Source organism: Ekhidna sp. ABH4_415 (assembly GCF_056161305.1).
This window is the reverse complement of sequence record NZ_JBSWYW010000001.1, coordinates 1-57,671: the sequence shown is the minus strand read 5'-3', so window position 1 is coordinate 57,671 and position 57,671 is coordinate 1. Positions and strand designations below refer to the sequence as shown.

The following is a 57,671-nucleotide window of genomic DNA, read 5'->3' as shown; positions in this document are numbered from 1 at the left end:
ACATGATTTTGGAGGAATTGTTGGGGCGGCTTGCCTGGCTCACGATTTAGGGAATCCCCCTTTTGGACACTCGGGAGAAGACAGCATTTCGTCGTTTTTCCTGACAAATGAAAAGGGGCAATTCTTTAAAGAAAAAGTGTCTGAAAAAGAATGGAAAGACTTGACCACCTTTGAAGGGAATGCGCAAGGCCTTCGGATTCTGAATGGTAAAGGCAATGGGGGACTGAAGCTCACATTCGCCACGCTGGGAGCTTTTACCAAGTATCCTCTTTCGTCATCTTGCGAAAAGGAAAAGGGAAGAAAAAGCCAGAAGAAGTTCGGGTATTACCAGTGTAACTCACAGCTTTTTCATGAAATGGCCAATGAGATGGAATTGATTCCTGTCGGCGAAAACAAGTGGTGTAGACATCCACTGACATTTTTAGTGGAGGCTGCAGACGATATTTGCTATCACATCATAGATCTGGAAGATGGCTGTCGCTTGGGTCTCGTTCCGTTTGAAACAGTTAAGGAACTCCTTGCAGAAATAATCGGTGATTCTTACTCTGAGGAGAAAGTCCAAAAAATTCCTTCACAAAATGAACGTTTAGGAACCTTGCGGGCCCTGGCCATCAATCAACTTATTAAGGAATGCTCAGATGCTTTTATTGAGCATGAAGAGCACATGTTGGATGGTTCCTTCGATACGGATTTAACCAGTCTCATTCCATCAGCTCCTGCGATGAAGAAAATAATCGATCTCTCAATTGAGAAAATTTATCGGTCCAAGATTGTTTTGGAAAAAGAAGCAGGTGGTTATGAAGTCATCGATAATCTGATTGAAGCGTTTTCGACTGCTGTATATGCGAAATACTTTGATATTCCTCTTCCAAAACATCAATCGGTATTGAGGTTACTTCCGGAGGAGTTTGAGGTCCAACTTAAAAATGCAGAATCTGTTTATGAAGCGTTACAAATCGTCATTGATTTCATCAGTGGGTTGACTGACTCTCATGCAGTCCGGCTTTACAAGACAATTAAAGGATACAGGCTGCCGGTTTAGTCGTCAACAGACTTTCCATCTTTATCCAGTATCTCCCAAAATAGCATATAGCTTGCCGTGCTGTTTCGCTCGAGCAGCGTCATAGATGTTGAGTATTTGCCCGGTGTGTCGTCCACCTTGAATTTAAAAACGCCCAACTTGTCGTTCAGGCTCACGTAATCATAATCCCACACTTCTATTTCATTCCACCCTTCTGAAACATCAAATACCAAACCCACTTCCTCAACATCACCGGTATCAACCCGATGATATCGTTCCCCCTCCGGCCAAATTTTGTGACCATCTTTCTTAAGGTACATTTCGTCCTTGTCTATTTCATCCGGAGTGGTGCATTGGACGGAGTTGATTCTAATCTTGGGCATGACTAAATATTTTCTTATTAAAAATAGCTACTAATAAATAAAAAGGCGACCCCCTGGGGATCGCCATGCATAAGCCTAAGCTAATGCTTCCTTAGTTTGTCTTTATAATTCGTTTAATAATTCGTTCTTCTTCATTACTTATTTCAAGTAGGTAGATACCATTTTTAAGATCAGATAAGTCTAGCAGCCCTTCTGATCCATCCAGAGATTTCAGGATTTTTCCATCAAGAGAAGATAAACGGACGTTTAACAGCTGGCTTCCTTCAATGGTAAGATGATCTACAAATGGGTTCGGATAAATATTAACGCTGTTTTCCAAATCGTCACCTATAGCCAGAGGCATCATCACATTGAAAGAAATTTCCTCAGTAGCTGAATTATGATTTTGATCTCCTGCCTGACTTACGGTCATCGTAACCGTGCCCTCTGTTCCATCAAGTGAAATGGTAGTACCTGAAATTGAAGCAGGACCGGAAATATCATAGTCTAACTCAAGTCCTGAATCGACGGTAGCAGTGATGCTAAATGGAGCGTCATCCGGTTGCTTATCATCAATTGGCTGGATAGTGATGACCTGATCAACTTTATTGATGGTTAGGATTCCGTTGACCAATGTCAACTCATAATTATCAGAAGATCCCCCCGTCACCACCAGGTCATATGACCCTGCATTTGGGACTACCTGCCCCCCGAAATCTGCAGTTACAGTTGGTTCTGAATCCAGGTCTGAAGCATTTTCTCCGTTAACAAAGCCTGAATAGCTTATTGTCAATTCTGGTAGATCATCGCCATAGCTCATTGCCTTATTTTCAGCCGTTGCAGTCAATGATGCTTTGGTTATGGTGAAATACCTTTGAACAGAAGTAGCTGGATTATAGTCACCATTACCAGCCTGAGAAGCTTCGATGGTAACACTGCTACTTCCTACTATTGAAAGTGTGTTTCCAGAAAGAGTAACCGCACTGCCAGATATGATAGAATAACTAACGGGCAACCCTGAGCTTGAAATTGCGGATAAGCTGATGTCTGAATTTCCATAAACCTGGTCAGGTATTGCATCAAAGGTGATTGTCTGATCCAGTTTATACGGCTCCACAGTTACGGTTATGGTGGTACTTGATCTATTCCCTGAAAGATCGGAAGCGGTTAACTCAACGGAATTATTACCAATATCCGCTTCTGTAAAGATCAAGGAAGGGCCTGAAGGGGCAGCCCTGGCAAATTGAGAAACACGAGCCATGCTTAACGTCACACCACAATTGTCAGAAGACCCTGTATCAATGTCAGTGGCAAAGACCGTTGCTTCGTTATTTTGATTCAGCTTCACCGTTACATTCTGAGCAGAAACGATCGGGTTAGTCACATCTTCAACCGTAATGATAGCACTAGCTGTGCTACTATTACCACTACCGTCTGTCACTGTAAGTGTGACTGTATTTGCCCCTACATCATTACAATCAAAGTAAGTCTGATCCAATGCGAATGTTAATGAACCTTGTGCTGTGCAGTTATCGGAGGATCCATTATCCAGCGACTGTGGAGATACATTGATTTCACCATTTGCATCCAGTTGCACTGAAATATTCTGAGCAACAACACTCGGAGCAGTTGCATCTTCGATGGTAATAAAAACCTGGGCAGTAGATTGATTGCCATTGACATCCGTTACGGTAAGTGTCTCCGTATTCACTCCAAGATCAGCGCATGAAAAGTCCGTTTGACTTAAGGAGAACAACAAGGTGCCACTACAATTGTCGGATGAACCATTATCCACTGATTCGGGGGTGACAGTTGCCAGTCCATTCGCATCAAGCTGTACTGTGAGATTCTGAGCTATCACATTCGGAGCGATATTATCCTCAACTGTAACTGTTGCTGAAACTGTAGATTGATTTCCAGCATTATCAGTTGCAGTGAACAGAACATTATTAACGCCTACATCGGCACATGTAAAGGTGTTTTGATCCAACGAATACGTGATTCCACAATTATCCGATGAACCATTGTTTATGGCTAGAGGATCTACAACTACTTGACCATTGGAACCGAGTTGCACCACAAGATTTTGAGCTACCGCTGCTGGTGCTGTGTTATCCTCAATGATCACATCAAACATGGCTGAAGTTTGATTGCCTGATTCATCTGTAACCGTTAGCTCTACTTGATTTATTCCCAAATCACTGCATGTAAAGGATGATTTATCGATGGACATGACCAAGTTTCCTGCCGATGTGCAATTATCCGAAGATCCATTATCCAATTGAGCCGCAGATAGATTCGCATCGCCATTTGCGTCAAGAGATAAGGTAAGGTTTTGCCCTACTACTGTTGGCGCCATATCGTCAACAATGGTAACAGTGGCAGAAGCAGTAGAGGTATTTCCACTTTCATCTTCCACCGTTAAGGTTACCTGATTTGCCCCCAGATCAGCACAGTTAAAAGCAGTTTGATCAAGGCTTAGAATTAGGTTTGAGAAAGAGGTACAATTATCCGTACTTCCATTGTCCACCTGCGCAGGTGTAACAACAACATTTCCTGAAGCGTCAAGGGATGCTGTAATATTCTGTACACTTACCACTGGTGCAATATCATCGATTACTGTCACTGTGGCACTGGCAGCATCCGATGCTCCACCGACAACTTCAGTCGCTGTGAGGATCACTGTGTTAGGGCCAATATTGGCACAGGAAAAAGTTGTATTATCCAGTGAAAAAACCACCTCTGTTCCACATGTGGAGCCTGAGCCATCATCCACATCCTCAGGAGCAATGATTGCGTCTCCGTTCGCATCCAGATATACAGTTATATCTTTCACTACAGCCGTAATTGAAGTATGTAAAACCTCACTGAATTCATAGGCCCCCATGTCGATGGTTCCATTCTCTCTGGTATTCCCCGCGAGATCCTTTTCCGGTAAAGAAAGTCCACTCGCATCTCCTGCATCTATTGCTGCCGAAGCACATGAAAGTGTGAAATCATCGGATAAGACATCATTAAATAAAGGGTCAGTATCTGTTCCTCCCTGCTGTCCTCCTTCCACTATACTATTGGAAACCACAGATCCAGTAGATGTGATATCAAAAGGAGTAACACTCCCATTGTCATAGATGATCGAATTTTGAATGGTAGAGTTAGACGCCCTCAACATTGTGATAACATTGCCATTCAATCCGGTATTGTCTGCGAATGTTGAATTAATGATATCAACATCAATTCCTGTTGCATTGCCGCCATTGGCAGTGCTTGTGCCTAAATACACGCATGATGCCCCTGAATTGGAAATATTGTCGTACAATAAACTATTTACAATACTTCCTTTACTGAGGTTTGAATAACCACTGGAACCGGAAAATAAAAATGCTGGTAAGAGGTTTGAATAGTTGTTTTTAATAATACAACTCTCAAAATCAACATCAATCGTAGTTCCTGTTATTCCACACGGAACGAATGTAGAGTATACACTTACACTAGATGCCGTGTTTTCTTCAATGACACAGTTCCTAAAGGTTGCTGTGATGGTTTGATTGACTTGTGTTGGGTGTGCATAAACGGCTGCTCCTCTGGTTCTATAATATTGACCGAACCCTCCACTTCCACAGTTGGTATTAACAGCACCATTTGCATTGCCCCCTTTTATGACAAAGCCATCTACCAGTACATCCGTAGCGGATCCAAATAGTGCTATTACATGATAGATATTATCCTGTCTTGTCGTTTCTGTATCATTCAAATTTCCAGAATCATTCCCTAGCACATCTCCACTAAGAATGGTACGATTAATAGCAGGATTCCTTTCGTGACGTCCAGTCTCTGTACCATTGAACCCGCCAAATAATTTTTGATGATTTAAAATAAATGCTGCGGTTCTGTAATTACCTGGAACGTAAGTTCCCTCTGCCACCCAAATAAAGTCACTTGAAGAAGCGCTGGCAATGGCGGTTGATAAATTGTTATATGCATCATCCCAACTTGTCCCATCATTAGCTCCTGTTGCGTCGACATCAACATACACAATATTGGATGTGGTCAATTGAACAGGATTAGACCATGCTGTAGGAGAACCACCACAAATCGCTCTGATATAGACTTCATAGGATGAATTGGAACTTAAGCCTGTTAGCTCAAACTCTTTTTGGGTAATATTGGATACTATGGTCCCATTATCAGGTAGTCCACCACTTGGCACATAGCTTAGCTCCCAGGAGGAAGGCAAGTCATTTGAAACCCAATCGATAGAAGCGGAGGTTTCCTGTACGTTGCTTACATTGATAGTCCTGGGGAAGGAACAGATTCCTTCTTTGGCTAACTCCTCTATTTCAAAGTTAGTCATGCTTCTACCGTAGAATCTAACATCATCCATTCCATCCTGATATCGGTCAGTCAGGTTCCCGCTACTGTTATTCCCAAGTACGATCGGATTCGAGGGGGTTAGTGAGTAGCTAAGCGTATTTGGAGAGACCAGCACTTCTACTCTTTCAGTATCTTCTAATACCCCGTCGATGTAGATTTTGTAATCATATTTCAAGGAAGTGCCCCCTTGATAAATTGGTTCGGCAGTGGCCATTACATGATGCCAATCACCATCTGTGACGTCCGTGGTGCTTGTTGCAAAGTAGTATCCACTATGAAAAGTTCTGAATTCACCTGAAGGATAAACCCCATAATAATAGGCATAGTAGAAGTTTCCGCCCATGCTGACCTTTCCGTTTTGCAGGTATGTATACCATCCGCGCTCGCCGCTGTTATTGGCAGATGAAGTTCTTTCGGTCTGATCAATGATCGTCCTAACGGTAGCGTCATTTGTTGTTGTTTTGACCCAGAAACTAATGGACATGTAAGGAGAGTTTATGTTCGCTCTGGTTAAATGATCTCCATTAAGGCTGATTGCATCTGAACTGACACCCAACCTATCTGTCTCCTGGGTCAATGCAGATCCGGTTTGAGTTAGTCCGGACAAATCTCCTCCGGTAAACAAATGCTCTTGACTGGTGGCCGGCACCTGCGCAAAAGACCACAGACTTGCTAGTATTGCTAATGGCAGTAATAACTTTTTCATGATAGTTTTGATTTTGACTATCACGAAAGTGTCCATTCATCCGTAGTTTCTAATAAGGCAGTTTCCCAATTGCAATTTTGAACTTCCGAATGGAATTAGGGTTAAGCCCCGTGCATCACTTCAAAGAATTCCTCTTTTCGCTCTTTAGACAGACTGGCAATTTCTTCATTTTCCATTACCACATACCCTCCATCGCGATTTACATACTGCTTAATAAACTTCAGGTTGATGACATACGAACGATGAGTTTGATAAAACTCCGGCGCATCTTTGAGAAGATCCATGATAAACCTAAGTGGTTTACTCACAAGGATTTCACCATCTGGCGTGGTGAATACTTTGGTGTACATCCTGTCTGCTTTTAAGAGAATTATATCATCGAATTTGACAAATAAGACTCCATCAGCCACTGGCAAGCCAATTTTTCTAATATTGGAAGATTTAAAGGTATTTCTTAATTCTTCTAACCTCTCGCTAACTTGAGATTTACCGTGATGAATACACGCTTTTTCTACAGCCTGTGCAACCTGTTCATCACGAAGTGGTTTGAGTAAATAATCAATGGCATTTAGTTGAAATGCTTTAATGGCATACTCACTGTATGCTGTAGTGAAAATGATCTCAAAGTTGATTTGACTAGGTGCGAAAAAATCCAGAAGCTGAATGCCCGAATAGCCTGGCATTTCAATATCAAGAAACACAATTTGAGGTTGAAATTCGTTGATTAACCTGACTCCTTCCTGAAGATTACTTGCCTCCCTCAATTCCTTAATTTGAGGACAGTTCTCTTCCACCAAGACACGAAGAAGTCTTTTAGCTTTTTCTTCATCATCAATGATTACTGCCTTCATCAGTTTCAAAGTAAGTTTTTATTTATAAGCATGCTAATTATCAACTTCCGAAAGATTATTCTCAGCTTCCATAGTATCAACTGAAGGTATGCGAATAATGACTTTAGTACCCATCGGGTTGCCATTACTATCTTTTAAATCCAAAACTTCTTCTTCTATTGGAATGTCTCTATCCAGGTTCAGCAATTCCAGTCTGCTAGAAGTAGCCCTGGAGGCAAATGACTTATGGTTGGGGTTCCGCATCTTGTTAATCTCCTGTGATTTATTTCTACCAACACCATTATCCTTTATCTCACATATTAGCACGGCATTTGATTGATCCGCCTTAATATTTATTTCCAACTTTCGGTCAGATTCTTTATGCAATAGACCATGCTTGATTGCATTTTCTACATAAGGCTGAAGCATAAGTGATGGGATAGATTGTTCTGTATCTACCTCATCATCAATGTTCAACTCATACGTTAGTGAGTCTTCAAATCTTAATTTTTCAAGCTCAAGATAAAGTCGTAAAGCTTCAATCTCCTCCCTAACAGTCACCGTTTTTACTTGACTATGTTGCAAATAAATACGCATTAAATCTGCAAACTTTCCAAGATACTTCCCTGCCAATTTGCGCTCATTTGACATTATATATTCTTGAATAGAATTTAATGCGTTGAAAACAAAATGCGGATTCATTTGCGAGCGTATAGCCTTGAGCTCAGATGCTCGATACTGTCTTTCCAGATCTAACAGTTTTTGGGTCTCTACCAACTGTAATTCAGAAAGTGTTTTTTGCTTCATTAATTTTCGTTGGCGAAACACAAGGACCAATGCAAAAATCAGCAGCAAGACAAAGGTGATCATTCCAAAAATTAAGTATCGCTGTTGCTCCAGTTTGCTTTGCTGCAATTTGGTCAACTGACGTTCTGCCCGCAACTCTTCCTCCTTGAGATTTGCTTCATACCGGGCCTGTAGTGAGGATATTTTTGATGTATTTCGACTTCTCTGAGTCGAATCAGACTTTGACCAATAAAACTCAAGCGCTTCCAGGGCATCCCGGTATTTTCCTTGAGCTTTCAATACCTCATATTTTAACCTGGGATAGTCCAAACTTCCGGCCCTCAGTTCACCGGCTCTTTTCATATAATAAAGAGCTGAATCATACATTTTCAGATTCTTAAAGGCAAACCCTTGATTTGCTGTGAGGTAGTAGCGAGTAAGTAAAGAAAAGTTGTACTTGTCGGCAAAGGACAATGCCTCTTTGGAGAGTTCAATTCCACGCTGATTTTGCCCGACTCTGATTAAAGGAGCGGCAGCTGTTGCCAGCGCATGTGCATATCCAAATTCATTTTTTTGTTGGCGAGCCAGCAACATCGCTTTTTCTCCATAATAAACAGACGAGTCCAGGTTGAGAACGATCCAGCCATTGTAAACCTTGCACAATTGGACTAAAGATCGAATCTCCAGGTTTCTGTTATTATATTTTCGGGCTTCCTTTAGAGCAAATTGATAGTACTTTGTGCAAGTTTCCAGGTCATTATTTTTTCTTACTACAGCCGCAAGATCAAAATAAATTTGGCCTTCCAGCTCAGAAAGGTTGTTCTCTTTTGCCAATTCAAGCGCATTATAAAATTGAGCCAACGCTTCATCATTCTGACCCTTCTTTGCTAAAATGTTTGCCTTAATTCTATTGAGTTCTACTTCTTCGTAAATACTGTTTTGTGAACCGGACAGATTGACCACACAATCAGCTTCAGCAAACATATTGAATAGAAGAAGAGATGCCGCCTGCTTAATCCTTGCTTTGTTTATTGCTATTGAGTCCCCGCTGGCTAAAACCCCATGAACATAATAGTGAACGGAATCTATATTTCTTGATACATAGTGATCTACCAACAATAGAGATTTCTCGAAATCATCTTGAGCAGTGGAGGGAACTAAACTAAAACAGATGGCTAATATTAAGATGCACCTCATAGAAACAGTCAATATTTTTTCAATTTACCACATTACGCTAAATCAGATAATTAATCGCTTTTCTTCGGTCGATAACTCACTGAAAATCTTGCCTCTAAGCCTTATCTCATTACCTTTGCGCACTATTTTATTATGTGGTCCAAAATCGCTCATACAATCCTTCGATTTCGCGTTACATTAATGGTCATTCTGGCCCTTGTGACCGTATTCATGGGGTACAAGTCTCAAAACATCAAATGGTCTTATGACCTGGCTAACATTGTGCCGGAGAAAGATCCGGACATGGTTTATTTCCGTCAATTCAGGGAAACTTTTGGAGAAGATGGCAATATCATGGCCATTGGTGTTAAAGACAGCTCCATTTATCAACTTGAGACATTTAAGAAATTCAGTGAGCTCACCTATGAACTCGAGGAAATGGAGGGCATCAGGAATGTGCTTGGGCTTCCCAACCTTCAAAAGCTCGAAAAGAACAACCAAAAAAGGGCGTTTGAATTACAACCTGTATTTGCAGGAATTCCAGAAACACAAGAAGAACTTGACAGCCTTCTTCAGGGTGCCGCCAGTTTAAAATTTTACAGTGGTCAGCTCATCAACTCTGACAATGGCGCTACGCTGATATTGATCACAATCAAAAAAGAAGTGCTCAACTCTAAGAATCGGGATCAGTTAGTAAACAGCATCATTGATGCAGGAAAAAAATTTGAAGAAGCAAGCGGTGTAGACGTCCACTTTGCGGGACTGCCTTACTCGCGATCCATTACAACCAGCAAGGTGAAGGCAGAACTGAACATGTTCCTTGGGCTCTCTCTGTTCGTGACTGGGATCATTCTCTTTTTGTTCTTCCGGTCATTCAAAGCAGTATTTTTCCCACTCATCATTATTGGTGTGGTTGTGATCTGGGTGATGGGAACTTTGGCATTGTTGGAGTATAAAATCACACTACTGACGGGGCTTATACCACCAATCATCGTGGTAATAGGTATACCGAATAGCGTATACATGCTGAATAGATATCACCATGAGTTTAGCCAGCATGGTGACCAAATGAAGGCACTTAGCCGGATCATTCGAAAAATCGGTGTGGTTACATTCATCACCAATCTTACTACTGCAGTTGGATTTTTTGTGCTGGCCACTACTCAAATCAATGTACTTGTTGAGTTTGGTATTGTTGCTGGAATCAACATCATGGCCACTTTCGTAGTGAGTATTATCCTTATCCCTGGTGTATTCTCTCTTTACAAACCGCCAACCCAAAAGCATCTTAAACACCTAAAATTTAAAATGCTTGACTCTGTGATCCGCTGGCTGGATGATATCGTTCATGAATTGAGGCCTGCCATTTTTGCGATCACGATTGCAGTGGCTGTAGTTTCAGCTTACGGGCTTAGCCAGATCAAAGCAGTGTCCTACATGGTTGATGACATTCCGGAGAACAGTCCGCTAAAAAAGGATCTTCACTTTTTTGAGCAGAACTTTAGTGGCATTATGCCTCTTGAGATAATCGTAGATACAGGGGCAAAAAAAGGCGTTCAGAACTTGCGTAACCTTCGCAAGATTGATGAATTCGAATCATTCATTTCCTCTATCGATTACATTTCGCAACCTGTATCGGTGGTGAGCTTTGCGAAAGCTGCACGTCAGGCATTTTACAACCAGAGCCCGGCATTCTATTCCCTTCCAACGAATAGAGACATGGCATTTATCATGCGCTATCTAAGTGAAGGTGAAACAGAAGATATTTCTCAGTCATTTGTGGATTCGACCAGTCGCTATTTAAGGGTTTCACTAAAAATAGCAGATATAGGTTCCAACAGACTTGACTCGTTGGTCAATGGCGTAATAGCTCCTAAGATTGATTCGATCTTTGTGGATTCTAAGATGGACGTAAACCTTACTGGAACAACTTTAATGTTCATCAAGGGCAACAAGTTTTTGATTGAAAACCTGCTGACCTCCATGATCATTGCTTTCTTCATCATCGCATTGATTATGGGACTGCTTTTCCGCAACATCAAAATGATCATCATCTCGATCATACCTAATATCATTCCGCTTCTGGTCACCGCTGGCATCATGGGGTATTTTGGCATTCCTTTAAAGCCATCCACAGCATTGATCTTTAGTATCGTCTTTGGTATTTCAGTGGATGATTCCATTCACTTTTTAGCCAAATACCGTCAGGAGCTGTTTGCTCATAAATTTGATGTGTCAAAGGCGATCAGTAAGAGTATTCGAGAGACCGGGTCAAGTATGATCTATACTTCCATCATCCTCTTTTTCGGCTTCATCATTTTTGTGCTCTCAGAGTTTGGAGGAACCATTGCGTTGGGTAAACTCACCTCAATCACCTTGTTTTTTGCTATGATCACAAATGTGGTTGTGTTGCCGGCTCTGATCCTGCAGTTTGACAGTGGTAAACGGGATAAGTCGAAGCACCCGCTAATCGAAAGTGTGCCTGAACTCGCAGAAGGAATCGATGACGATGAGGGCAATAAAAAGAACAAAAAATCAAGTTAATTTTTAGTTTATCGTACCGTGAAATATCCTGAATTTAAAAAAGTCAGCTATTCGGAAATCGCTAAAGATATCCTCAAATTTTGGGAGGACGAGCAGATTTTTGACAAGTCTGTATCCACACGTGAGGGAAATGATACCTTCACATTTTACGAAGGGCCGCCATCAGCAAACGGTACACCTGGGATTCACCACGTGATGGCCAGGACAGTTAAAGATATTTTTTGCAGGTACAAAACCTTGCAGGGTTATCAGGTAAAAAGAAAAGGAGGCTGGGATACGCATGGTCTTCCTGTAGAACTGCAAGTTGAAAAACAGCTTGGCATTACCAAGGATGATATTGGAAAGAAAATCACGGTAGAAGATTACAATGACAAGTGCCGTGAGGCGGTGATGAAGTTTAAAGGCGAGTGGGATGATTTGACTCGCCAAATGGGTTACTGGGTGGATTTGGATAACCCATACGTAACTTTTGAAAAGGAGTATATCGAATCTGTCTGGAATCTACTGAAAAGACTTTTTGATAAAGGATTGCTTTACAAAGGCTACACAGTACAGCCCTACTCACCTGCGGCAGGAACAGGACTTAGCTCTCACGAACTTAATCAGCCTGGTACCTATCGAGATGTAAAAGACACCTCAGTTGTAGCTCAATTCAAAGTAAAAAAAGATGATCGTTCCTCATTCTTGTTTGAAGATGAGAATGAGGATGTAAGAATACTTGCGTGGACGACAACCCCATGGACGCTCCCATCAAACTGTGCGCTGGCAGTGGGAGAGAAAATTGATTATGTGAAGGTGAAAACCTTTAATCAATATACCGGCAAACCAATCTCTGCGATCCTTGCCAAAGAGCTGGTTGGTAAATTCTTTTCTGAAAAGGCCAAGGAAGTTTCTCTTAGTGAATACAAACAAGGAGATAAACTCATCCCTTTTGAGGTTGTTCAAGAATTCAAAGGATCGGATATCGTAGAAGTTCGATACGAGCAGCTAATGCCCTATGTAACCAATGAAGCGCTAGAAGAAAAAGCCTTTCGGGTAATCCCTGGTGATTTTGTTTCCACTGAGGATGGTACAGGGGTAGTACATACGGCTTCTGTATTTGGTGCGGATGACTTTAGAGTGACCCAGCAGGCCGGCGTGCCATCCGTGATGGTGAAAGATGAAAAAAATCAGGATGTACCACTCGTTGATAAGCAGGGAAGGTTTGTGGAAGAAGTCACTGACTTTGCCGGGAAGTTTGTCAAAGAAGAATACTACAGTGACGAAGAGCGAAAAGACCCGGACTTTAAACCGACCGATGTTTTAATTGCTATCAAGCTAAAAGAGGATAACAAAGCATTCAAAGTAGAGAAGTATGAGCACTCCTATCCTCACTGCTGGAGAACGGATAAGCCGGTACTCTACTATCCACTAGATTCCTGGTTTATCAAAACCACGGCACTAAAAGACCGCTTGGTTGATCTCAACAAAACCATCAACTGGAAACCGGCATCTACCGGAACGGGACGATTTGGAAACTGGCTGGAAAACCTTGTGGACTGGAACTTATCACGATCCAGATTCTGGGGTACCCCTCTTCCAATTTGGGTGACAGAAGATCGCACAGAGATGAAGTGCATTGGTAGCATCGAAGAGCTAGAGAAAGAAGTGCATAAATCAGCAGAGGCTGGATTCATGGATGCTGATCTTCCGAAAGATTTTGATCTCCATAGACCTTATGTGGATGATGTGATTTTGGTAAGTGATTCCGGCAAGAAAATGATGCGTGAGCCCGACCTTATTGACGTTTGGTTTGACTCTGGTGCTATGCCTTATGCTCAATGGCATTATCCTTTTGAAAACGAGGAAACATATAAAGCAAACTACCCTGCGGATTTCATCGCTGAAGGGGTAGACCAAACACGCGGCTGGTTCTTTACTCTACATGCCATTGCTGTTCTATTAAATGATTCGGTGGCCTACAAGAATGTGATCGCCAATGGGCTGGTGCTGGATAAAAACGGTAACAAAATGTCCAAGCGTTTAGGCAATGCGATTAATCCATTCGAGACACTGGATAAATATGGAGCAGATCCTACCCGGTGGTACATGATTGCCAACGCAAACCCATGGGACAACCTGAAATTTGATCTGGATGGAGTGGCCGAGGTGCAGCGCAAGTTCTTCGGAACGTTGACGAATACTTATTCTTTCTTTTCGTTGTACGCAAACCTTGATGGTTTTCAGATGGAAGATGGAAATGTGACGCCAGTGGCTGATCGCCCTCGATTTGATCGCTGGATTATCTCTGAGTTGCAGATCTTGATAAAAGACGTGACTACTTTTTACGAGGATTACGAGCCTACCAAAGCGGCCCGAGCAATCCAAGATTTTGTCAATGATCAGCTTTCCAACTGGTACGTTCGGTTGTCAAGAAAACGGTTCTGGAGAAGTGAACTGAATGGAGATAAAAAGTCAGCGTACGAGACGCTTTACGAATGCCTGATGGTTACCTCTCAGCTTATGAGTCCGATCGCTCCATTCTATGCAGAATGGTTATTTAAGAACCTGACAAAGGATAGTAATGAGGCTCCTGAGTCGGTGCACCTGAGTCTGCTACCAAAAGCAGATGAAAGCAAGATAGACATAGCGCTGACAGAGAGCATGCATTATGCCCAGGGGGTTTCCTCATTGGTGCACTCACTCAGAAAGAAAGAAAAAATCAAGGTGCGTCAACCACTTCAAAAGGTGCTTATACCTATTTTGAAACCAGAGGTAAAAGAGCGCATTGAAGCTGTGGAAGAGTTGATCAAAACGGAGATAAACGTGAAGGAGGTGGAGTATGTAGATGATGCTTCAGGTATTTTAGTGAAGAACATCAAGCCAAACTTCCGTAAGCTGGGGCAGCAATATGGACCAAAAATGAAGGCTATCACAGGCATTATCAATGGTTTTGGCAAAGACGAAATAGCTGCAATCGAGCGAGACGGAAGTTTTGAGATTGAGGTAGATGGAGAGAAAATCAATCTGTCATTGGAAGATGTAGAAATCACTTCTCAGGATATTCCCGGGTGGTTGGTTGCCTCTGAAGGCAGCTTAACCGTGGCATTGGACATCACTATTTCAGAAGACCTTCGAAAAGAAGGGCTCAGTCGTGATATGGTAAACCGAATTCAGAATCTTCGAAAAGATCAAGGACTGGAGGTACAGGATAAAATCGCAATCAAATATGCCACCACCGATAATATGATGAGTGCAGCAATATCAGATTTTGCCGACTATATCAAATCAGAGACACAAGCACTCACACTGGAGTCTAATGGTGCCAATGGCGGGGAGAAATTTGATATTGACGGGATTGAAATAGATGTCAAAATAGAGGTAGTAAAATAACAAGCCTGCCTATTTTGCAGACAAAATCGTTTTCAATGAAAAACCAGGTACTCAAATATTTTCTAATCAGTTTTCTTGTGATCATCGTGGATCAGGTGGTGAAGGTAATCGTTCACTACAACATGGATATGGGCTCGCAAGGTCAGATCCTGATTTTAGGGAATTGGTTTAAACTTCACTATCTCACTAACCCCGGAATGGCATTTGGGATGAGACTTAATTTTGAATATGGAAAGCTGATCCTGACCGTATTTAGAATTGGCGCCATGATAGCCATAGGTTACTACCTCTATTCACTGATCCAAAAGCAGGCAAACTCAGGTCTGATTATCTGCATTGCTTTGATTCTGGGTGGCGCAATCGGAAACCTTGTGGATTCCGTTTTCTATGGCATTTGGTTTGACAATGCACCATACGATGCGCCCAGTCCATGGTTTCATGGCCAGGTGATCGACATGTTTTACATCGATATATGGGAGGGCTACCTACCAAACTGGATTCCGCTTTTGGGTGGGGATTATATGGCTCTTTGGCCTGTTTTCAATATTGCTGATGCTTCTATTTTTGTGGCTATCTGCTTTATTATCATTTTCCAGAAGAGGTATTTTAAGAAAGAGGAAGATGCAACCATAGAGAAAGGCCAACTCGAAACACACGATTCATAAATTTGAACACTTACCACATACTCAACGGCGATTCACTAAAAGATCAGCTCCCTGCCGATCATATTGAAGGTGAAATCATTGTTGCCAGAGAGTGCATGGTGGATGGTCCCGTAAAAGCTCAATCAATAAGTGAGCTTTTTCATCTTCGGGAAAAATTTATTTCAGATACTTACGGCATTGACGACTATGCTGCTAAAACTGCACATGAACTTACCAAAATAATTGATATAGAATCCGGAGAGATCAATCTCTGGTTCGAAGATGACCTATTCTGCCAGACGAATCTATGGTTTGTCTGTAGTCTTATTTATCAAAAAGATGTTAAGGTTTATTTAATAAGGCCGAATAGCAGTCTTGAGTATGGATTTGGAGGACTTGATAATGATGGATTGGTAAAGGCTTTTGATGATCGAAAATCTGTAACTCCCATTCAAGTCAATCAACTGGCACTGCTTTGGTTTGCATTTAGAAATGATGATATAGAGCGATTATTGAAACTTGGTGTTCAAACACACGCTGACTTCCCCTTTATCATGCGCGCTATCGAGGCACATTTTGATCGCACCTCTGATGGGCCGAATCAGCCAGAGCGAATCATTAAGCAAATCATTCAGGAAAAATCCACCACGGATTTTGGCAAAGTCTTTCGCGAATTCCACAAAAGGGCACCCATTTTTGGTTTTGGCGACCTTCAATTCAGGCGCATTTTTGATCGGGTAGTAGATAGCGATCAATCGAATTCTTAAAACTCGTCTAAAGAATATTTTTTCAAAAATTTAGGTGAAGTTTTCATTAGCCTATATTTTTCCCTAAAATTTCTACATTAGTCATATGAATAATAAGCCTCGAGTTCTGAAAGCTTTTGAAGCGTTGGATGTTGAAATCCAGGAACAGATCAAGTTAGCCTACCCGGAAGGTTTTGAAGATCACCTGATCAAATTTGTTAATAAGGAAGGCAAGTACCAGAGTGGTCTTCCATTTGAAACAGAGGACAAGTATTACTTAGTAAAAATGACTCGGGATGAAGCCAAAGAGCTCATCGAAGAAGATGATGACTATGATGAGGATGGGAATTTGAAAGATGAGGTCAGAGAAGATTTTGAGGATAAATATGAAGATGATATGTAAAAAGGCAGCTCTGGGCTGCCTTTTTTATGTTAATCACACGCTTGTCTTTCCATAAACTGCATCACCTCCTGCAGTGCATTCATCTTAGCCTTTTCATTGATAAGATCTGCATCTACATTGCATCCTTCTAAGAAGCTACTAATAACATCACTGACGTTTTTCTTGTAGGCAATTGAACTTTTGCCCGTATGGTTATCCACAATCACATACTCTTCAAAAAAGATTTCTCCACCTTCTTCATTTATCTGAACAACATTGTTCCAATCTTGATAAGCATTTGCTGCTGAAATCGATGCGTTGTTTAGTGAATTACCTAAATCATCACCGTTTGATTTACTCTGGCTTAAACTTTCCTTAGCCGCTTTTTTTGCAGCATTCTCCGCCAGTTCTTGATTGACCTCATCAGCTACCTGTTGGGCAGAGCTTTTCACAAAAGAAGTCATCCCTTCTCTTACATGTGTTGGATATGGATTTTTAAAATAACTAAATCTTCCGTTGGGATTTTGGAGCGGGACGTACATACCATACGTGTTAACGTAATGCATTTCCTTACCATTAACTATTTGCATATAATATGAAACACGCTCATCTGTAGCAAGGTGATCAAAAACCACTTGGTCAGCTTTAGCGTAGCGTACACCTATTGGCCCAATAATCTTACGATCGTTTTTATCCTTGCCATCTCCTATACCATGCAAGATGGAAGAGACCATTGCTTCATGCCTTTCGCCATTGGATAGTATCACATATCCCTTGTGAAAATTCTGAATTGGATCAGCATAATCATTTTTAACTTCAGCTAACGTGTAGTTGACAAGATCAAAATCCTGCAATTCAGAGCGATTAAACTTCATTTTCTTTCCCATTGCATCTCGGAGAAGTACCTCTAAGGTATCTCTTCTATCCATCTTCAAGGAAATCTCTCCATCATACCGCTTTCCCTCTCCATCTATGACATAGCCTTTGGCATAACGCGTTGCATTCGCATTCAGTCGTTTTACGTAACGCGTGCCTTCTGGTGGAGGGGGTGGCGGCAAGCGCTCCCCCTTATTTTCGACAACAACCTTTGGTGGGTCTACTTCTTCAAAGAAAGTGTTGATGCACTGAAAGTGACGTTCTTCTGCACCAATTTTCTGCGTGAAGTAAGTCACCTTATAAGATTTGGCTGTGTATTCGCTCACGATACCCTCATCATTGGCATACTTGACACCAATTAGTTTTCTTGGACCATCATACATTTGTTTCATCCTTACAGCAGCAACTCTTCCTGTCAGTATGGTGCCATTTTCAAGTGTAATGGTCCCAGGCTGAAAATTTAATATCGGATTTTTATAGTCATTTTTCTCCTCCGTTATAAGCCTTGGCTTTGCGCCAAAATCCAATAACTGCAACCGATCGAACTTGGCCTTTTGTTTATTGGCCCCTTTCCATCTTACCTCTACCGTATCCGTATTCACCACCTTTAAGGAGATGTGTCCAGTCATTTTTTTTCCAGACTGATCTACTATGTACCCTTCTACAAAATTGGTAATCGTCACTTCCTTGTTTCCCATCAACATCGTTGATTTTACCGTATACTGCCCCATGCATAAACAAGGAAGTATTAACAGCATAAAGATTAGCGTTTTCATGATTTATAAATTATAGTGATTAGTTTTCTTTTAGTTGATTAAGACAAAAGCCTCACAATAGTATGGGTGCGGATAGTCTTCTCACACTTTCTGCTGAGCCCTATGAAATGAGGTTAGCATATTTTCCCGAACTGGCTACTTCAACGGTCGCCATTGGCCTTTAGCATTAATAGCGATATCAATAAAGCTGTAAGTAGATTATTCAATGAAATCAATTTAGTGTTTTGAAAATAGTAAAATGCTAAAATAAGCAAATGACAGCCTGCGAAGAACCGTCTAGCTACTGTCAAATGCTATTCTTTAGAGTAGAAAGAGTATTCATTAATACTCTCTCTAGCTCCCCATTTTTAATTGATTTTATCCAGTCGTGCTGGTTCCCATCTCCGATCCATAGTGACTGTTCCAAACTCTACATCGAATGTACTTCCATCAAACCACGCCGCATCCCCCTGATTGGAAATGTAGAAACCAATGATTCCACTTCCGAAGTGTGCAACATCCCATAGTTGACCGGAGAAATAGCCCCCTCCCTCGGGTGTTCCTGTGATGAATGATTTGTTACCATCTCCTGCTGCTGTTGCTTCCAGGGGCAAGTCAGTACCCCAATATTTATTGGTGATTACATATTGGTCACCAACTTTGGTGAATCGCCAGTGCTTTTGGGTGTGGGCTGTGGGTCTGGTTCTTATTAATTCCTGGCTAGGAACAGATGCAGTCAACGCCACTCCCTCGCCGAATTGCAGCGCGTCAGAATTTACAATATGGTAGTAGTAGTACTCACTAAGCGTTACAGAGTAGAACGAGGAGGATTCAGCATACATCAAATAGTTTCCATTATAATCCTCAATCCCAGCTCCGATTTTTATCTGATAATGTTGGTCAAACTCTTTCCAGGGCTCATCTGCCTCAAATGAAATCTCCGAACCGTTTACACTTACTGTTCCGGAAACAATGACAGGTGAGGAAAGGCGTCTCTCCTCTACAATGAGCTTGTTTTCATCCACAGATGCAGGATTGATTTCCTTATCAAAAGTGATCTTAATCGTTGTTTCATCTACCTCGACCTCAAGCATGTTGTGGGAAGGGCTAACATCCAGCACATTAAGAGACACCATCTCTGTCTTAAACTCAATGCTTTTAGCTGACTCCAATGCATTTCCAGCCAGATCTTTAATGCCTGTTAACACTTCCAACCGGTATTCTGAATTTCCATATAGATCATTAATAGGCGTTGCGGTTACACTACCGCCATCCGCTTCCAAGGATAGATCAACAACTTCAGCAGTACGAACATGCGTCAGTACGATATTGCCTGTCAAACTATTTTCGTCTAACGCTTCAGAAAAATCCAGCACTACATCTGTTGAGACGCTCATATTAACAGCTCCATCTGCAATAGAAAAAGATTCTAAAGCGGGGGCTTCAATGTCTAGATTTTCGGTGGTAAAAGAAGATGTGAAAGTTGCTGCCAGTCCATTACCTTCTAAGTCGGTTATACCCGTGGTAAGAGTGAGCGTGTATTCCGTATTACCCTCTAGATCAGATGATGGTTCAAGAGTCATTAAATCTCCTGAAACAATCACTTCGGCAGCAATTGCACCAGCTCCGGATCTAACCAATTGAATCGTATTATCGCTTACTGAATTAATGTCGACAGCTTCAGAAAATGTAATCTCTAAATCTGATGCTACCGAGACATTTGTATCTCCATCTCCCGGAGAAATACTGATTACAGAAGGTGCTGTAGTGTCTACTTCCTCCTCTCCATCTATATCGTCTGGTGCCGGACTGTCTTTATCCTCACCACAAGCCGCAAGCATTGCCAACAAAATAGCAATGAAACTAATTTTTAATAACGTTTTCATCTTTAAGTAATTGTAGTTTTAGCTCGAACCTAGGCATTGACGTAAAGTGATGGAGAGAAATGGCCGTGAGGTTATGTATCAAGCGTGTGAATGGTGAGATTGATGTTGTGAACGAATTCTGGTATTTTTAGAAATTCATTCCATTCACATGAACATTACCCGACTGATCACCTTAGCGCTTCTCATTTTTGTCAGTTTATTTCTGTCTGCTCAAAAATCTCAGCAAGAGCTAATCATTGACAGTTTGGAGAGTTACAGACCCATTGCAGAGCCAGGATGGGATGAGCTTGACTTATGCATTGGATTGTTCCGTCTGTATCTGTTCAATGGAAATGTAAAAAAGGCAGATGAACAGCTTACACGTATTTATGAAATAGGTAGAACGGAGGAAATCCCCATCGCTGCAGCATATGGTCGCATCATGGAAAATCTTAGAGCTTATGTAATAGAGAGTGATGACGACAAGGCGATACGTCTTTGTCTGGAAGCAATAGAAATTGCCCAACGAGAAAAGAATCAAGAAGCACTTGCATATGCTCGATATCAGCTAGCAGAAAACTATTATTTCGAAAAGGGAGAGCCCGAAAAAGCGATAGAGTTGATCTTAGAGTCTCTGAAGGAGGTAGACAAAACGGTCACGATAAAAACCCTAGGGAATACACATAAAACCATCGGTCATGTATATGGTCAAATAGGCGAATATGAAAAAGGGTTGCATCACCTGAGTATTGCTCTTGAATATTTCAGGGAGCTGGCTACAAATCCTCCCATACATCCTAAGATTGGCAGACGAAGTGCTCTCGATGTAGCACCCGAAATGCATATAGCCAATACTCTTAATTATATCGGTGATTTACATGTGATGCAAGGGAATATATCTAGTGCACTTAAAGTAAAGATTGAGGCACTGAATCTAATGGAAAAGCTAAACAATAAAGACATGACCGCCTGGATGTATTCACAAACCGGAAAGCTCTATGCTGAAATTGGCAATCTTAATCAGGCAGTCTCAGATTTTCAAAAATCAAGATTACTATTCGAAGAGTTGGGTTTCGAAAAAGACATTCATCGGGTGAATGAAACCATGATTCCTACACTGGTAAGAATGAGTGAATACGAGCTTGCAGAACAGCTAACGGAAGATAACATTCGATACTACACTAAAACCAAGGACACCCTATACTTAGCATCAACCTATGTTCATGCAAGCGGCATTTTTCTGATGTTAGAGGATCATATTGACTTAAAAAAGTCAAAAAAATACTTAGATAAAGCTGAAGGGTTAGTCAAACAAATCACTGACCCAAAGATTGAAGCGCTCTTCGAGCGTATGCGCGGCATGTACGCCAAACGAACCGGAGATTTCAACAAAGCACACCTGTATTTAAACGAAGCACTTCAAATTAGCAGTGAATCAAACAAGCTATTTAATGCTCGTGTGACATTCGATATAGCGGACAACTTCCTTCTTCAATCTGAATATGATTCTTCCAAATTTTATGCTAATAAAGCATTGAATCTGGCCTTTGATTTAAATGATCGAGATCTTTCAATGGATTGCTATAAGCTATTAAGTGACATTGGTGCTGCTGCTAATGACATGCAAGAAGCATATGCTAACCATGTTGCCTATTTCAAACTTTATGACAGTTTGTTTACGACCAGTGCCACAGCTAAATTAAAAGAAGAACAAGTCAGGCAAGGTATTTTTAGCTACCAGCGAGACAAAGAGCTGGCGGAGGAGAATGCTCGCCTACTAGAAAGCAGGAACAATTTGTTTCTTATCGTTGGAGCTTTTCTTTTGATCATTATCGGTTTGATGATTTACCTGTATTTCAGTTTACGAAAAGTGAAAGCCAAAACACAAAGCCAAAACGAACAGCTTACCCAGTTAAACCAAACCAAAGACAAGTTCTTTGGGATCATTGCGCATGATCTTAGAAGTCCGCTGATCGGGTTGCAAGGCGTAGGAGACCAGGTGGATTACTTTCTTAAAAAAGGAAATACTGACAAACTGGAACAACTATCAAGAGGAATTAGTGACACCACAAAAAAGCTGAATGAATTGCTTGATAATTTACTAAACTGGGCGCTGCTTCAAAATGGGATGATCCCATTCAATCCACAAAAAGTAGATATGAAAACCTCAGTTAATTCAGTCATTGATTTATTAACTCCATTGGCTGATGTGAAAGGTATCACTCTTAAAAACAACATTGAAACTAATTCTTATGTCTATGCTGATGAAAAAGCCGTTCACACGATCTTAAGAAATCTCATTTCCAATGCTTTAAAGTTTACTGAATCGAATGGTGCGATAGTTATTGACATTCAAGACTCGAGAGATCACTCCAGCATTTTAATCAACGACACAGGAACTGGAATCTCTGCTGAGATGATCCCTAAAATATTTGACTTGGAAAAGGAAAGCAAACAAGGCACTATGGGTGAAAAAGGTACCGGTCTGGGGTTGGTGCTATGCAAAGAATTAGTAGAATTGAATCATGGTAGCATCCAGGTCGAGAGTACTGAAGGACAAGGATCTACTTTTTCATTTAACCTGCCGAAGGCTGCCTAATGTCAAAACTATCGATTTATATCCTTGAAGACGAAGAACTCTATGCCAACCAGCTGGAAATGTTGGTGGATCAATTAGCATATGATCTTGTCGGCATTTCAGACAATAGTGATACTGCCAAAGTAGAGATAGAACAAAAAAAGCCGGATTTGCTATTGATGGATGTAAAAGTGAATGGTTCAATGAATGGGATCGATCTCGCAGCATCATTGGAGCATCAGGCACCTGTGATTTTCATTACTTCATTTGAAGATAAAGCGACATTTGATCGCGCTAAATCGACCAAACCATACGCCTATATTACCAAACCTTTTGATGCCGAAAACCTTCAACGCACGATTGAACTGGCAGTCGGAAATCTGGAAAAGGATGCTGAATGGAACGAAGATGTTGTATTTGACACTTCGCTTTTTATCAAAACGCGTCACCGGCTTGAAAAAATTGAAATAGCGGACATCATCTATCTCGAAGTGGAAGACCGGTACAGTACCGTATATACCAAGAAAGGAAAAAAATATGTTCTGCGCATGAGCATGGGAGATGTGCAGGAGAAACTTCCTCCTGGTGACTTCATGCGCATACACCGGAAGTACACGGTCAACCTGAATCATGTCACTTCCATTGACACGCAAGACAATATGATCATGCTGGGTGAGGTGGAACTCCCAATCAGTCGTAGCAATAAGGAAGAACTACTTAGCAAGCTGGACTGGTTGCAATAATTATTGAACCTCCTCCGTCAAAATATCAGGCTTCCCTTCCAGCGTTTTATGCACAGGGCATCTATCCGCTATCTCAATTAATCGTTTTCTTTGATCCCCTGTAAGATCTCCGGTCAGTTTAATTTTCCTCTTAATTTGATCAATCTTTCCTTTTGAGCTCTCACTGTTCTCACCATCCTTCAAGTGGATCTTGTCATGTGTGAGTTTCACTTCAACTTCTTTCAAATCAATCTTTTTATGGTCGGCATACATACGCAAAGTCATGGCAGTGCAGGCACCAAGACCAGCAAGTAAATATCCGTATGGAGTTGGTCCATAATCATCTCCACCAACACTTGGAGGCTCGTCCGCAATCATTTGATGCCTTCCAGCTATTACTTCCGTTGTGAATCCTTTTTCTCCTACTCGTGTCCACACTTCTCCTTCAGGTGCCTCATCTTGTTCTTTTATTTCGATGTATCTGCTAGCCCAGCTGGAAATGATCGATCCAGCATATTTTGCGTCAGCTTCCTTTTGCATTAAATGATCTGAGCCATCCAGTGATACAAAGCTTTTGGGGTGCATGGCTTGCTCGTAGATTTCCTGGGCATTATTAATTCCTACAATATTGTCCTGCGGTGAGTGGATTACCAGAAGAGATCTTTTTAAATTTTTAATAACGTCATCTCTTTCCTTTTTTTCCAAATCGTCCAGAAACTGCTTTTTCATCTTAAAGGTGCGCCCACCAATATTTACCTCTGCCTCACCCTTTTCTTCCAGCTCTTTTCTCCCTTTGTCAAGCAAATGTGTGACATGGTCCGGAGTAGAAGGGGCACCAATAGTAGCTACTGCTTTTACATTTTCCAGTTCTCCAGAAACATGAAGTACAGCCGCTCCCCCCAGTGAATGGCCAACCATTATTTGCGGTGCTTCATAATTATCTTCTAAAAAATCGTATGCATCCTTCAGGTCCGAAAGGTTTGAGGAAAAATTGGTGTCCGCAAAATCTCCTTTACTTTGGCCTAAACCAGTAAAATCAAATCGAAGGATGGCCATGCCCTGCTGTGTAAATGCATGACTAATATGATCAACGGACTTCAAGTTTTTAGAACAGGTGAAACAATGTGCAAAAAGCACAAATGCCTTTGGCTTTCCGATTAATGGAAAATCTAATCGGCCTGAAAGCTCTTGTCCATCAGAATTTTTAAAACTAATTTTCTTATATCGCATGAGTTATGGATTTTGATCTATCTTGAGCGAAACAATTTGAAACCATTTGTGTCATTAAGCTAATGATTTCAATTCAATGAAAAGTTCACTAATCACACTATTCTTTTTAATTGTCAGCCAGGCAGCTATTGCTCAGACCCTACATTATGAGGTAATCAAAGGGAGCAAAAAGCTCGGTGATATGGACGTGAAAAGGGTAAAAACTGAAAACGGAGTAAACTATCAGATTGATAGTGAAGTCACTTTCCGAATCTTATTCTCATTTACAGTCAATTATGAGTCCACAAGTGAATACAAGTACGGAAGGCTAATTAAAGAATACACACACAATAAGCTAAACGGAAACACCCAAAAGAAATCCACGATCTGGTTTGATGGAGAGAAATACACGCTGGATCTGAGTGGAAGTCGAACAATCATTGAAAGTCCCATTGGCTATTCAGTTGCGGCTATATACTATAAGGAACCAATAGATGGTCAGAAAGTCTTTTCTCCGCAGTTTGGGCATTTTCTTACGTTCAAAAAAGTAGATGACCATGTGTATGAGATGGAATCACCTGATGGAACCAACGTTTACACATACACAAATGGAATTTGTTCTGAAGTCAAGGTATTCCGTGATTTCGCGAAATTTTCATTTGTGATGACACCAGAGTCGCTCCAGGCAGTCAAGCAAAATCAAATTGTGGGCGGTACGTCGGTTGTGGATTGATCCACCGGTAAAATGCATCAATGCTTAAAGAATGAATCTACAAATTCCGTTTTGTTGAATACCTGTAGATCCTCAACTTTTTCCCCAACACCGATATATTTCACCGGAATTTTAAACTGATCGGATATTCCAATAACTACACCGCCCTTGGCTGTTCCATCCAGTTTGGTAACAGCAAGAGAAGAAACCTCAGTTGCTTTAGTAAATTCCTTAGCTTGTATGAATGCGTTTTGACCTGTACTTCCATCCAAAACTAACATGACATCATGTGGCGCTTCGGGGATAAATTTTTGAACCACATTTTTAATCTTGGAAAGCTCATTCATCAGGTTCACTTTCGTGTGAAGCCTTCCCGCTGTATCAATAATTACCACATCGGCATTTTCTTCTTTCCCTCGTTTCGCCGCTTCAAAAGCTACTGCTGCAGGATCAGTATTCATTCCTTTGGAAACCACCGGAACACCCACTCGCTCACCCCACATGATTAATTGATCTACTGCTGCAGCACGGAATGTATCTGCCGCACCGAGAATGACATTCTTACCTAAAGCCTTAAACTGTGCAGCTAACTTTCCAATGGTTGTCGTTTTACCTACACCATTTACGCCCACTACCAAAATGACATATGGACCATCTACTTTAGGAATGTCAAAATCGACAAGGTCCTTTGTGTTATTTTCAGACAACAGTCCTGCAATTTCCTCTCTCAGTATTTGATTCAGCTCAGAAGTGTTCAGGTACTTGTCCTTAGCCACACGCTCTTCAATTCGATCGATGATCTTGACAGTCGTTTCAACACCAACATCGGAAGTGATCAATACCTCCTCCAGCTCATCCAACACATCCGCATCGACGGTGGATTTACCAACCACTGCCTTGTTGAGCTTAGTGAAAAAGTTTTGTTTCGACTTTTCCAGCCCCTTGTCGAGAGACTCTTTTTTGTCTTTGGAGAAAAAGCTTTTTAGACCCATGGATTTATTGGATTAGGAGATAGGTGTGAATATATAAAAAAAGCCACCCTGACGTGAGCGTCGGAGCGGCCTTCCTTCTTTTAGGATTTAATTTCTTACTTAGCTATCGTGTCTTTCACGTCACCTTCAAGAACCATCTCCTCTCTGTAAGAGTAAGATCCATTGTCGTTCTTGATCGCTTTGATCACTTTAGCGTATTTCGCTCCACCTGGTTGCTTAAGAGTTGCTACTACTTTCTTTGCCATGGTTACTTAATTTCTTTGTGTACGGTATACTTTCTCATGATCGGGTTGTATTTCTTCAACTCAATTCGATCAGGAGTGTTTTTTCTGTTCTTGGTGGTAATGTACCGGCTTGTGCCCGGAAGACCACTGTTTTTGTGCTCTGTGCACTCAAGAATTACCTGGACTCTATTTCCTTTCTTCGCCATTTTATTTTGTCTTTTCCAAAAAGGAGTGCAAATGTAGAAAATTTCAAGCTTCTAATGAAACATTCAGAAAATTAATCTATTATATATTTTACTTTGGCACTTTGTTGATCTTCACCTCATTGACATAAATGTAATAATCATCGCTAATGGACAGATTCTGATCTGCAATTTCCATTAGTTGAAATGAAGGATTAGGTTTTAGTAGGGTTTCTTCACCTCCAATTTTAACCCTTACAGGCATATCGAATGATTCTATACAATTTGTCCAGCGATAAATCAATCGGTTATCCATTATTGCATATTCGAACACCGGAACTCTGGCATCTCTCAGGTATTGGTCAAAAACATTTGAGAGATCCATTCCGGATTGCTCTGAAATATATGACTCCACTTCTGATGTTGTTACCGTCTGGTGGTAGAATTCCTTATTTAGGCCTCTTAATATCTCTCTCCATTTGGCATCATCGTTCACAATCTGTCTCACCGTATGAAGTAAGTTGTTTCCTTTTGGATACATATCCTTAGAACCTTCACTGTTCACATCATAATCCCCAATGATTGGCTCGTTGTTCTGAATACCGAGTCTTAATCCCTGGGTGTAGGAAGATGCCGCTTCCTTGCCATAGAAATATTCAATGAATAAACTTTCTGAATAGGTAGTAAAACCCTCATGGACCCACATATCAGCAACATCCTTGTAGGTTATATTATTGGCAAACCATTCATGACCTGTTTCATGAATGATGATGTAATCCCATTTCAATCCCCATCCGGTCATGCTTAGATCTTGTCCCAAGTAGCCCTTTAGATATTTATTTCCGTAGGTCACAGAACTTTGATGTTCCATTCCAAGGTAAGGAACCTCCACAAGCTTATAGCTATCCTCATAAAATGGATACGGACCAAACCAGTGCTCTAATGCCTCAAGCGTTCGAAAAGCATCCTGGAAGTGCTCCTCCGCTTTATCCTTATTGTAGCTCAGTACCCAAAAATCAACATCAAGCTTTCCTTTCTCTCCTTCATACTTTGAAGAGATATTTACATAGTCCCCAATGTTCACATTCACTCCATAGTTGTTGATGGGATTCACCACTTTCCAGATAAAAGTGCGAGTGTCGTCTTTGTTCTTTTTGATTTTTTCCAGCCTGCCGTTTCCTACTGCCGTAAGCTTTTCAGGAGCCTGAATACTTAGCGTCATGCCATTATCAGGCTCATCGTACATGTGATCTTTGCATGGCCACCAAAGACTTGCTCCTATTCCCTGGTTTGAGGTAGCAATGAAATGATTGCCATTTTCATCTTTTTTCCAGGAGTAGCCTCCATCCCAGGGTGCGCGTATTGCCTCTCTGGGGTTTCCTTCAAAGTAAACTGTGACCTTCCCTTCCGAGCCTTTGGTTTGAGTTGGTAGCTGGATAAAATGAGCATTTCCCTCATGCTTGACTTCCAATTCATCTTTACCCTGTGTCACCTTGGTGATTGCCATTGGCTCCTGAAGGTCAATTTGCATGACTTTTGCAGATTCCAGTGCTTCATACGTTATGGTATTTCTTCCCGATATGAACTTGTTTTCAGGATCTACTGAGACAAACAAATCATAATATTTCAAATCCCACCAGGCTCGCTCGGGAGTAATAGACCCTCTAAGAGAATCCTGTCGTGCATATGTCTCCTGCTTATCAAAAATGGCCGTCTGGCCACTCACTTGAATACTGGCCAGGACAACCAATGCATAAATTGATTTCTTCATGGGAAGTGCTATTTAGGTAAAAAGACGTTAATCCTCATCAAGCGCTGGTAGCACAAATTCATCAAGTGGACTTGGCTCCTGCATCATCTTTTCTATTTCTTCGCTTTTTCTCGGTGCAATATCAGAAAGCAATTCATAGCCCTCCTCAGTAATCAACACATCGTCTTCTATGCGCACTGCAATGCCCCACCATTTTTCGTCGCATTTAGCTCCCTCAGGAATATAGATGCCTGGCTCAATGGTGATAGCCATTCCAGGTTCAAGATACTCGTAGTTTCCTTTATCATGGACATCAAGCCCAATGTGATGGCCTAAGCCATGTGGATAGTAGAGGTGGCGTTGATTCGCACTGTCTATAATACCCAACTCAGCTAACCCCTCATTGATGATCCTTCTTGCGATCGCAAAATCAAGATCTCTTTGAATATTAACGCCTGGCTTACATGCCTTAATGGCTTCATCCTGCGCTCTGTATACAAGATCGTAAATGGCTTTCTCTTCAGGAGAGAATTTACCATCTACCGGAATAGTTCGAGTCACATCTGCCGTGTATCCATGATACTCAGCTCCCAAATCCATCAGAATCATTTCATCACTGGAAATTTCCGGCTTATAGTTTTCAATATAATGAAGAATGCAGCCGTTATTTCCTGCCCCTACAATTGATGGGTATCCCTCGTACTCAGCTTTATATTTTTTGAAAATAAACTCATGAAGACCTTGAATCTCTAATTCACTCATACCCGGCTTCATGGCTTTCATTACTTCCACCTGTGCAATACATGAGATGTCAACCGCTTTTCTCAACAGATCCAGCTCTTCTTCCGTTTTTATTCCTCTCAGATCTTTCATGATCTGATCTATGGTTTCCATATCCAGATTGTTTGCTGAAGATTCAATCGTTAAGTCTCCTTCTGTAGGGTATCCGGCTTTCTGTTTAAACGAAGCAATTAAATCATAGAGGTCTCCTTCCGCATTGGTGTCCCGTACGTCATTGTAGAAATCGTAGAAAAGAACTTTATCAAATTTTGAAAAGTCAATGTTATAGTCCTCAAACTCAGTATTGTTAAATACCTGATTAAATGCAAGCTTTTCTTTCACTCCATTGATACCCATTCTTCTGCCTGTCCACATTTCTGCCATGGCATTCCTAGGCTGAATGAAAAAAATTTCATCGTAGCTCCCTTCCGGGCCATCCTGCTCTTGCTTAAAAATCAATAGCACTGCATGCGGTTCTTTATAGCCAGTCAGATAATAAAGATTCGGGTCCTGATGATAGACATAGTCTACGTCATTGGCACGATTTCTAACCGGATTGGCAAAAAAGACTGCCACTGAATTGGCTGGCATTTTTTCCCTAACAAGACCTCTCCGTTCCTGGTGAAACTCGCTGGATAAAAAATCATCAGGTAGTTCTTCCTGGGCAAATGACAATAGTGTCCCCGCTAACAAAATCAGGGTAGATATCTTCTTCATAACTTTAATAGAGATTTAACTTCCGGCTAAAGATAGCAAGTAAGGTGTCTGCTTTTTAATTTCTATCCAGAACTGGTGAATTACTTGGATAAAAGGCAAAAAAAATCCCGACGCTTATGGTCGGGATCAAATTTCTTGTCAATTATCAATCTTACTTGATTACCATTCCATTGGCACGTGCTTTCTTAAGCACAGATGTGATGCCATTCTTATTGATGGTTCTTAATGCAGATGTAGAAACTTTTAGTGTTATCCACTTATCTTCCTCGGGAATGTAAAATCGTTTCTTCTGAAGATTTGGATTAAATCTTCTCTTGGTTTTATTATTTGAGTGAGAAACGTTGTTTCCTACTTGAGGTCTCTTACCGGTTAAATCGCAAACTTTTGACATCTTTCTCGTCCGTTTTCAAAAATGGAGTGCAAATATCGGGATTTCAACCCAATATGCAAACTATTGTTTGACATTTTCGTGATTATATGGACAATGCAAGCAAGCGTTCCCACAGCAATAGCCTCGCTTTAGATGATAATGCTCCGTGAACACCATCAGTCCATCTTTGTTTATATAGTAGTCTTCGGGTTGTAAAGCCACTTTAAAATTGTGCCTCAGGGCCTAAATGATTAATCTTGCATTGAACAGATAAACAGCAAAATTATGATAGAAAATAAGACACTTTCCAGTGAGGAGTTAATAAATCTGGAAGATAAACACGGAGCTCATAATTATCACCCACTTCCGGTTGTTTTAGCTAAAGGTGATGGCGTGCATGTGTGGGATGTAGAAGGAAAGCAATATTATGATTTTCTATCTGCATACTCAGCTGTTAATCAGGGGCATTGCCACCCGGAAATTGTTGGTGCTATGACACGCCAGGCGGAGACGCTAACGCTCACCTCAAGAGCTTTCTATAATGATGTACTGGGTCAGTATGAGAAATTCATCACCGAATACTTTGGGTTTGACAAAGTGCTGCCAATGAATACCGGAGCTGAAGCGGTAGAGACAGCAATCAAAATTTGTAGAAAGTGGGCGTACGAAAAAAAAGGTATTCCGGAGAATCAGGCTCAGATCATCGTTTGCGATAACAATTTCCATGGAAGAACTACTACCATCGTATCCTTCTCAAACGATCCTGTCGCAAATAAAAACTTTGGACCTTACACCCCGGGATTTATACGTATCACTTACAATAGCCTTGATGAACTTGAGCAAGCGATCCAGGGAAAAAATATTGCGGGATTCCTGGTAGAGCCTATCCAGGGTGAGGCAGGAGTTATGGTTCCTGATGAAGGATATATCAAAAAAGCCAAAGAGATCTGCGAAAAGAACAATGTGCTTTTCATCGCCGATGAAGTTCAGACCGGAATAGGCAGAACAGGTGCCTTATTAAGGGTTTGTGGTGATTGTACCTGCGAAGGGCACTGCGAAAAGCAAGAGACATATACACAGCCAGATATACTGATATTAGGCAAAGCATTATCTGGTGGCGCCTATCCAGTATCTGCGGTGCTTGCTAACGATGAAGTTATGAATGTCATTCAGCCCGGGCAGCATGGATCTACTTTCGGAGGCAACCCAGTAGCTGGTGCTGTTGGGGTAGCAGCTTTGAACGTAATCCGGGATGAAAAGCTAACCCAAAATGCGAGAAGACTCGGTGATATCTTTAGAGATCGAATGAACAAAATGATCGAGAAAACTGATCTGGTCAAGCTGGTCAGAGGTAAAGGTTTACTAAATGCCATTGTCATCAATGATGATGAGGGAAGCTCTACTGCATGGGATATCTGTGTTCAACTAAAAGAAAACGGCCTGCTTGCTAAACCTACACACGGCAATATCATTCGCTTTGCTCCACCATTAGTAATGACAGAAGAACAGCTTCATGATTGCTGTGACATCATTGAAAAGACGATTATGGAGTTTAAGAAGTAAATTCTTCTCTTTCATCAAAACAATTGAAGCGAATGACCTAACGGACATTCGCTTTTTTTATACATCCATAGCAGGCCCTAAAATGAATCTGGGGTTCTTCTAATTTCAACTACTGGTTTTGGTATTATTTAACAATAAATACAAAATCACTCAATGCCTCATCGGCTCCAAGCGCGCCAAATCTTGGCACCTGAGCCAGGTTCTCCATGTTCAACTGTATCTCTGACATGGTCAGTAACGGTCATCGCCTCAGATACGTCAGAAAGCTCAAAACCTTAATTTTAGCAATCATATTAGATCGCCATTTAGCGTCTCTCATAGTCATCAACTTCAAAATTTCAGATTCAAATCAACGAAAGTAAAATGGTATTGGATTACTTTAAACTTGCCCTTTTTCCAAGTTGTATGCCATTTGTATACTCAGTAAAATTGTGCTTGTCTACCGTCAAGAAATAGGATATCAGCCACTGTTTATCTTCAATTCTGATTCTTTATGGGCTATACTTGCAATTAATAAATGACCTGATTTATGGCAGACATAAGACACAACTGGACACTGGAGGAAATCTCTGAAATTTATCACAAACCACTGATGGAACTGGTATTCGAGGCAGCTACTATGCATCGGAAATATCACGATCCTAAAGAGGTTCAGGTGAGCAGTTTGATTTCGATAAAAACCGGTGGATGTCCGGAAGATTGTGCGTACTGCCCACAGGCGGCTCGCTATCATACGGATATCAAAGTACATAAACTGATGGAGGTGGATGAAGTACGTGCACAGGCTGAAAATGCCAAAGCAAATGGGGCCTCCAGGATGTGCCTTGGTGCTGCATGGAGAGAGGTGAGAGACAACCGTGATTTTGACAAAGTGCTGGACATGGTAAAAACCGTGAATAGCATGGACATGGAGGTGTGTTGTACGCTTGGGATGGTATCTGAAGAGCAAGCTAAAAAATTGGCGGATGCAGGACTTTATGCTTACAATCACAACATTGATACCTCTGAAGCTTATTATGATGACATCATTTCAACCAGAGAGTACGATGATCGTTTGAAGACCATAGAAAATGTTCGAAAAGCTAAAATCAGCGTGTGCTCAGGTGGTATAATCGGCATGGGTGAGTCTGCGGAAGACAGAATGGGAATGCTAATGACATTGGCAAACATGGATCAGCACCCGGAATCTGTACCTGTAAATGCATTGGTGCCTGTAGAGGGAACACCACTTGCTGAGCAGCCACGAGTGGCCGCTCATGAATTGATCCGCATGATTGCCACTGCTCGGCTGGTAATGCCGGCATCTGTTGTACGACTATCTGCTGGTCGAGAAGGAATGAGCCTGACCGAACAAGCACTTTGCTTTATGGCCGGAGCTAATTCCATTTTTGCAGGTGATAAGTTGCTCACCACGCCAAATCCCGATTTCAACGACGACAAAGAAATGTTCGATTTGCTGGGCCTTCAGCCAAGAGAAGCATTTAAAGAAGTAAAGAAAGAGACAGAAGTCGAGGCTTAGAAAACTTTCCCTTTTGGAGGGGGTTAGGGGGGGAATGAACATCTACCAAAAAGCACTCGAAGAACGAAAGCAGCAACACCTGCTGCGAACACTTCCCCTTCCACCGGAAGGAGTTGACTTTTACTCCAACGATTACTTGGGGCTCGCTCAGTCTCAAAACCTAAGTTTAGCTATAGAGGAAGAATGCAGGAATGCGCCAAAACTCAATGGCGCCACGGGCTCACGTCTGCTTAGCGGCAATAGTGAGTACGCCGAAGATGTTGAAAATGAGATTGCCAAATTTCATAATGCAGAAAGTGCGCTAATCTATGCTTCGGGATACATGGCCAACCTGGGATTAATCTCAAGTCTCGCCCGTAAAGACACTACTCTTTTGTGTGACGAATTAATGCATGCAAGCCTCATTGATGGCGTGCGCTTGGGGCATGCAAAGAAGGTAAGATTCAAACACAATGATTTAGATAATGTTGCTGAAAAGCTGAAAAAAGCAGAAGGTCAGGTGATTGTACTCGTAGAATCAGTTTATAGCATGGACGGAGATATCTGCCCAATTAAAGAGCTGGTTGCACTTTGTAATGAACATGATGCATTCCTCATAATAGACGAGGCGCATGCTTTTGGTATTTATGGTGAGAATGGCGAGGGATTGGTTCAAAGCTTAAAGCTTGAAAATGAGGTATTCGCTCGAATAGTGACATATGGAAAAGCCCCGGGCATTCATGGTGCAGCGGTGGTAGGTCCATCCTGGCTGAAAGAATATCAGGTAAATTTTTCTCGTTCAATGATTTTTTCGACAGCTCCATCCAATCATCACTTTTCCAGTATCGCTGCGATGTATAAGCACCTCCCAAAATGTGGGGCCGATCGCAATTTGCTAAGGGAGAACATTGATTACTTTGTTAAAAAAAGAAAGGCATCCGACGGAAGCTGGGTTGATTCCAAAACACACATTCAATCGTTGATCGTACCGGGAAATAAAGAGGTGGTTGAACTGGCTGAAAAATTGAAAGAAGCCGAAATCAATGCACTTCCTATCCGAAAACCCAGCGTAGCAGAAGGGAAAGAGCGAATTCGCTTCTGCCTTCATTCCTACAATACCAAAGAGGAGATAGATTTGCTATTCGAAACACTAAAATGAACATTTCCCTCTTTAGAGGGGGTTGGGGGAGGATATGAACCAAAAAATCATCGTTGCAGGCATAGACACAGACACTGGGAAAACAGTGGCTTCAGCCATCCTTTGCCAGGCATTAAAAGCAGACTATTGGAAGCCGGTTCAAGCAGGTGACCTTGAAAACACCGACTCACATAAAGTAAAGCGTTGGGTTCCTGAGGCAACCATCCATCCTGAAGCTTATCGATTAACACAGCCCATGTCGCCACATGCAGCTGCAGCTATTGACAACATCTCAATCGAAGAATCCAGGCTTCAGATTCCAACAACTGAGAATAGCCTGATCATTGAACTAGCTGGTGGGCTCATGGTGCCAATGAGAGAAGACTACCTCAACATCGATTGGGTGGCCAGCACCGGACTGCCGGTTGTATTGGTATCCAATTATTACCTGGGAAGTATCAATCACACACTGCTTTCGCTTTATGCCTTGAAAAGCAGAAATATTCCTTTAATAGGCATCATTTTCAATGGTGATAAGAATCCCTCTACTTTTGATGTGATTATGAGTCGATCCAATGCAAAATGCCTCCTTGAGATTGAGAAAGAAGAGGCAATCAATGAAGAAGTAATTACACGATATGTCAACCAAATCATCCTTTAGCAACCAAGACCTCACATTCGATCAAACCAATATTTGGCACCCTTACACCTCTTTGACCAACCCTCTTCCAACGTACCCTGTAGTCTCAGCCAAGGGAGTGAGACTCAAACTCGCCAATGGAGAAGAACTTATTGATGGGATGTCCAGCTGGTGGACCGCTATCCATGGCTACAATGTGCCTGAACTCAACCAGGCAGCTCAGGATCAACTGGAAAAAATGGCACATGTGATGTTTGGCGGTATCACACATGAGCCAGCCATAAAACTTTGCCAAAAGCTAGTTGAGATCACTCCCGAGGGACTAGAAAAAGTATTTCTGGCTGACTCAGGATCTGTATCAGTAGAGGTGGCCATGAAAATGGCCATTCAGTATCAGCATGCAAAAGGTCAATCACAGAAAAGTAAATTCATGACCATCAGGAATGGTTACCATGGAGACACCACAGGTGCCATGTCTGTGTGCGATCCAGAAGGAGGAATGCATCATTTATTTGCTGAATTTTTACCTAAGCATTTCTTCGTTGACCAACCACAAAAAAGATTTGAAGAGTCGTATGAAAATGAAGAGTTGGCTCAGCTTAAGCAGTTTTTCAGGCTCAATGCTGATAAATGTGCGGCATTCATTTTAGAACCAATCGTACAGGGTGCTGGGGGCATGTGGTTTTATTCACCGGATTATTTGAGGAAGATCCGACACCTCTGTGACGAACATGACATGCTCTTTATCGCTGATGAAATTGCTACGGGATTTGGACGAACAGGAAAACTATTTGCCTGTGAACATGCTGGGGTAACTCCTGATATCATGTGTGTAGGAAAAGCATTAACCGGAGGGTACATGACGCTTGCTGCTACACTAACCAAACAGCATGTAGCTGAAACCATATGTAATGGAGAAGCAGGAGTCTTTATGCATGGTCCTACGTTTATGGGCAATCCGCTCGCTTGTGCTATTGCAAATAAGAACCTCGATCTTATACTTGACGCGAACTGGCAGGAGAAGGTTGTCGCAATAGAAAAGCAGTTGAAGAAAGAACTCCTTCCTCTTGCTAATGCACTTTCTGTAAAAGATGTCCGTGTACTTGGAGCTATCGGGGTGGTGGAGATGAAAGAGCCTGTAGATGTATCAGAAGCCCAAAAATTCTTTGTGGAAAGAGGTGTCTGGATTCGGCCATTCCGTAATTTGATCTACATCATGCCTCCTTATGTGATTGATGAGAATGACTTGAATCACATAACATCAGCCATTACCAGTTATGTTGTTTAGCTATCACTTTGTAATCATGCAATGAGGTATTTAATTCTCCCAATTCGATAATAGATCGATCAATACTTAAAGATAAATCACAGGATAAGCCATGATGTATTCTTGTTTCTATTATTATTGCCCGTGACCTTCAGGTTAACCATATCCTTCCTGCTTTTTGTTTTAATTCATGGTCTTTTGGCTCAAAGGCCTAGTAATGGATTTCAAGAAAAAATTGTAGATGCCATTCTTTATGAAGATGCTGCAAAAGTTGGCCTTCCTGAAAATGAAATTGAGCGCCATCTGATTTTATCAATCATTTCCAGAAATTCATCTCCGGAAGTTTCAGCAGAAAAACTGATTGCTGCAAAGCAAGCCATCCTCGTAACTAAAAAAGAAGCTTACTATCCGTTTCTGCATTTAGTTGAAGGCTATTTCTACATGTTTGAAGATGTCCCAAAGGCTGAGAGTCTTTTTCTGAAATCAGTTGAGATTTTCGAAAACAGAGAGGATCAAACAATGAGTTTTTTAACTCAATATTTCTTGGTAAGAATATTGGCAATTTCAGATCAATGGAATGCCGCCTTAGAAGCCTATCTTAAATACCAAAAATCTTTTGAAGAAGCATTTGAAATTAATACCCTGGCAAGTAAAAAAATTGAGTTGCTTGGAAAAAACCTGCATGGAACAATACTAACAGCAGTATCTAATATTGATTCTTCAGCCGTGCCAAAAGCGGAGGTATTTTTAAGTGAGTTGATTGAGGAATCAAAAGGCTTTAACGCTGATGGTGTAACCTATAACGCTATAGGAAACTTAGCCTATATCTACTTCCTTCAGAAGAAGTACAAAAAAATGATTCCACTAGCCTTGCAAGACTTGACTTTTTCTCGTGATAAAGGGCGGATCGAAAGTGCCTGTGGATTGCACATTACATTGAGTTCCGCATATTCTGCAATCGGCGATAATGAGAATGCCAGATATCATTTTAACGAAGCTGAAAAATTGATTCATAAGATCGATGGACTTTTTACCATACAGGAGTTCATCAAGAACGCAAAAAAATTCTATAAACCAGAGGATACTGATAAGATATTTGATTTATTAAATGTGGTGGAAAATGTAATGATCACTAAATCCAGTGCGTCACCTTCAATTAACTACGAATACTTAAAGGCTGAAAATAAGCTTCAGGATGCTGAAAACCAGATCGAATTCCTTGTGGAAAGGAATAAACTTACATCGCGAAATAACTTGCTGTTAGGACTTCTATTGTTTGCCGTTTTATTGATATTATTCTTTTTTTACCGCCTTCTTCGCAACCAGAGAAAATTCAGAAGAAAACTGGAAATCATTAATCATAACCTGGAAAATGAAGTAGTAAAACGAACCAAAAAAGTGTATGAGCAAAACCAGAAAATAAAGCAGTTTTCCTACAGAAACTCTCATTTGACCAGAGCACCCGTGGCTCGACTTATTGGTTTAGCGGATTTGCTGTCTGATAATCCCGAAACCAATACGGAATTACTTAAGGAAATAAAAGCATCGACTATTGAGGTAGACAAAATCATTCGGGAAATCAATGAAATGCTATCCGAGGAAGGCCTTGATTCCTCTAAATAATTGATCAATCTCCTCTTCACTATTCATCGGGCCTACACTAAACCGAAGGGTACCGGTTTCGCTTGTGCCTACAGCTTCATGTGCAAGTGGGGCACACTGAAACCCCAGACTACCGATGATGCTTTCCTTCCTCAGTTTGTCCTTAATTTCTTCAAGAGGTACAGAAGCACTTTTAATGGATACTGCACCTGTATATCTATTATAGTGTCGACTTCCCACTACCTCGATTCCATCAATCCCAGAAAGGCCTACCCTCATTTTACTAACCAGCTTATTTCGATGGCTCAGCAACTTATCCCATCCTTTTTCTTCTAACCACTTAATCCCTGCTGTTATCCCCGCGATGGTCATCATGGGAGCTGAACCCGTATCACAGTAAGTAGGAAAAACTGATGCTTTTTTCTCTCCCGGCACAAGCTCACAAGCCGCGCTAGGACAGGTCATATCTACACTTTCAGCAATGTAAAGTCCGCCAATTCCCTGGGGTCCATAAGGCCCTTTATGCCCGGCAAAAACAAAAATATCCGGATTAAGTTCAGCTACATTTATGGGAATGATCCCCGCGGTTTGAGCACCATCGAGTAAACAAACCACACCGTACGACTTACAAAGACGAATTACGTCCTCAAAAGGAAGGATTTCTCCAGTCACATTACTAGCCATTGAAATAGCGACCATTCGTGCCCCTTTTTTAAGCTCGTCTTCAAAAAAATCTAAATCAAAAGGGCCCTCTGTGGCTCGTGGGATAATCACTCCTTCAACCCCTTGCTCTTGGTGCAATTTGTAGTACCATCTCGATAAGGCGTGATGCTCCATTGTGCTTATGATCAGGCGATCTCCCTGCTCCCAGGGAAAATCACTAAATGCAGTGGCCAGCGCCTGTGTACAACTTTGAGTAAATAAAAAACAATCCGGATTCGTAATGCCAAAAAAGGAGGTAACTGTTTGAATTCCATCTTCAAATACTTCCAACCACTGACCTGGCGACAGATGATTAAATCGGTCAATAGCTTCGTTTACTGAGTCTGGCTTAGGCCAGGATGTTCCGGCTTGGTTGAGGTAGATCATAGTCCTATTTCCTATTGGTTTATTATTTCCTTAGTTAGGAAAGCATGTGCATTTCCCCTCACATCAAAAAACCATTGTAATCCTTCCTTTGTAAAGACCAATGTATCAGATGCTATCATGTCAAATGATATTTCCAAACCCACCTTTCTACCTAGGTTCGATCTGTTTAATGCTTTGATGATTTTAGCATCCAATGAGTCCAGTGTTTTGGATAATGGGATCTTAGAATTTGATTTTAAGAATTCTGTCAGATTATCACTAGCTATCCATTCAGCGAAATAAACCAGGCTGCTTTCACTTTGAATATTGTATTCAATGCTATCAATGACCAGGTTCTTTTCCGTGTCTAAAAACGGATATACAAAGGCATCAATGGTAGCAGATAAATCACCAACAACATCAAATTGCAAATGGAGCTTACCTCCCTCTGTGTTGGCACTGAAATTGGTTAGCAGTATAGAGGCTCCTTCATAGCTAAAGGTTGTACTGTCCAGACGATCTTTCAAAACCTCTTCCATTTTCTTATATGGAATGTAAATATCCACCGAAATATTCAAAGCATTGTCTTCTTCCGTTTCCACAAATGCATTTAAAGGCATTGGCCTTTCCTCATATTCCAGGCCTTCCAAAGGGGTAATAAAGATTTCAGACTTGGTGTGGATAATGACCCGAAGTGTATCAATCACCTGCTTTGAAAAGTGTGCCGAAAAGAAACTTGGGTTGCTGGTGAGCCAAATGTCAATCGGTTTCTTTCCAATTCGATGAGTATTGCTAATGATTGTCCAGATTTTTTCTACCTGCTCTTTCAATGGGACTAATCCCTGCAATGCATGACAAATTTTCGTTTCAATATCATCAGATTTCTCGAGCAACTTCTTGTCAATCTTGTTTTGTAAGTTGACTTTAATGCCAAGCACTTCCAATACCGGAGGCGTAATCCAGTGGATTTTTTGAATGGTGCATTTGGTGCCAAGATTCCAATCTTCCTCTATGAATAGCTGCGTATTCATATCCACCCTTACCTCAAAATCGATGGATTGGTGGGTCTTGATACCTATCAGCCTTTTTTCGATTTCCGCCGTTACCTTCATTGGAATTGAGGCATCCAGGTTATTACCATAGGAAGCCAGCAGCATCTCACCAATAGGCTCAATCTTTATTTTAATAAAGTCATCTTCCTTTTTTAGCAGTAGCGTATCATCCACTAAAACCTCAGGTAGAACTTCATTGAAGAGTTTTGAAAGTTCTGTTAATGGAAAGTCAAGCGGAAAGGTCAACTCCGAGGTTTTGACCCTTTCAATCTTTTGAAATCCAAGATTGCCAATCACTTCTGCAGATTGCTCAGCACGCTTTTTTTGGCACGACCAAAGAACAAAAAGACATAATACAAACAGCCAATTTTTCATCTCCATTTGATCCAGGTTCTAAATTACTTGAAATTTAGTCCAATGATTAAAGCGAATTATGACCTCCTATCAAAATGCGATTGGTAACCGTTTTGGTTTTAACTAACTTGAGATTACACTAACCGATTTGAAGTCATGCGAAAAAATCTCACCTCATTCTTTTTGGGCATTGTCATTTCATTTTCAATGCTGGCACAGGGTTCTCAATTACTTCGCCAACCCACCGTATCTTCCAGTGATATCGTGTTCGTTTATGCCAATGACCTTTGGAAAGTGAGCAGAGATGGAGGGGATGCCATTCGAATGACTACCAACGAAGGGTATGAATCCATGCCTCATTTTTCACCTGATGAAAAATGGATCGCTTTTTCTGCTGAATATGATGGAAATACCGATGCATATGTAATACCTGCTGAGGGCGGATCACCGAAGAGACTAAGCTATCACCCAAGTGCTGATATCGTTCAGGGGTGGACTCCAGATGGTAAAGTCATTTTTAGGTCCACCAGAGAGGCTTATCCGACACGGTTGAATCGATGGTACATGGTGGACATGAACGGAGGTCTACCTCAGCAATTTGAAATTCCACGAATAGCTAGTGGAGAACTTTCATCTGACGGCAAACATGTAGCATACGAACCCATCACCTATTGGGATCCTGAATGGAGAAACTATCGAGGTGGACAGGCCCAACCCATATGGATAGTAAACATGGAAACTAAAGAGCTTATCCGAACTCCAAGGACAGACAATGAACGACACCTGAACCCTGTGTGGTTTGACGGTAAAGTGTACTACTTATCAGAAAGAGATCTTCTCAGCAACATCTGGTCATATGATCCTGAATCAGGAGAAGAGAAACAGGTCACTTTTCATAAAAAATTCGACATTAAGTCACTAGATGCAACCGAAGACGCTATCGTCTATGAGATGGGTGGATACCTGCACTTACTCAATCCAAACTCCGGTGTTTCTGAGCAATTAGTCATCAACGTTTCAGGAGATATGAATTTTGCAAGAGCCAGGTGGGATGAGGTAACAGGGAGAAATCTGAACAATCCCAATGTCTCTCCAAATGGAAAGAGAGCCATATTTGAGTACCGAGGTGAAATATTCACCTTTCCTAAAGAAGAGGGCAGCTGGAGAAATATTACCAATACTCCCGGAATAGCAGACCGATCTCCGATTTGGTCGCCGAAGGGGGATCAGCTAGCCTGGTTTTCGGATGCAAGCGGTGAATACCGGCTAATGGTAGCCAATCAATATGGAGATAATCCGAAGACATATAAATTGGAAAACCCAACCTTCAACTTCCAGCCAGACTGGTCCCCAGACGGAAAATATATTGCCTACACAGACACAGACTACAACATTTGGTCGATTGAGCTGTCTTCAGGCAAAGTGAAAAAAATAGATACCGACAGATATGCACATCCCAATCGTGCGATGAATCCGATATGGTCGCCGGATAGTAAATGGGTTACTTACGCAAAGCAATTAGAAAGTCACTTCAAAGCTGTTTTTGCTCACAACATTGAAACCGGAGAAAAACTTCAGTTGACCGATGGCATGGCGGATGCCATCACTCCTGTATGGGACCAAAGTGGGAAGTATCTCTATTTTCTTGCAAGTACCAATTATGGCCTAAACTCCGGCTGGCTGGATATGAGTTCTTATGACCCACAGGTCACCAGGAGCCTGTATTGCCTGATCCTTTCCGAGGACACGCGATCCCCAACGATGGCTAAAAGCGATGAGGAAGACCCCAACACAGACGAGGAAAAAGAGGAAGATGAAGATGACACTAACGAGGTAGTCATAACGAAGAATGGAATCGCTGACCGGATCATCGCTCTCGATATGCCCAATCGTAATTATGTGGGATTGTCTGCAAGTAAAGAAAATACGGTACTTGTTGCAGAGGCGATTCCTAATGAAAGCGGAGTGAAGGTGCATCAGTTCGATATGGATAAAATGGAAGCGTCCGAGTTTGCTTCCGGAATAAATGAGGCTGTCAGCTCCTCAAATGGAGAATATGTGCTCCACAGAAGTGGTGGTAGTTGGTCGATCTCCAGCACCAAAGGAAAAGCTTCCGGAGAGGATAAAATCAGCACAAATGGACAAATTAAAATTGATCCGCAGGCAGAATATAAGCAGATCTTTCGTGAAGGGTGGCGATACATGCGCGACTTCCTATATGTGGATAATGTACATGGTGCACCGTGGGATCAAGTATACGAATGGTATGCACCCTGGATCAAAGATGTGCGTCATAGAACTGACCTGAATTATATGGTTGATATTTTAAGTGGAGAAGTAGCAATAGGTCACAGCTACGTGGGAGGAGGAGATATGCCGGACATTGATCGCGTTCCTGTTGGCCTCTTAGGCTGTGATTTTAAGCTGGAAAATGGTTTTTATAGAATTAGTAAAATCTATGACGGTGAAAACTGGAACCCCAATTTAAAAGGTCCGTTGGCTGTTCCTGGACTGGGAATTGAGGTTGGTGATTACATAACAGCAATTAATGGTCAGGCATTAACGGCTTCTGACAACATCTATCAACTACTGGAACAAACATCAGGCAGAGTCACTCGAATAACGGTGAACTCACAAGCTTCTTCAGGTGGAAAAGATGTTTTTGTAGAGCCTGTTCGAAACGAGTATCAGCTCAGAACGGCAGACTGGATAGAGAATAATCGGAGAAAGGTCTCAGAAATGTCGAATGGTAAACTCGCCTACGTCTACATCCCGAATACCGGAGGCGGAGGATTTACCAACTTCAACCGATATTATTTTGCACAACAAGACAAGAAAGGCGTCATTCTGGATGAGCGAAACAATGGTGGGGGCTCTGCAGCTGACTATATGATTGATGTAATGGCGCGTGAGCTTTTCGGATACTTCAATAGCAAAACGAATGATAACCGTCCATGGACCACTCCTATGGCAGGCATTTGGGGCCCGAAAGTAATGATCATCAATGAGCGGGCAGGATCCGGAGGTGATTTACTTCCGTACATGTTTAAAGCGAAAAATCTGGGCCCACTCATAGGAACACTTACCTGGGGAGGACTGGTAGGAACCTGGGATACGCCACGATTTATCGATGGTGGAAGGATGGTGGCTCCACGAGGTGGATTTTATGATGTAGATGGCAACTGGGCCGTGGAAGGTGAAGGTGTTGCACCCGATATTGAAGTCATCCAAAATCCTAAAGAGGTAATGGCAGGTAAAGACCCTCAATTGGAGAGAGGCGTTCAGGAGGCAATGAAGTTATTAGAAACACAAGAATTTCAAATGAAACCGGAACCACCAGCACCCGTACGTTGGAAGCGTCCGGATGGATGGGGTAAAGATTAAATTGTATAAAGGTCTGAAAGGAGTTTTTTTTGATTCAGACCATTCAATCGAACAAAAAAATCAATTAGTCAGGCGCTTTATAAGATAGAATTCTTCTTACCCTCTGGGGAGGCCTTCATTTTTTGACAGGTTGGATTCCTCGTATCCCCGGAACAGGCTCGCAAAAAAGCCTTTTGGAAAATGGAAAAACCACGGCCATCCCTTCCTTCCATAACACACTGGCCAAACACCCGCAGCAACACGGCCTTTTTCGCTCATCCTCCTCATTTTCCAGCTGGCCCTCTGAGATGGCACAATGGCCTGAACGGCCAATGAATGGCATTGAAGGAATTGCGTGAAAAAAAATTCAGACTCGGGGTTTCTAACATTGAAATCCACTGTCTGACGACCGCAGGGAGGAGTTTGGATTTCATTGAATGATTGATCTGAATTTTTCGAAATTCATTCACAGCCTTGATTTCTTTGCTTCGTTTTTGGATCAAGCCAAAAATGAAGGGATAAAAAATTAGTAGCTCACTTCAAAATTGCCCTTCTCCCTATGTTTAGGGTATTTGATAAGATTGACAAAACTACTAAGTTTACAGTATACAGTAAACTGTAAATCATGTCTTTGAACGATAAGGTGGTCTCCATATTGAAAACCGATGGTGAGCAACGAGCGAGTGATCTTGCTGAACTCACGGGCGTTTCACGCCAGATGATTCATCGGGTGATTAATGACCTGTTGGCTGATAAGAAAATTATTAAACTCGGTCGGCCACCTAAAACCTTCTATGCACTTCACCAGACCGAAACATCGTCCTTCCAAAGTGACCTTAGCAATGAAGAATACGATTTTTTGGAGACACATTATCTGTTGATTACTGAGACCGGCCAGAAACTATCAGGTACAGAAGCGATGAATCATTGGTGTCTTAGACAGAAACTACCTGTTGACAAAACTGCTCGAGAATATATTGCCACTCGAAAGAAATACCTCGCCTACTATCAATCCAATGGTCTAATAAATGGTAAAGAGAAGCTGCAGAATACTAAAGGTTTCACTGCACTTGGATTAGAAGACATCTGGTACATGGACTTCTATGCCATCGAAAGATTTGGGAAAACCAAACTTGGTTTACTGCTACATTTCGCCAAGCAGGGTCAAAACAGGAAATTAATGGAGGAGATTGTGGCTCTAACGGATGAGCGCCTTCATCGCTTCATCCAATCGGAAAAAATTGACGCGATTGGATACATTCCACCAACCATCAAGCGAGAATTGCAGATTATGACAGTATTTAGGAAAAAGTATAACGTGCCCCTTACGCATATTGATCTGGTCAAGGTGACTGGCGAAATAGCCATTCCGCAAAAAGCACTGAACAAAATCGGGGATAGAATTAACAATGCCAATGCAAGTATCATGGTGGCGGAGAAGCGATCTTTCCAAAAGGTACTTCTGATCGATGATGCCGTAGGATCAGGTGCTACTCTCAATCAAACGGCTCTCAAAATCAAAGAAAAGGGGATAGCCAAGGAGGTAATAGGGTTGGCCATTACCGGCAGTTTTAAAGGGTTCGAGGTAATCCAGGAGGTTTGATGAGATTCCTGCATGCGCAGGAATGACGTCTTGGGTTTAGAGATTGCACTTCTCCCCATTTTCTATTAATTTGAAATACTACCAACTTACTTTATGCGCCACCTAACCCTTGCTCTACTTTTTATCAGCATAACACTATATGCCCAGGATGATGAAAGCTGGCGAACCATCCCCTCTCTAACTGATTGGATCGAAGAGATCAATAATTGGCCGGATAGTGTATACGCAGTAGAAAACATTAAAGTGATCATCGATGGTGAAAAAGATTCACTGATTGCAGAGAACTACTTTGTGCCTCATGACACAGTGGAAGAAATAGCTGCGACTATTCATAAGCCCGTTGAAATAAACGGATTGATTATTGACAATGATTTTGGAAGTCATGGAAATTACCGCATAGGTAACTATGGACTCAAGAACATTCGATTCAAAGAACGGTTTAGGATACAAAATTACCAAAGCATGGTCCTGCACACTCATAATTTAGTTTTCGATAAGCGAGTAGGAATTACGGATCAACAAAGGCCTTCTTATTTCAATTTTGTTTCCTGTGACTTCAAAAGTCGGATAGTCTTCTTCGATATAGAAGACGAGATATACGTGATTATCAGGGACTCTAAGGTCAACGAACATATTCAATTCACCCGAACTCCTAGTCCACCAGGTTTAATTATCACAAACAGCATGATTAATCTAGCATCTTTTGCCTGGGGTAAATTCCGGCGGCTAAATATAAAAGATTCACATCTATATGAAATAACACTTCAAAACTCTGTTTTTGAGGCAGCTGTCCATTTGGTTAGGAATCAGATCGATTCGATAGAAGTTTCTGGTGCTCAATTTCCGGTGAACAATACATACATACCCTTTGAGCAAGTAAGCGGTAAATTATTTGTTACTCCTATCGACTTCTCAAACCCAAGTCTTAGAAAATACTTTGCTTCTGATAGCATGGATTTTGAGCTGACAGAGGTTTATGACAACATCATTGCTTCCTACAAACTTTTGTTGAATGGTTATCAAAATCGTGGCGACATGTACAGTTACAACACCTGCTTTGTAGAAATGAAAAACATTGAAACACGGCGTTTAGCTTATTTATACCATAAGAACCCTACGTTTAAAGGCTTTTTCACGTGGAAAATCGATCAATTTCTTAAGATTTTTTCAGCCTATGGGACTGAACCAGCAAAAGCGGTGGTTGTTTCACTTTATGTGATTCTTGCCTTTGCACTGATCTACCTCTTCTTCCCCAACTCATGGGATGGACACGGTCGGACCCGTATCATGGACCGGTATCGGTTTTTCCTGAAATACCTGAACCGTAAAGAAGGGGCCAGTGAAGTTTACCAGGAGGAAAAAGAGAAAGAGCTCATGCCGTTTCATGAGTTCAAGGAGTACCTGGAGCAGCACGGGAAGACAGCCCCAAGGTTCTTTTATGCTACCGCATTGCCACTTTACAAATGGTCGGTCTCGGGCTCTAGACTTTCAGGTTGGTTTCTGTCCAAGATCGATGTGCTCAACGGTAAGTGGAGCGAAGTTCCGGAGACAGGTCGGTTCTTTAAATCAGCACTGGTTATCGGCGCATTTATCATTGCCCTGACCTACGATCTCTTCATCAAAGTCCTCAATGCGGTCATGCTCTCGATCAATACCTTCACCACGCTTGGTTTCGGAGAGATTCCGATCAAAGGACTACCCAGGTATCTGGCAATCATTCAGGGATTTATTGGATGGTTTATGCTGACGATTTTCAGTGTTTCGTTGATTAGTCAGTTATTGAATTAGGGAAAATGAAAACACACCCCTTCCCCGAATCGTCGGACCGATCCAAGGAGGGGAGTTGTAAAATTGAAAGAGAATCTAATCCCCTCTCGGGAGGGGATTAAGGGGTCGGTCATTACCAGTATCTATGTTTTCCGGTAAATTAAGGGAGCTAATCTGACCACTATTCGAAGTTTTCGTGACTTTACTCCTTATTTTTCTTCTATCACAGCAACAGCATCTATTTCAATCTGCCACTCTGGTAAAGCAAGAGAAGTAACTCCCACCAACGTGCTGGCAGGAGTGATCTCGTCTGTAAAAATTTCTTTTCTAACATTCCGAAATGTTTCCAGGTCTTCTGGCTGATAATCGACGATATAAGAATTGATTTTTACTAAATCTGCATAGCTGCCTCCTTCTGATTTCACTAAATCTTCCAACTTCCCAAGCACGTCTCTCATCTGAGCTTCCAAATCATCACCTTCTCCTACCTGACCGGAAATGTGCAGGGTTTTTACTCCGTTCTGTTCGAGGACAATCATTTGAGCATATCCATTGGTGGGCTTTACCATTCGTTTGCTCACTCCACCTCCACAACTGAGCAATACCAAGCTTAATAATGCAATTACCTCTTTCATAGGCTATCAATCTTTAATCTCAATGACCCTACCAGGCGTCCATGGAGCTTGATTTGCATCCAGCTCCGCATTGATGGCAGTCACATCCTCACTCATGATCGTTTTCAAACTTGCAATGACTGGGCTCAGATACTTCTCAGCGATGCTTTTCACTTGCTTCGAAGTTTCCGTTGGATCAGTAAGACTGGAAGTGCCCGTCCAGATAGCTGTGTTAACCCTCCTGGCCAGTGGTGGAGACTGATCAATTTCCAGCTGCCGCTTGATTGGATCACCGAACATGATCATCTGAATTTCTTCAAGCTTGGACTCCAGCAAATCTATTTTTTCATCTAATGAGGAGCTTTCCACAGTCCTGGCAGCAGCCTTATAATATTTCAATGCTTCCTGAAGCTGGTTGTATGCATTTCTGGCACCATTCGCCGATTTGGATAGTTCCATCAGCTGCTGATGAAAAGCCAACATAGCCGCAGGATCAGAAGGAGGTAGCGTTTGGTTATCCAGCGTTTTGACCTCAAAAGAAACCGGCTCTGTGAGTTTCGTCACCTCACCATTGATACTTTTCGCTAGCTCGACAGTATAGGTTCCCGGAAGCACCATAATTCCGGATTCTAAATTTTTTGATGGATCTGCGAGACTGGTTTTGACCTCATCTATCATCGGATATTTCAAATCCCAGTGTACACGGTTAATACCTTCCGAAGCTCCGGTTCGGATTTCGTTTACCACTTCTCCGTTAGCGTCTTTTATAGTAAAGATGAGAAATGGTTTTTCTTCCTCTTTCTCGGCTTTTAGCTGCTCATAGCTTGGATAGTACACGATCTGTCCATCCTTTCTTTTCTCGCCTTCCTCTTTTTCCCTTTTGCCTTCCAGCGTTTCATATTTTTCTTTCAGATAGTAGGTAAATGCAGCTCCAAAAGGTGGGTTTTCTCCCAGGAAGTACGTCTCTCCCTGGAATCCTTTAGGACCCAACCACGAGATGGTCTTGCTGGCGGCAATTGGACTGTATGGCTCGTATTGCAGGGCTTCTGAAACCGGGAAAATGTGCGCTTCTTTCTCTAACAGCTCAGTGGATAGGTCACGAAGTGATGAATAGTCATCCATGATGTAGAAACCACGACCAAACGTTCCTAACACGAGATCCTTTTCTCTTGCTTGAATGTTGATGTCACGCACAGCTATGGTTGGTAATCCTTTGGACAGTTTTTGCCAGTATTTCCCTCCATCAAGCGTGACAAAGCAGCCAAATTCGGTTCCTACAAACAGTAGGTTTCGAGCCTCCGGATCTTCTGCGATTGCATACGTGGATCCTCTTTCTGGTAAGTTGGCATTCATGGAAGTCCAGCTTTGACCAAGGTTTGTGCTTTTCAGTAAATACGGTTTGAAATCACCATTCTTATGGTTATTGAAGGCCACATATACAGTATTCTTATCATGTGCTGAGGCTATGATTTCATTCACATACGTTCTATCCGGTACCCCGGGAAATGAGCTGTATTTCGTCCAATTCTCCCCTCCGTCTTGTGATACATGGATCAGTCCGTCATCGGTACCAGCATACAACAAGTTTTCATCCAAAGGAGACTCTGCGATAGCAACAATATTTCCGTATTCGGTGGTTGATTGATTCTTCGCCACGGCATCCATCGGCCAGACTTTACCCATTACGGGCAGCTTATTTCGATCTATTTGCCTGGTCAGATCCCCACTCACCTCTCTCCATGTTTGTCCACGGTCATCACTCTTATGCAATCGGTCCGATGCATAATACAGACGCTTGCTATCGTGGTTGCTGATCAGCAATGGAGCATCCCAGTTCCAGTTGTATGAGTAATCTCCATCCGGTGGCTGAGGTACAATGTTTTGTGTTTGACCCGTCTTGCGATCAAAGCGAGACAGGTTACCATACTGCGACTGGCTGTAAATGATATCCGGGTTTTCAGGATCCACGTGCGGCTCAAACCCATCACCTAGTGTAGTAACAAACCAGTTTCGGTTAGTGATGCCTGTTGTCTCGGTCGTTTGCGAGGGACCTCCCAGCGTAAAGTTGTCCTGCGTTCCTCCATACACATAGTAGAACGGGTAATCATTGCTGACACCCAACTTGTAAAACTGTGTGACTGGTAGGTTGGGGAAAAAGCGCCAGGTTTTCCCGCGATCCCACGACTCGTACACCCCTCCATCGTTTCCATTGAGTAAGTAGCTAGGGTTTTTAGGATCTATCCACAGAGCATGGTTGTCAATGTGTTTATTTTTCTCCCCAACATTCTCGAAGGTTTTCCCTCCATCTTCAGATACCCCGGCAAACGTGTTCATGACATATACCAGATCGACATCAACCGGATCGGCGATGACTTCCTGATAGTAATTACCACTGGTTGAATAATCACTCCTTCGCTCCCATGATTCTCCCAAATCCATGGAACGATAAAACCCTCCCTTGTCCTCTTGTGCTTCAACTACTGCATAGATCACGTCCGGATTAGCTGGTGAGATATCTAGTCCAATTCTACCCAGATCACCTCCTGGAAGGCCTTTGTTGATCTTTCTAAAATTCTTCCCCCCGTCAGTGGATTTATAGATCGCAGACTCTGGTCCGCCACTGATGTAGGTGAACACATGTCGTCTTCGCTGATGTGCTACAGCATAAATTATGTTAGCGTTTCTGGGATCAAGATGCACCTCGTGAATCCCCGTATGTTCGCTGATATCGAGAATTTTATTCCAAGTATCGCCTCCATCGGTCGTTTTATAAAGTCCCCGGTCACGCCCAGCGCTCCACACCGGCCCGGTTGCAGCCACATAGACCACATCAGAATTGGTAGGATCTATGGCTATCATGCCAATGTGTTCTGAATTTTTGAGTCCCTTGTGTTCCCAGCTTTTACCTCCATCCACACTTTTGTACACACCATCTCCATAGGAAACACTTCGTTGGTTGTTGTTTTCACCAGTTCCTACCCAGACCACATTGTGGTTATTTGGGTCCATTTCTACTACCCCGATGGAGTAAGATCCCTGATCGTCAAAAACCGGATCAAAGTTGAGTCCCCGGTTAGTGGTTTTCCAGACACCTCCTGCAGCAGTTGCCACATAAAACTCGCTTGGATTGTCAGGATTGACAGCAAAATCTGCTATTCGGCCGGAGGTAAAAGCCGGTCCGATGGAACGGAAGGATAAACTGTTCCAGGCCACATCATAAACAGGAGGTTTCTTTTCTTCGTTTTTTTTCTGAGCATGGACAGTGATGCCAGAAAAGGTTAGAATGAATAGCAAGGCAGGGTAAAAAATTGATTTTCGTAACATAGGATTAAATCAGATTGATAGGATTAAGAAAGGTAGGGAAAAACCGAGAAAGTGTCAGACCTGCTTACATGAATGGTAGAGTCAGGTTGACATTGGCTATATTTATTTCCGCCTATGAAACGCATCCTAACCACCTTCTCCCAAAAATGGCCTGAATACATTCTCGAGATTCTGGTGATTACCATTGGTATTTTAGGCGCTTTTCTCCTCAATAATTGGAACGAATCCCGTAAGGAACAAAACAGCACAAAAGTGTTGGCTGCTTCTTTAGTTGCAGATATGCAAAAGGATGTCGACTTTTTGCTTGAGTCTAATCAATGGAGCAAGCGCAAATTGGAGTCGTGTGATGAGATTCTGAAACTTTGTGCAAACCCACGAAAAGAATGGGATTCCATTGCGATTTACAATCATATGAATTGGGTAAGTCAGTCCAATCCTTTTTTTCCAACAAATGGCACCTACGAACAAATAGTAACATCTGGTACTTTGAAATCATTTCCTCAATCCATTGCCAACGATCTCAATGCCTACAATATGCAGCTTAAAAAAATCGAATATTGGGCGAATGCGGAAGATCAAACATTGTGGCTGATGGGAGCAATCATGTGGAAAGGAATGAATGTGAGAGCTATGGACGACATCAGGTTTAACCAAGAATCACAAAACATGCGGTACTTAAAAATCCCTCCTGATCGGGTTGAAGAATTCTTGAATTTGGTAGCAGCCGTTAAAACGTATAGAAAGAAAACAATGATCGAATACGACGAGCAGTTGAGGCTTGGAACCGAATTGATTCAAACCTTAAATGCTGAATATCGCTTATGAAACGCATATTAACCACCCTATCCCAAAAATGGCCTGAATACCTACTGGAGATTCTGGTTATTACCATTGGAATTTTAGGGGCATTTGCCCTCAATAATTGGAATGAAAATAGAAAAGAGCAGCAGTTGCAGGAAGAACTTATTAAGTTGTTAATTACGGATATAAAGACGAAAAAAGGTGAAAATAGCAATGATCTAGGAGCTGGCTTAGGAATCATTAAGAAATTTGAAACAGTCATAGAGGTGTGGGAGAATTCAAATACACTGGATACTACCCATTTGAAGTCAGCATTGACATGGATGGCTTTCGATAATGGATTCACCACCCATGGCTCACCCGTATATCAGGGACTCTCTCAGTCTGATCTCTGGAAAGAGATTCCAGATACGCTTACCCGATCGGTGGACTTATTTTATGGAAATAGCATGGTGGCCGTTGAAACTGGTTTCGAATTGATTTCCGGGTACTGCTCGGATAATATCCTCAACTTCCTTACACCGAATGACCTAATAAACCTTGAAAGACCAACCTCTGAGCTAGTTCAATTATTAAATGGGAGGGAAGAAGAGTTTGTGAAGAGACTCAAATTGACCCGCTTTGCATTTTTTCGAGCCTGCAAAAGCACTCAAAAAGCAATAGATAGAAGTGATGTACTTATCAGGCATCTGGAAGACTATAATCAAATCAAATCCGGTTCTGATGATGCGGAACGCATCCCTGCCAGCAGGCAGGCAGGCTCACCACCAAGATCATGAAAAGAATAATAAATACTCTCTCCGAAAAATGGCCGGAATACCTGCTCGAGATTCTAGTAATCACCATAGGTATTCTTGGGGCTTTTGCCTTGAACAAATGGAATGAAAACAGACAACAGGGAGAATCTGCAAAGGCCAACCTTTCAATTCTCCTGCAGAATTTAAAAGATGATCGGGAACAACTTAAAAACCTTCATGTAATTGTTGGCTCATCATTGCACTCTGCAGATTCACTACTTAGTCAGTTTAAAAACATCATTCCTTTTGATGAGAAAACCTCTTATCACATCAACAAACTAATACTTGAGTACAATTTCAGTCCTAATACCAGTGGACTGGAAATTTTGAATTCAAAAGGCGAGTTATCCTATTTTGACAATTCACTCCAAGCTGACATTATGAAGTATTATAGTTTGGTTGGCAGCATCAAAGAGCGTGAGGAAATTTCGAACTCATTCATTAAAAACAAATATGAAACTCATTATTTTGACAACTATTCATTTACGATTAATCACACCAATCAGCTCCCAACTGTCACAAGCTACTATGCGGATGATCTGCGAGACGTTCAACCATTAAATGCAGGAAAATTGCGTGCAGATAGAAAATTGGAAGGTTTGGCATTTGGCAGGAGATATCAATGTATCGCTCAGATCAAGTCGTATGAACTAGCGCTCGAGCATTTAGATCAACTCACCCAAAATGTGGAAGAACGCCTTGGAATCTAAGCAAAAACTCTAATTATTTAAATGAAAGTCATTGTCGCTTCTACAAATCCGGTAAAAATCAATAGTGCTCTTAATGGATTCAATCAAATGTTTCCTAATGAAGCAATTGGGGTTGAAGGAATCTCAGCACCTTCTGGTGTCTCCGATCAGCCTATGACCAATTCAGAAACCTTACAGGGAGCTAAAAACCGTGCGGAATTTGTAAAAAAAGAAGTACCTGATGCCGATTTTTGGGTAGGCATAGAGGGAGGAATTGAAAACACTTCTGACGGCATGGAAGCCTTTGCCTGGGTGGTGATTTTATCCAATAATCAGAAAGGCCAGTCCCGGACAAGCACATTTTATTTGCCGCCCAAAGTAAGGGAACTAGTTCTGCAGGGGGTAGAACTTGGCCATGCCAACGATCAGGTTTTTGAGGAGCATAACTCCAAGCAAAAAGGAGGAGCGGTTGGGTCATTGACCCATGAATTACTGGGAAGAACCGAGTATTACGAACAAGCGATCATTTTAGCTTTGATACCTTTTGTGAATAAGGAGCTTTATTGAGGATAGTATTTCCCTGGAAATTCAAGGGGTTATTAGAATTCATTATCTTCAATCGATTAAATCTACCAATCGCCTAATCAACAAATCGGAACATGCTCTTCCTCCTCCGAAAAATATTAAATTCCCCTCCTTGGAGCGGTTCGCGTTCCGAGGTTAGGGGTGTCAGAGAATTGAACCCCTTTTATTTCCAAAATAGAATATGACTCGTCTATATGTCCGTTAGTTCATTAATCACTTCTTGTAAACGTTCTTCTGTTAAATACTTCGGAATAAAGCCCTTTATTTCAGTATATGCTTTTGCTTTCTTATGATCATCAGGATTTAGCGAAGAGCTAAGCATGTAAATAGATAGATCAGAATTCAATTGAACCTTGAGTAATTTCAACTCCTCCAGTAGTTCCCAGCCATCCATACTTGGCATGTTTATATCCAAAAAAATTATTTCTGGCAGCAGCTCCGAATTCCTTAGTAGATCTAATGCTTGTTCACCATTTCTTGCTATTTCAACCTCAGTCACCAATCCGGAACGCATTATTGTCCTTTTCTGTAAGAAATTGCAATCCTTATCATCATCTATCAAGACTATTTTTCGAACTTTTGCAGGCTCTGAAGCCATCAGTAAATATTGGTTGACAGTTAAAACTATACTTAAACTTCGTATTTATCCACAATGTGGAATAAATCACTCCGGGTTTATCGTGAAATGAAAGACAGAACCTTTACCCAGTTTAGACTCTACCCAAATAGCACCATGGTGTATCTCAGCAATTTTTTTACAATTTGCCAGGCCTATGCCTGTACCTTCAAACTCATCCTCATCATGCAGTCTTCTAAAGATCACAAAAATTTTTTCCGTATGCTTATCAGCAATACCTATCCCATTGTCTTTCACCGAAAATGTGTAACTGTCTGGTGATTCGGTTTTAGCCGAAATTTCGATTTCCGGTTTCACCTGTGGTTTTTTGAATTTTAAAGCATTGGTCAATAAATTCTGAAACAATTGATGTAGCTCCATTTCGTACCCCTTTATCACTGGTAGTTCATCAACACGAATTGTTGCACCCGTGGTTTTAATTGTGGCATCTAGGTCTTTAAGAACAGCACCTACTAATTTGTTGCAATCTACCTTAACTCGTTTCTTCTTGCTGCTCAATCTGGCATAGCCTAATAATCCCTTAATCAGTTTATCCATTCTATCGGCTGAGTTTGAGATAGAATGCAGATATCGCATTGCTTCTTCCGGTACCTCGCTTCCGAAATCTTCTTCAAAAGCCTTTATGTAGTTGATGATTGTTAGTAAAGGATGACGCAAATCATGTGAAGCTATGTAAGCAAACTGCTCCATTTCTTTACTTTTTGCTTCCAGGATAGACGCTCTCCTCAATAGTTTTTCATTTTCTTCTCTTTCAGTCACATCCTGACAAGTGCCTATCATTTCTACAACCTCTCCTTCTTCATTTATGAAGACTTTTCCCACAAGATGAATAAGTTTGACTTCACCGTCTTCACGCAGAATTTTATGATAGAAATGATGAAATTTTTTATCTACTATTATGGACTCTACACGCTCAGCAACAAATGCCATATCATCGGGGTGTACATAGCTAAAATAGGTGTCGTAGTTTAACGTACCCTTTTCTTCCCTCCCGAAAATCTTAAACAGATTATCTGACCAAACGACATCATTGGTGATCAGGTTCCACTTCCAGTGGCCCATGGAAACGATCTCTTCAGCAAAATTGAGCAAGTGATTTTTCCGGACAAGCTCCTTTTCAGCTCTCGCTTGAGCACTGATGTCACTTACCTTAATAAGCACCAGATCCTTGGTTGAAGGTGGATATATCAAATTAACATGGACCGAGAACTCAGAGCCATCTTTTTTTACACCAATTAAAACCCTATTTCCAATTTCTTTCCCATCAAAAAAATCAACTAAGAATTGCTGAAGATTATCGCTTGACTTTGACGGAATTATTTCATTGATAGTTTTTCCTTTTAATGCTTCTGAGGAATAATCAAATAATTGGGATGCAAATGAATTTGTGAAGTGAATCTGACCCTTCTTATTTACAAGAAACAAAGCATCCGGTAAGGATTCAAGTAACGTTATTTGTTCATCGGATATATTATAGTCATCTAACATAGGGAAAAATTATTAAGAAATGAGTTGCCCTTGAGGTTACAAAGGACATTATCACAGTAGCGATCACTCACCTTTAAACCGTCATAGGATATAACTAAAGTTAGTATGATTCGGTTATAAAAATTTCATGACTGATATTTTAAGAATAGAATCATCAAGCATGGTAGCTTTGAATTTCATTTAAAAGCTACATGGAACTAAAAACACTTATCAACGAAATCGTATCTAATTCAGACCTACACGCAAAATGGCTCAACTCCCTTTCGATGATGGAAAATACTGGAGCACGAAAAATTTCAGCTTGTGAACATGATCAGCTTGTGGATGAGATAGTATTGAAGCATGCGGCAGAAGAAGCCCGGCACGCCTACTATCTTAAAAGTCAGATTAAAAAGACCAAATTTGAAGGTTGCAAAACCTACCGGCCTCATGAGCTTTTAGCACCCATTCAAAGTTTCCAATACTTACATGCGCTGGACACATTTATTAGCCGTTACCTTAAAAACGAGCTTGGATTTTCAGGCAACAAGCTCAAATACGCTGCATATCTGCTGGTAACCTATGCTATTGAGGTGCGAGCTGATGAGCTTTATCCGGTTTATGAAGAAGTACTGAGAGAAAATGATAGTAAAATAAGTGTTCGGATGATTGTGGTGGAAGAGAAAGGGCACCTGGAGGAAATGATTCAACAGATGGATGAATTCTTTGGCGACTGGAAAAACCATGCAGACTATGTGCTATCAATAGAACAAAGACTCTTTGATAAATGGATTGAAGCCATTCAAAAATCTATTCATAACCAAGCGCAATTCGCATGAAATACTTTACAGCTCTAGGAACAATACTATTGTTGACTCATTGTTCAATCAAGCAACTTGAGCCATCTATCGAATCACTTGAAAGTCCGACAGAGTCTCTTTTACAGGCAATAAGTATTGTAGATGATAACACCTCCTGGATAAGTGGGCATGATGCCACCTTCTTATTGACTACTGATGGTGGATCGAGCTGGCAGTCCTTTACCCACCCTACAGGTGATTCATTTCAGTTTCGCGATGTTCATGGTTTCGATTCTGATAAAGTTGTTTTAATGACAGCAGGTCCCGGACCGCTTTCACGAATTTATACATTCAAGACTCCTGATATATG

Annotated in this window: 45 protein-coding genes (1 of these 45 running past the window's edge); 25 read left to right on the top strand and 20 right to left on the bottom strand. The window is 41.6% G+C overall.

Translation table 11 applies throughout. The features are described 5' to 3' along the window. Window positions 1-1,042, top strand: the 3' portion of a protein-coding gene (locus tag ACXAH9_RS00225) for a deoxyguanosinetriphosphate triphosphohydrolase (protein ID WP_474892879.1). The gene continues 290 nt to the left of window position 1, outside the view; only the last 1,042 of its 1,332 coding nucleotides appear in the window; the start codon falls outside the window, past its left edge; its stop codon occupies window positions 1,040-1,042. Here the strand turns inward: ACXAH9_RS00225 and ACXAH9_RS00220 are convergent. The 4 genes from ACXAH9_RS00220 to ACXAH9_RS00205 form a co-directional block, all read right to left on the bottom strand. Continuing rightward, window positions 1,039-1,404, bottom strand: a complete 366-nt coding sequence (locus tag ACXAH9_RS00220) for a hypothetical protein (RefSeq protein ID WP_474892878.1) — start codon at window positions 1,402-1,404, stop codon at window positions 1,039-1,041. The genes ACXAH9_RS00225 and ACXAH9_RS00220 overlap by 4 nt on opposite strands. 91 nt (window positions 1,405-1,495) lie before the next feature. Continuing rightward, entirely contained in the window at window positions 1,496-6,460 is a 4,965-nt protein-coding gene (locus ACXAH9_RS00215; RefSeq protein WP_474892877.1) for an MBG domain-containing protein, read from the bottom strand. Window positions 6,461-6,561: 101 nt separating this feature from the next. Further along, on the bottom strand, window positions 6,562-7,311 hold the full coding sequence (locus tag ACXAH9_RS00210) for a LytR/AlgR family response regulator transcription factor (RefSeq protein WP_474892876.1): 750 nt from the start codon (window positions 7,309-7,311) through the stop codon (window positions 6,562-6,564). 33 nt (window positions 7,312-7,344) lie between these two features. Further along, on the bottom strand, window positions 7,345-9,273 hold the full coding sequence (locus ACXAH9_RS00205) for a sensor histidine kinase (protein WP_474892875.1): 1,929 nt from the start codon (window positions 9,271-9,273) through the stop codon (window positions 7,345-7,347). 132 nt (window positions 9,274-9,405) lie between these two features. Between ACXAH9_RS00205 and ACXAH9_RS00200 the strand changes: the two genes are divergently transcribed. The 5 genes from ACXAH9_RS00200 (at window position 9,406) to ACXAH9_RS00180 (ending at window position 16,961) form a co-directional block, all read left to right on the top strand. Further along, complete coding sequence (locus tag ACXAH9_RS00200) at window positions 9,406-11,796, top strand: efflux RND transporter permease subunit (RefSeq protein ID WP_474892874.1); 2,391 nt, start codon at window positions 9,406-9,408, stop codon at window positions 11,794-11,796. Between the two features lie 18 nt (window positions 11,797-11,814). After that, complete coding sequence (gene ileS / locus ACXAH9_RS00195) at window positions 11,815-15,168, top strand: isoleucine--tRNA ligase (RefSeq protein ID WP_474892873.1); 3,354 nt, start codon at window positions 11,815-11,817, stop codon at window positions 15,166-15,168. 35 nt (window positions 15,169-15,203) lie between these two features. Then, window positions 15,204-15,833: a lipoprotein signal peptidase gene (locus ACXAH9_RS00190; protein ID WP_474892872.1), complete on the top strand. Its 630-nt coding sequence runs from the start codon at window positions 15,204-15,206 to the stop codon at window positions 15,831-15,833. Between the two features lie 2 nt (window positions 15,834-15,835). Further along, the gene (locus ACXAH9_RS00185) at window positions 15,836-16,579 is read left to right on the top strand and encodes a DUF1835 domain-containing protein (RefSeq protein ID WP_474892871.1); all 744 of its coding nucleotides are present in this window, start codon (window positions 15,836-15,838) and stop codon (window positions 16,577-16,579) included. Between the two features lie 85 nt (window positions 16,580-16,664). Beyond that, the gene (locus tag ACXAH9_RS00180) at window positions 16,665-16,961 is read left to right on the top strand and encodes a hypothetical protein (RefSeq protein WP_474892870.1); all 297 of its coding nucleotides are present in this window, start codon (window positions 16,665-16,667) and stop codon (window positions 16,959-16,961) included. A gap of 29 nt (window positions 16,962-16,990) precedes the next feature. Here ACXAH9_RS00180 and ACXAH9_RS00175 read toward each other — a convergent pair whose 3' ends face one another. Continuing rightward, window positions 16,991-18,592 (bottom strand): hypothetical protein, encoded by a 1,602-nt coding sequence (locus ACXAH9_RS00175; protein WP_474892869.1) that lies wholly within the window; start codon window positions 18,590-18,592, stop codon window positions 16,991-16,993. 347 nt (window positions 18,593-18,939) lie between these two features. Continuing rightward, a complete protein-coding gene (locus ACXAH9_RS00170) occupies window positions 18,940-20,457 on the bottom strand; it encodes an Ig-like domain-containing domain (protein ID WP_474892868.1) in 1,518 nt (505 codons plus the stop codon). Between the two features lie 148 nt (window positions 20,458-20,605). On the opposite strand from ACXAH9_RS00170, the gene ACXAH9_RS00165 reads away from it, so the two are divergent. Further along, on the top strand, window positions 20,606-23,035 hold the full coding sequence (locus tag ACXAH9_RS00165) for an ATP-binding protein (RefSeq protein ID WP_474892867.1): 2,430 nt from the start codon (window positions 20,606-20,608) through the stop codon (window positions 23,033-23,035). Next, the gene (locus ACXAH9_RS00160; RefSeq protein ID WP_474892866.1) at window positions 23,035-23,757 is read left to right on the top strand and encodes a LytR/AlgR family response regulator transcription factor; all 723 of its coding nucleotides are present in this window, start codon (window positions 23,035-23,037) and stop codon (window positions 23,755-23,757) included. Before ACXAH9_RS00165 ends, ACXAH9_RS00160 begins: the two co-directional genes overlap by 1 nt. On the opposite strand, the gene ACXAH9_RS00155 is transcribed toward ACXAH9_RS00160, so the two are convergent. Continuing rightward, the gene (locus tag ACXAH9_RS00155; RefSeq protein ID WP_474892865.1) at window positions 23,758-24,966 is read right to left on the bottom strand and encodes a bifunctional alpha/beta hydrolase/OsmC family protein; all 1,209 of its coding nucleotides are present in this window, start codon (window positions 24,964-24,966) and stop codon (window positions 23,758-23,760) included. 76 nt (window positions 24,967-25,042) lie between these two features. On the opposite strand from ACXAH9_RS00155, the gene ACXAH9_RS00150 reads away from it, so the two are divergent. Continuing rightward, the gene (locus ACXAH9_RS00150; protein WP_474892864.1) at window positions 25,043-25,678 is read left to right on the top strand and encodes a DUF6134 family protein; all 636 of its coding nucleotides are present in this window, start codon (window positions 25,043-25,045) and stop codon (window positions 25,676-25,678) included. Window positions 25,679-25,695: 17 nt separating this feature from the next. Here the strand turns inward: ACXAH9_RS00150 and ftsY are convergent, their stop codons facing one another. From ftsY to ACXAH9_RS00115, 7 genes are all read right to left on the bottom strand, one after another. Further along, window positions 25,696-26,649, bottom strand: coding sequence for a signal recognition particle-docking protein FtsY (gene ftsY, locus ACXAH9_RS00145; protein ID WP_474892863.1), 954 nt, complete (start codon window positions 26,647-26,649; stop codon window positions 25,696-25,698). A gap of 95 nt (window positions 26,650-26,744) precedes the next feature. After that, window positions 26,745-26,894 carry a DUF4295 family protein gene (locus ACXAH9_RS00140; RefSeq protein ID WP_349565759.1) on the bottom strand — a complete coding sequence of 50 codons (150 nt, stop codon included), beginning with the start codon at window positions 26,892-26,894 and terminating at the stop codon, window positions 26,745-26,747. A 2-nt stretch (window positions 26,895-26,896) separates the two neighbouring features. Then, on the bottom strand, window positions 26,897-27,079 hold the full coding sequence (rpmG, locus tag ACXAH9_RS00135; protein ID WP_349565761.1) for a 50S ribosomal protein L33: 183 nt from the start codon (window positions 27,077-27,079) through the stop codon (window positions 26,897-26,899). Between the two features lie 88 nt (window positions 27,080-27,167). Then, window positions 27,168-28,826, bottom strand: a complete 1,659-nt coding sequence (locus ACXAH9_RS00130) for a M1 family metallopeptidase (protein WP_474892862.1) — start codon at window positions 28,824-28,826, stop codon at window positions 27,168-27,170. 27 nt (window positions 28,827-28,853) lie between these two features. Beyond that, complete coding sequence (locus tag ACXAH9_RS00125) at window positions 28,854-30,302, bottom strand: aminopeptidase P family protein (RefSeq protein ID WP_474892861.1); 1,449 nt, start codon at window positions 30,300-30,302, stop codon at window positions 28,854-28,856. Window positions 30,303-30,453: 151 nt separating this feature from the next. Next, a complete protein-coding gene (rpmB, locus tag ACXAH9_RS00120) occupies window positions 30,454-30,693 on the bottom strand; it encodes a 50S ribosomal protein L28 (protein ID WP_474892860.1) in 240 nt (79 codons plus the stop codon). 60 nt (window positions 30,694-30,753) lie between these two features. Then, window positions 30,754-30,894, bottom strand: a complete 141-nt coding sequence (locus ACXAH9_RS00115; protein WP_349565769.1) for a DUF5522 domain-containing protein — start codon at window positions 30,892-30,894, stop codon at window positions 30,754-30,756. A gap of 63 nt (window positions 30,895-30,957) precedes the next feature. On the opposite strand from ACXAH9_RS00115, the gene rocD reads away from it, so the two are divergent. From rocD to ACXAH9_RS00085, 6 genes are all read left to right on the top strand, one after another. Beyond that, window positions 30,958-32,235 carry an ornithine--oxo-acid transaminase gene (rocD, locus tag ACXAH9_RS00110; RefSeq protein WP_474892859.1) on the top strand — a complete coding sequence of 426 codons (1,278 nt, stop codon included), beginning with the start codon at window positions 30,958-30,960 and terminating at the stop codon, window positions 32,233-32,235. Window positions 32,236-32,764: 529 nt separating this feature from the next. After that, on the top strand, window positions 32,765-33,754 hold the full coding sequence (bioB, locus tag ACXAH9_RS00105; protein WP_474892858.1) for a biotin synthase BioB: 990 nt from the start codon (window positions 32,765-32,767) through the stop codon (window positions 33,752-33,754). A gap of 13 nt (window positions 33,755-33,767) precedes the next feature. Next, on the top strand, window positions 33,768-34,892 hold the full coding sequence (locus ACXAH9_RS00100) for an aminotransferase class I/II-fold pyridoxal phosphate-dependent enzyme (protein WP_474892857.1): 1,125 nt from the start codon (window positions 33,768-33,770) through the stop codon (window positions 34,890-34,892). A gap of 34 nt (window positions 34,893-34,926) precedes the next feature. Beyond that, on the top strand, window positions 34,927-35,532 hold the full coding sequence (bioD, locus tag ACXAH9_RS00095) for a dethiobiotin synthase (RefSeq protein WP_474892856.1): 606 nt from the start codon (window positions 34,927-34,929) through the stop codon (window positions 35,530-35,532). Then, the gene (gene bioA, locus ACXAH9_RS00090; RefSeq protein ID WP_474892855.1) at window positions 35,510-36,799 is read left to right on the top strand and encodes an adenosylmethionine--8-amino-7-oxononanoate transaminase; all 1,290 of its coding nucleotides are present in this window, start codon (window positions 35,510-35,512) and stop codon (window positions 36,797-36,799) included. The genes bioD and bioA overlap by 23 nt, the downstream gene beginning before the upstream one ends. A 177-nt stretch (window positions 36,800-36,976) precedes the next feature. Next, window positions 36,977-38,401: a hypothetical protein gene (locus tag ACXAH9_RS00085; protein ID WP_474892854.1), complete on the top strand. Its 1,425-nt coding sequence runs from the start codon at window positions 36,977-36,979 to the stop codon at window positions 38,399-38,401. Here ACXAH9_RS00085 and ACXAH9_RS00080 read toward each other — a convergent pair. Continuing rightward, window positions 38,369-39,469 (bottom strand): aminotransferase class V-fold PLP-dependent enzyme, encoded by a 1,101-nt coding sequence (locus ACXAH9_RS00080; protein WP_474892853.1) that lies wholly within the window; start codon window positions 39,467-39,469, stop codon window positions 38,369-38,371. The two genes, ACXAH9_RS00085 and ACXAH9_RS00080, sit on opposite strands and share 33 nt — an antisense overlap. 11 nt (window positions 39,470-39,480) lie before the next feature. After that, window positions 39,481-40,875, bottom strand: a complete 1,395-nt coding sequence (locus ACXAH9_RS00075) for a DUF4403 family protein (protein ID WP_474892852.1) — start codon at window positions 40,873-40,875, stop codon at window positions 39,481-39,483. Between the two features lie 135 nt (window positions 40,876-41,010). Here ACXAH9_RS00075 and ACXAH9_RS00070 point away from each other — a divergent pair, with 135 nt between their 5' ends. The 4 genes from ACXAH9_RS00070 (at window position 41,011) to ACXAH9_RS00055 (ending at window position 47,608) form a co-directional block, all read left to right on the top strand. Next, entirely contained in the window at window positions 41,011-44,238 is a 3,228-nt protein-coding gene (locus ACXAH9_RS00070) for a S41 family peptidase (protein ID WP_474892851.1), read from the top strand. A 173-nt stretch (window positions 44,239-44,411) separates the two neighbouring features. After that, on the top strand, window positions 44,412-44,576 hold the full coding sequence (locus tag ACXAH9_RS00065) for a hypothetical protein (protein ID WP_474892850.1): 165 nt from the start codon (window positions 44,412-44,414) through the stop codon (window positions 44,574-44,576). A 266-nt stretch (window positions 44,577-44,842) separates the two neighbouring features. Then, window positions 44,843-45,820 (top strand): hypothetical protein, encoded by a 978-nt coding sequence (locus ACXAH9_RS00060; RefSeq protein ID WP_474892849.1) that lies wholly within the window; start codon window positions 44,843-44,845, stop codon window positions 45,818-45,820. 93 nt (window positions 45,821-45,913) lie between these two features. Continuing rightward, window positions 45,914-47,608 (top strand): ion channel, encoded by a 1,695-nt coding sequence (locus ACXAH9_RS00055; protein ID WP_474892848.1) that lies wholly within the window; start codon window positions 45,914-45,916, stop codon window positions 47,606-47,608. A 188-nt stretch (window positions 47,609-47,796) separates the two neighbouring features. Here ACXAH9_RS00055 and ACXAH9_RS00050 read toward each other — a convergent pair whose 3' ends face one another. After that, entirely contained in the window at window positions 47,797-48,222 is a 426-nt protein-coding gene (locus ACXAH9_RS00050) for a RidA family protein (RefSeq protein WP_474892847.1), read from the bottom strand. A 6-nt stretch (window positions 48,223-48,228) separates the two neighbouring features. After that, a complete protein-coding gene (locus tag ACXAH9_RS00045; protein ID WP_474892846.1) occupies window positions 48,229-51,525 on the bottom strand; it encodes a VPS10 domain-containing protein in 3,297 nt (1,098 codons plus the stop codon). Window positions 51,526-51,639: 114 nt separating this feature from the next. Between ACXAH9_RS00045 and ACXAH9_RS00040 the strand changes: the two genes are divergently transcribed. Genes ACXAH9_RS00040 through yjjX form a run of 4 tightly spaced genes read left to right on the top strand, consistent with a single transcriptional unit; the run spans window position 51,640 to window position 54,379 of the window. Next, window positions 51,640-52,350 (top strand): DUF6090 family protein, encoded by a 711-nt coding sequence (locus ACXAH9_RS00040; RefSeq protein WP_474892845.1) that lies wholly within the window; start codon window positions 51,640-51,642, stop codon window positions 52,348-52,350. Continuing rightward, window positions 52,347-53,105, top strand: coding sequence for a hypothetical protein (locus ACXAH9_RS00035; protein ID WP_474892844.1), 759 nt, complete (start codon window positions 52,347-52,349; stop codon window positions 53,103-53,105). The genes ACXAH9_RS00040 and ACXAH9_RS00035 overlap by 4 nt, the downstream gene beginning before the upstream one ends. Beyond that, complete coding sequence (locus ACXAH9_RS00030) at window positions 53,102-53,833, top strand: DUF6090 family protein (protein WP_474892843.1); 732 nt, start codon at window positions 53,102-53,104, stop codon at window positions 53,831-53,833. Before ACXAH9_RS00035 ends, ACXAH9_RS00030 begins: the two co-directional genes overlap by 4 nt. Window positions 53,834-53,854: 21 nt before the next feature. After that, complete coding sequence (gene yjjX / locus ACXAH9_RS00025) at window positions 53,855-54,379, top strand: inosine/xanthosine triphosphatase (RefSeq protein ID WP_474892842.1); 525 nt, start codon at window positions 53,855-53,857, stop codon at window positions 54,377-54,379. 208 nt (window positions 54,380-54,587) lie between these two features. On the opposite strand, the gene ACXAH9_RS00020 is transcribed toward yjjX, so the two are convergent. Both ACXAH9_RS00020 and ACXAH9_RS00015 read right to left on the bottom strand, forming a co-directional pair. Further along, window positions 54,588-54,995, bottom strand: coding sequence for a response regulator (locus ACXAH9_RS00020; protein WP_474892841.1), 408 nt, complete (start codon window positions 54,993-54,995; stop codon window positions 54,588-54,590). A gap of 66 nt (window positions 54,996-55,061) precedes the next feature. Next, window positions 55,062-56,522, bottom strand: a complete 1,461-nt coding sequence (locus tag ACXAH9_RS00015; RefSeq protein ID WP_474892840.1) for a PAS domain-containing sensor histidine kinase — start codon at window positions 56,520-56,522, stop codon at window positions 55,062-55,064. Between the two features lie 191 nt (window positions 56,523-56,713). Between ACXAH9_RS00015 and ACXAH9_RS00010 the strand changes: the two genes are divergently transcribed. Further along, a complete protein-coding gene (locus tag ACXAH9_RS00010) occupies window positions 56,714-57,340 on the top strand; it encodes a hypothetical protein (protein WP_474892839.1) in 627 nt (208 codons plus the stop codon). Then, the coding region (locus ACXAH9_RS00005) for a WD40/YVTN/BNR-like repeat-containing protein (protein ID WP_474892838.1) at window positions 57,337-57,671 on the top strand (335 nt) is incomplete at its 3' end. The genes ACXAH9_RS00010 and ACXAH9_RS00005, both read left to right, overlap by 4 nt.

Bases quoted from the DNA above. Each gene is read 5' to 3' on its own strand.
- ACXAH9_RS00220 (WP_474892878.1), bottom strand. From the start codon at position 1,404: ATGCCCAAGATTAGAATCAACTCCGTCCAATGCACCACTCCGGATGAA.
- ACXAH9_RS00215 (WP_474892877.1), bottom strand. From the start codon at position 6,460: ATGAAAAAGTTATTACTGCCATTAGCAATACTAGCAAGTCTGTGGTCT.
- ACXAH9_RS00210 (WP_474892876.1), bottom strand. From the start codon at position 7,311: ATGAAGGCAGTAATCATTGATGATGAAGAAAAAGCTAAAAGACTTCTT.
- ACXAH9_RS00205 (WP_474892875.1), bottom strand. From the start codon at position 9,273: ATGAGGTGCATCTTAATATTAGCCATCTGTTTTAGTTTAGTTCCCTCC.
- ACXAH9_RS00200 (WP_474892874.1), top strand. From the start codon at position 9,406: ATGTGGTCCAAAATCGCTCATACAATCCTTCGATTTCGCGTTACATTA.
- ACXAH9_RS00190 (WP_474892872.1), top strand. From the start codon at position 15,204: ATGAAAAACCAGGTACTCAAATATTTTCTAATCAGTTTTCTTGTGATC.
- ACXAH9_RS00180 (WP_474892870.1), top strand. From the start codon at position 16,665: ATGAATAATAAGCCTCGAGTTCTGAAAGCTTTTGAAGCGTTGGATGTT.
- ACXAH9_RS00175 (WP_474892869.1), bottom strand. From the start codon at position 18,592: ATGAAAACGCTAATCTTTATGCTGTTAATACTTCCTTGTTTATGCATG.
- ACXAH9_RS00170 (WP_474892868.1), bottom strand. From the start codon at position 20,457: ATGAAAACGTTATTAAAAATTAGTTTCATTGCTATTTTGTTGGCAATG.
- ACXAH9_RS00165 (WP_474892867.1), top strand. From the start codon at position 20,606: ATGAACATTACCCGACTGATCACCTTAGCGCTTCTCATTTTTGTCAGT.
- ACXAH9_RS00160 (WP_474892866.1), top strand. From the start codon at position 23,035: ATGTCAAAACTATCGATTTATATCCTTGAAGACGAAGAACTCTATGCC.
- ACXAH9_RS00155 (WP_474892865.1), bottom strand. From the start codon at position 24,966: ATGCGATATAAGAAAATTAGTTTTAAAAATTCTGATGGACAAGAGCTT.
- ACXAH9_RS00150 (WP_474892864.1), top strand. From the start codon at position 25,043: ATGAAAAGTTCACTAATCACACTATTCTTTTTAATTGTCAGCCAGGCA.
- ftsY (WP_474892863.1), bottom strand. From the start codon at position 26,649: ATGGGTCTAAAAAGCTTTTTCTCCAAAGACAAAAAAGAGTCTCTCGAC.
- ACXAH9_RS00140 (WP_349565759.1), bottom strand. From the start codon at position 26,894: ATGGCAAAGAAAGTAGTAGCAACTCTTAAGCAACCAGGTGGAGCGAAA.
- rpmG (WP_349565761.1), bottom strand. From the start codon at position 27,079: ATGGCGAAGAAAGGAAATAGAGTCCAGGTAATTCTTGAGTGCACAGAG.
- ACXAH9_RS00130 (WP_474892862.1), bottom strand. From the start codon at position 28,826: ATGAAGAAATCAATTTATGCATTGGTTGTCCTGGCCAGTATTCAAGTG.
- ACXAH9_RS00125 (WP_474892861.1), bottom strand. From the start codon at position 30,302: ATGAAGAAGATATCTACCCTGATTTTGTTAGCGGGGACACTATTGTCA.
- rpmB (WP_474892860.1), bottom strand. From the start codon at position 30,693: ATGTCAAAAGTTTGCGATTTAACCGGTAAGAGACCTCAAGTAGGAAAC.
- rocD (WP_474892859.1), top strand. From the start codon at position 30,958: ATGATAGAAAATAAGACACTTTCCAGTGAGGAGTTAATAAATCTGGAA.
- bioB (WP_474892858.1), top strand. From the start codon at position 32,765: ATGGCAGACATAAGACACAACTGGACACTGGAGGAAATCTCTGAAATT.
- bioD (WP_474892856.1), top strand. From the start codon at position 34,927: ATGAACCAAAAAATCATCGTTGCAGGCATAGACACAGACACTGGGAAA.
- bioA (WP_474892855.1), top strand. From the start codon at position 35,510: ATGTCAACCAAATCATCCTTTAGCAACCAAGACCTCACATTCGATCAA.
- ACXAH9_RS00080 (WP_474892853.1), bottom strand. From the start codon at position 39,469: ATGATCTACCTCAACCAAGCCGGAACATCCTGGCCTAAGCCAGACTCA.
- ACXAH9_RS00075 (WP_474892852.1), bottom strand. From the start codon at position 40,875: ATGAAAAATTGGCTGTTTGTATTATGTCTTTTTGTTCTTTGGTCGTGC.
- ACXAH9_RS00070 (WP_474892851.1), top strand. From the start codon at position 41,011: ATGCGAAAAAATCTCACCTCATTCTTTTTGGGCATTGTCATTTCATTT.
- ACXAH9_RS00060 (WP_474892849.1), top strand. From the start codon at position 44,843: ATGTCTTTGAACGATAAGGTGGTCTCCATATTGAAAACCGATGGTGAG.
- ACXAH9_RS00055 (WP_474892848.1), top strand. From the start codon at position 45,914: ATGCGCCACCTAACCCTTGCTCTACTTTTTATCAGCATAACACTATAT.
- ACXAH9_RS00050 (WP_474892847.1), bottom strand. From the start codon at position 48,222: ATGAAAGAGGTAATTGCATTATTAAGCTTGGTATTGCTCAGTTGTGGA.
- ACXAH9_RS00045 (WP_474892846.1), bottom strand. From the start codon at position 51,525: ATGTTACGAAAATCAATTTTTTACCCTGCCTTGCTATTCATTCTAACC.
- ACXAH9_RS00040 (WP_474892845.1), top strand. From the start codon at position 51,640: ATGAAACGCATCCTAACCACCTTCTCCCAAAAATGGCCTGAATACATT.
- ACXAH9_RS00035 (WP_474892844.1), top strand. From the start codon at position 52,347: ATGAAACGCATATTAACCACCCTATCCCAAAAATGGCCTGAATACCTA.
- ACXAH9_RS00030 (WP_474892843.1), top strand. From the start codon at position 53,102: ATGAAAAGAATAATAAATACTCTCTCCGAAAAATGGCCGGAATACCTG.
- yjjX (WP_474892842.1), top strand. From the start codon at position 53,855: ATGAAAGTCATTGTCGCTTCTACAAATCCGGTAAAAATCAATAGTGCT.
- ACXAH9_RS00020 (WP_474892841.1), bottom strand. From the start codon at position 54,995: ATGGCTTCAGAGCCTGCAAAAGTTCGAAAAATAGTCTTGATAGATGAT.
- ACXAH9_RS00015 (WP_474892840.1), bottom strand. From the start codon at position 56,522: ATGTTAGATGACTATAATATATCCGATGAACAAATAACGTTACTTGAA.
- ACXAH9_RS00010 (WP_474892839.1), top strand. From the start codon at position 56,714: ATGGAACTAAAAACACTTATCAACGAAATCGTATCTAATTCAGACCTA.